General features: G+C 70.9%; 47 protein-coding genes and 1 tRNA gene (1 of these 48 cut by a window edge). 20 read left to right on the plus strand and 28 right to left on the minus strand.

Features of this window, described 5'->3' with window-relative positions; translation table 11 throughout:
- The 6 genes from TAE01_RS14495 to metG form a co-directional block, all read right to left on the minus strand.
- On the minus strand, positions 1 to 982 hold the 5' portion of the coding sequence (locus tag TAE01_RS14495) for an ABC-F family ATP-binding cassette domain-containing protein (RefSeq protein ID WP_147067527.1). It extends 893 nt beyond the left edge of the window; only the first 982 of its 1,875 coding nucleotides appear in the window; its start codon is at positions 980 to 982; its stop codon lies beyond the left edge, outside the window.
- 175 nt (positions 983 to 1,157) lie between these two features.
- Positions 1,158 to 2,099, minus strand: a complete 942-nt coding sequence (locus TAE01_RS14500) for a 4-(cytidine 5'-diphospho)-2-C-methyl-D-erythritol kinase (protein WP_147067528.1) — start codon at positions 2,097 to 2,099, stop codon at positions 1,158 to 1,160.
- A 30-nt stretch (positions 2,100 to 2,129) separates the two neighbouring features.
- Positions 2,130 to 3,056 carry a 16S rRNA (adenine(1518)-N(6)/adenine(1519)-N(6))-dimethyltransferase RsmA gene (gene rsmA / locus TAE01_RS14505; RefSeq protein WP_147067529.1) on the minus strand — a complete coding sequence of 309 codons (927 nt, stop codon included), beginning with the start codon at positions 3,054 to 3,056 and terminating at the stop codon, positions 2,130 to 2,132.
- 132 nt (positions 3,057 to 3,188) lie between these two features.
- The gene (locus TAE01_RS21110) at positions 3,189 to 4,328 is read right to left on the minus strand and encodes a resuscitation-promoting factor (protein WP_147067530.1); all 1,140 of its coding nucleotides are present in this window, start codon (positions 4,326 to 4,328) and stop codon (positions 3,189 to 3,191) included.
- A gap of 184 nt (positions 4,329 to 4,512) precedes the next feature.
- Positions 4,513 to 5,394 (minus strand): TatD family hydrolase, encoded by an 882-nt coding sequence (locus tag TAE01_RS14515; RefSeq protein WP_147067531.1) that lies wholly within the window; start codon positions 5,392 to 5,394, stop codon positions 4,513 to 4,515.
- Entirely contained in the window at positions 5,391 to 7,325 is a 1,935-nt protein-coding gene (gene metG / locus TAE01_RS14520; protein ID WP_246111370.1) for a methionine--tRNA ligase, read from the minus strand. Before metG ends, TAE01_RS14515 begins: the two co-directional genes overlap by 4 nt.
- Before the next feature lie 119 nt (positions 7,326 to 7,444).
- On the opposite strand from metG, the gene TAE01_RS14525 reads away from it, so the two are divergent.
- Positions 7,445 to 7,879 (plus strand): SRPBCC domain-containing protein, encoded by a 435-nt coding sequence (locus TAE01_RS14525; protein ID WP_147067532.1) that lies wholly within the window; start codon positions 7,445 to 7,447, stop codon positions 7,877 to 7,879.
- Between the two features lie 94 nt (positions 7,880 to 7,973).
- Here TAE01_RS14525 and TAE01_RS14530 read toward each other — a convergent pair whose 3' ends face one another.
- Positions 7,974 to 8,399 (minus strand): OsmC family protein, encoded by a 426-nt coding sequence (locus TAE01_RS14530; protein ID WP_147067533.1) that lies wholly within the window; start codon positions 8,397 to 8,399, stop codon positions 7,974 to 7,976.
- A gap of 152 nt (positions 8,400 to 8,551) precedes the next feature.
- Positions 8,552 to 9,382: a 16S rRNA (cytidine(1402)-2'-O)-methyltransferase gene (gene rsmI / locus TAE01_RS14535; protein ID WP_147067534.1), complete on the minus strand. Its 831-nt coding sequence runs from the start codon at positions 9,380 to 9,382 to the stop codon at positions 8,552 to 8,554.
- Between the two features lie 239 nt (positions 9,383 to 9,621).
- Between rsmI and TAE01_RS14540 the strand changes: the two genes are divergently transcribed.
- On the plus strand, positions 9,622 to 10,047 hold the full coding sequence (locus TAE01_RS14540; protein WP_147067535.1) for a S1C family serine protease: 426 nt from the start codon (positions 9,622 to 9,624) through the stop codon (positions 10,045 to 10,047).
- Between the two features lie 126 nt (positions 10,048 to 10,173).
- On the plus strand, positions 10,174 to 13,011 hold the full coding sequence (gene ppc, locus TAE01_RS14545) for a phosphoenolpyruvate carboxylase (protein WP_147067536.1): 2,838 nt from the start codon (positions 10,174 to 10,176) through the stop codon (positions 13,009 to 13,011).
- A 24-nt stretch (positions 13,012 to 13,035) separates the two neighbouring features.
- Here ppc and TAE01_RS14550 read toward each other — a convergent pair whose 3' ends face one another.
- A complete protein-coding gene (locus TAE01_RS14550; protein WP_147067537.1) occupies positions 13,036 to 14,025 on the minus strand; it encodes an IS481 family transposase in 990 nt (329 codons plus the stop codon).
- A 122-nt stretch (positions 14,026 to 14,147) separates the two neighbouring features.
- Entirely contained in the window at positions 14,148 to 15,128 is a 981-nt protein-coding gene (locus TAE01_RS14555) for a helix-turn-helix transcriptional regulator (protein WP_186815220.1), read from the minus strand.
- Between the two features lie 61 nt (positions 15,129 to 15,189).
- Between TAE01_RS14555 and TAE01_RS14560 the strand changes: the two genes are divergently transcribed.
- Positions 15,190 to 15,765: a DinB family protein gene (locus TAE01_RS14560; protein ID WP_147067538.1), complete on the plus strand. Its 576-nt coding sequence runs from the start codon at positions 15,190 to 15,192 to the stop codon at positions 15,763 to 15,765.
- Between the two features lie 13 nt (positions 15,766 to 15,778).
- Positions 15,779 to 16,387, plus strand: coding sequence for a DinB family protein (locus TAE01_RS14565; protein WP_147067539.1), 609 nt, complete (start codon positions 15,779 to 15,781; stop codon positions 16,385 to 16,387).
- 380 nt (positions 16,388 to 16,767) lie between these two features.
- Here TAE01_RS14565 and TAE01_RS14570 read toward each other — a convergent pair whose 3' ends face one another.
- Positions 16,768 to 17,016, minus strand: coding sequence for a GatB/YqeY domain-containing protein (locus TAE01_RS14570; protein ID WP_186815221.1), 249 nt, complete (start codon positions 17,014 to 17,016; stop codon positions 16,768 to 16,770).
- A gap of 55 nt (positions 17,017 to 17,071) precedes the next feature.
- The gene (locus TAE01_RS14575) at positions 17,072 to 17,809 is read right to left on the minus strand and encodes a dienelactone hydrolase family protein (protein ID WP_147067540.1); all 738 of its coding nucleotides are present in this window, start codon (positions 17,807 to 17,809) and stop codon (positions 17,072 to 17,074) included.
- Positions 17,810 to 17,867: 58 nt separating this feature from the next.
- On the opposite strand from TAE01_RS14575, the gene TAE01_RS14580 reads away from it, so the two are divergent.
- The 3 genes from TAE01_RS14580 to TAE01_RS14590 all read left to right on the plus strand — a co-directional run bounded on the left by TAE01_RS14580 (position 17,868) and on the right by TAE01_RS14590 (position 20,522).
- Positions 17,868 to 18,716, plus strand: coding sequence for a CPBP family intramembrane glutamic endopeptidase (locus TAE01_RS14580; RefSeq protein ID WP_246111371.1), 849 nt, complete (start codon positions 17,868 to 17,870; stop codon positions 18,714 to 18,716).
- A gap of 65 nt (positions 18,717 to 18,781) precedes the next feature.
- Positions 18,782 to 20,377, plus strand: a complete 1,596-nt coding sequence (locus TAE01_RS14585) for a dolichyl-phosphate-mannose--protein mannosyltransferase (RefSeq protein ID WP_147067541.1) — start codon at positions 18,782 to 18,784, stop codon at positions 20,375 to 20,377.
- A 69-nt stretch (positions 20,378 to 20,446) separates the two neighbouring features.
- A tRNA-Ala gene (locus TAE01_RS14590) sits at positions 20,447 to 20,522 on the plus strand.
- A gap of 58 nt (positions 20,523 to 20,580) precedes the next feature.
- On the opposite strand, the gene TAE01_RS14595 is transcribed toward TAE01_RS14590, so the two are convergent.
- Both TAE01_RS14595 and TAE01_RS14605 read right to left on the minus strand, forming a co-directional pair.
- On the minus strand, positions 20,581 to 21,663 hold the full coding sequence (locus tag TAE01_RS14595; protein WP_147067542.1) for a tyrosine-type recombinase/integrase: 1,083 nt from the start codon (positions 21,661 to 21,663) through the stop codon (positions 20,581 to 20,583).
- A 228-nt stretch (positions 21,664 to 21,891) separates the two neighbouring features.
- Entirely contained in the window at positions 21,892 to 23,433 is a 1,542-nt protein-coding gene (locus TAE01_RS14605) for a replication initiator (RefSeq protein WP_147067544.1), read from the minus strand.
- A gap of 694 nt (positions 23,434 to 24,127) precedes the next feature.
- On the opposite strand from TAE01_RS14605, the gene TAE01_RS14610 reads away from it, so the two are divergent.
- Positions 24,128 to 25,465 carry an MFS transporter gene (locus TAE01_RS14610; protein WP_147067545.1) on the plus strand — a complete coding sequence of 446 codons (1,338 nt, stop codon included), beginning with the start codon at positions 24,128 to 24,130 and terminating at the stop codon, positions 25,463 to 25,465.
- A gap of 62 nt (positions 25,466 to 25,527) precedes the next feature.
- Here TAE01_RS14610 and TAE01_RS14615 read toward each other — a convergent pair whose 3' ends face one another.
- The 7 genes from TAE01_RS14615 to TAE01_RS14645 all read right to left on the minus strand — a co-directional run bounded on the left by TAE01_RS14615 (position 25,528) and on the right by TAE01_RS14645 (position 31,184).
- Positions 25,528 to 25,899, minus strand: coding sequence for a nuclear transport factor 2 family protein (locus tag TAE01_RS14615; RefSeq protein ID WP_147067546.1), 372 nt, complete (start codon positions 25,897 to 25,899; stop codon positions 25,528 to 25,530).
- 621 nt (positions 25,900 to 26,520) lie between these two features.
- Positions 26,521 to 27,243 (minus strand): hypothetical protein, encoded by a 723-nt coding sequence (locus tag TAE01_RS14620; protein ID WP_147067547.1) that lies wholly within the window; start codon positions 27,241 to 27,243, stop codon positions 26,521 to 26,523.
- Positions 27,244 to 27,658: 415 nt separating this feature from the next.
- The gene (locus tag TAE01_RS14625) at positions 27,659 to 27,949 is read right to left on the minus strand and encodes an antitoxin (RefSeq protein ID WP_246111372.1); all 291 of its coding nucleotides are present in this window, start codon (positions 27,947 to 27,949) and stop codon (positions 27,659 to 27,661) included.
- Positions 27,950 to 29,118: 1,169 nt separating this feature from the next.
- Positions 29,119 to 29,487 (minus strand): hypothetical protein, encoded by a 369-nt coding sequence (locus tag TAE01_RS14630; protein ID WP_147067548.1) that lies wholly within the window; start codon positions 29,485 to 29,487, stop codon positions 29,119 to 29,121.
- A 353-nt stretch (positions 29,488 to 29,840) separates the two neighbouring features.
- The gene (mscL, locus tag TAE01_RS14635) at positions 29,841 to 30,206 is read right to left on the minus strand and encodes a large conductance mechanosensitive channel protein MscL (protein WP_147067549.1); all 366 of its coding nucleotides are present in this window, start codon (positions 30,204 to 30,206) and stop codon (positions 29,841 to 29,843) included.
- 146 nt (positions 30,207 to 30,352) lie between these two features.
- A complete protein-coding gene (locus TAE01_RS14640; RefSeq protein WP_147067550.1) occupies positions 30,353 to 30,559 on the minus strand; it encodes a hypothetical protein in 207 nt (68 codons plus the stop codon).
- A 361-nt stretch (positions 30,560 to 30,920) separates the two neighbouring features.
- On the minus strand, positions 30,921 to 31,184 hold the full coding sequence (locus TAE01_RS14645; RefSeq protein ID WP_246111373.1) for an antitoxin: 264 nt from the start codon (positions 31,182 to 31,184) through the stop codon (positions 30,921 to 30,923).
- Between the two features lie 1,363 nt (positions 31,185 to 32,547).
- Between TAE01_RS14645 and TAE01_RS14650 the strand changes: the two genes are divergently transcribed.
- Positions 32,548 to 33,474 carry a fibronectin type III domain-containing protein gene (locus TAE01_RS14650; protein ID WP_186815223.1) on the plus strand — a complete coding sequence of 309 codons (927 nt, stop codon included), beginning with the start codon at positions 32,548 to 32,550 and terminating at the stop codon, positions 33,472 to 33,474.
- Between the two features lie 170 nt (positions 33,475 to 33,644).
- Positions 33,645 to 34,004: a cupin domain-containing protein gene (locus TAE01_RS14655; protein ID WP_147067552.1), complete on the plus strand. Its 360-nt coding sequence runs from the start codon at positions 33,645 to 33,647 to the stop codon at positions 34,002 to 34,004.
- 99 nt (positions 34,005 to 34,103) lie between these two features.
- Here the strand turns inward: TAE01_RS14655 and TAE01_RS14660 are convergent, their stop codons facing one another.
- The 4 genes from TAE01_RS14660 to TAE01_RS14675 are packed head-to-tail and all read right to left on the minus strand — an operon-like array spanning position 34,104 to position 37,990.
- Positions 34,104 to 35,150: an ABC transporter ATP-binding protein gene (locus tag TAE01_RS14660; protein ID WP_147067553.1), complete on the minus strand. Its 1,047-nt coding sequence runs from the start codon at positions 35,148 to 35,150 to the stop codon at positions 34,104 to 34,106.
- Positions 35,147 to 35,965 carry an ABC transporter permease gene (locus TAE01_RS14665; protein ID WP_147067554.1) on the minus strand — a complete coding sequence of 273 codons (819 nt, stop codon included), beginning with the start codon at positions 35,963 to 35,965 and terminating at the stop codon, positions 35,147 to 35,149. The genes TAE01_RS14660 and TAE01_RS14665 overlap by 4 nt, the downstream gene beginning before the upstream one ends.
- Complete coding sequence (locus tag TAE01_RS14670; RefSeq protein ID WP_246111374.1) at positions 35,962 to 36,858, minus strand: ABC transporter permease; 897 nt, start codon at positions 36,856 to 36,858, stop codon at positions 35,962 to 35,964. The genes TAE01_RS14665 and TAE01_RS14670 overlap by 4 nt, the downstream gene beginning before the upstream one ends.
- On the minus strand, positions 36,851 to 37,990 hold the full coding sequence (locus TAE01_RS14675) for an ABC transporter substrate-binding protein (RefSeq protein ID WP_147067556.1): 1,140 nt from the start codon (positions 37,988 to 37,990) through the stop codon (positions 36,851 to 36,853). The genes TAE01_RS14670 and TAE01_RS14675 overlap by 8 nt, the downstream gene beginning before the upstream one ends.
- A gap of 350 nt (positions 37,991 to 38,340) precedes the next feature.
- Between TAE01_RS14675 and TAE01_RS14680 the strand changes: the two genes are divergently transcribed.
- On the plus strand, positions 38,341 to 39,471 hold the full coding sequence (locus tag TAE01_RS14680; RefSeq protein WP_147067557.1) for a hypothetical protein: 1,131 nt from the start codon (positions 38,341 to 38,343) through the stop codon (positions 39,469 to 39,471).
- Between the two features lie 100 nt (positions 39,472 to 39,571).
- Here the strand turns inward: TAE01_RS14680 and TAE01_RS14685 are convergent, their stop codons facing one another.
- Positions 39,572 to 40,753, minus strand: coding sequence for a phytanoyl-CoA dioxygenase family protein (locus TAE01_RS14685; protein WP_147067558.1), 1,182 nt, complete (start codon positions 40,751 to 40,753; stop codon positions 39,572 to 39,574).
- Between the two features lie 164 nt (positions 40,754 to 40,917).
- Between TAE01_RS14685 and TAE01_RS14690 the strand changes: the two genes are divergently transcribed.
- The 4 genes from TAE01_RS14690 (at position 40,918) to TAE01_RS14705 (ending at position 45,097) form a co-directional block, all read left to right on the plus strand.
- Positions 40,918 to 41,970 carry a LacI family DNA-binding transcriptional regulator gene (locus TAE01_RS14690; RefSeq protein WP_147067559.1) on the plus strand — a complete coding sequence of 351 codons (1,053 nt, stop codon included), beginning with the start codon at positions 40,918 to 40,920 and terminating at the stop codon, positions 41,968 to 41,970.
- A 147-nt stretch (positions 41,971 to 42,117) separates the two neighbouring features.
- On the plus strand, positions 42,118 to 43,122 hold the full coding sequence (locus TAE01_RS14695; RefSeq protein WP_147067560.1) for a Gfo/Idh/MocA family protein: 1,005 nt from the start codon (positions 42,118 to 42,120) through the stop codon (positions 43,120 to 43,122).
- Positions 43,119 to 44,174: a Gfo/Idh/MocA family protein gene (locus TAE01_RS14700; RefSeq protein ID WP_147067561.1), complete on the plus strand. Its 1,056-nt coding sequence runs from the start codon at positions 43,119 to 43,121 to the stop codon at positions 44,172 to 44,174. Before TAE01_RS14695 ends, TAE01_RS14700 begins: the two co-directional genes overlap by 4 nt.
- Positions 44,171 to 45,097 (plus strand): sugar phosphate isomerase/epimerase family protein, encoded by a 927-nt coding sequence (locus TAE01_RS14705; RefSeq protein ID WP_147067562.1) that lies wholly within the window; start codon positions 44,171 to 44,173, stop codon positions 45,095 to 45,097. The genes TAE01_RS14700 and TAE01_RS14705 overlap by 4 nt, the downstream gene beginning before the upstream one ends.
- Positions 45,098 to 45,220: 123 nt before the next feature.
- Here TAE01_RS14705 and TAE01_RS14710 read toward each other — a convergent pair whose 3' ends face one another.
- Positions 45,221 to 46,414, minus strand: coding sequence for a hypothetical protein (locus tag TAE01_RS14710; RefSeq protein WP_147067563.1), 1,194 nt, complete (start codon positions 46,412 to 46,414; stop codon positions 45,221 to 45,223).
- A gap of 344 nt (positions 46,415 to 46,758) precedes the next feature.
- Between TAE01_RS14710 and TAE01_RS14715 the strand changes: the two genes are divergently transcribed.
- Genes TAE01_RS14715 through TAE01_RS14725 form a run of 3 tightly spaced genes read left to right on the plus strand, consistent with a single transcriptional unit; the run spans position 46,759 to position 50,543 of the window.
- A complete protein-coding gene (locus tag TAE01_RS14715; protein WP_147067564.1) occupies positions 46,759 to 47,274 on the plus strand; it encodes an OsmC family protein in 516 nt (171 codons plus the stop codon).
- Between the two features lie 9 nt (positions 47,275 to 47,283).
- Positions 47,284 to 49,389: a phosphate acetyltransferase gene (gene pta / locus TAE01_RS14720; RefSeq protein ID WP_147067565.1), complete on the plus strand. Its 2,106-nt coding sequence runs from the start codon at positions 47,284 to 47,286 to the stop codon at positions 49,387 to 49,389.
- A complete protein-coding gene (locus TAE01_RS14725; RefSeq protein WP_147067566.1) occupies positions 49,386 to 50,543 on the plus strand; it encodes an acetate/propionate family kinase in 1,158 nt (385 codons plus the stop codon). Before pta ends, TAE01_RS14725 begins: the two co-directional genes overlap by 4 nt.
- 60 nt (positions 50,544 to 50,603) lie before the next feature.
- Here TAE01_RS14725 and TAE01_RS14730 read toward each other — a convergent pair whose 3' ends face one another.
- Complete coding sequence (locus TAE01_RS14730; protein WP_186815224.1) at positions 50,604 to 51,473, minus strand: SDR family oxidoreductase; 870 nt, start codon at positions 51,471 to 51,473, stop codon at positions 50,604 to 50,606.
- A 59-nt stretch (positions 51,474 to 51,532) separates the two neighbouring features.
- On the opposite strand from TAE01_RS14730, the gene TAE01_RS14735 reads away from it, so the two are divergent.
- Entirely contained in the window at positions 51,533 to 52,807 is a 1,275-nt protein-coding gene (locus tag TAE01_RS14735; RefSeq protein ID WP_246111375.1) for an AI-2E family transporter, read from the plus strand.
- The last annotated feature ends 158 nt before the right edge of the window (positions 52,808 to 52,965 follow it).

The following is a 52,965-nucleotide window of genomic DNA, read 5'->3' on the forward strand; positions in this document are numbered from 1 at the left end:
TCCGCTCCCCCGGCGCCAGCCGCCAGGTCACGTGGTCGAGCAGGCGCCGCTCGTGGGGCGGCTCCCCCACCGACACGGTCACGTCCTCGAGGTCGAGCACGTCCTTGCCGAGGCGACGGCTCGCGAACGACGCGAGCTCGACGCTGTTGCGAGGGTCCGGCTCGTCGGCGATGAGGGCGTTCGCGGCGTCGATGCGGAACTTCGGCTTGCTCGTGCGCGCCGGAGCGCCGCGGCGCAGCCAGGCGAGCTCCTTGCGCATGAGGTTGGAGCGACGGTCGGCGATGACGCCGGCCATGCGGTCGCGCTCGGCCTTGGCGAGGACGTATGCCGCGTAGCCGCCCTCGAAGGCGCTGACCTTGCCGCTCTCGACCTCCCACGTCAGGGTCGCGTAGGCGTCGAGGAACCACCGGTCGTGGGTGATGGCGACCGTCGCGTTGCCGGGGCGCGGGCGCTTCGTCGCTAGGTGGTCGGCGAGCCAGGCGACGCCCTCGACGTCGAGGTGGTTGGTCGGCTCGTCGAGCAGGAGCAGCTCAGGGTCGGAGACGAGCAGCCGGGCGAGCGCGAGGCGGCGGCGCTCACCGCCGGACTTCGGGCCGACGCGGCTGTCGAGGCCGCCGACGTTCTCGGCCCCGATGCCGCCGAGCAGGCCGGTCAGGACGTCGCGGATGCGGGGGTCGCCGGCCCAGACGTGCTCGGGCAGGTCACCGAGCACGGCCTCACGGATCGTCCACTCGGGGTCGAGGGCGTCCTCCTGGCTCAGCATGCCGATGCGGATGCCGTCGGCGCCGCCCTGCTTGGTGATGCGACCGGAGTCGGCCTCCTGGAGTCCGGCCATGACTCGCAGCAGGGTGGACTTGCCGCCACCGTTGACGCCGACGACGCCGATGCGGTCGCCGGTGAGGACGCCGAGGCTGACGTCGTCGAGGACGTGGGAGGTGCCGAAGACGAGCGAGACGCGCTCGAGGGAGATCAGGTTTGCCATCGCTGCCTGACACTACGGCCTGCGCCAGCACGCACCGAATCGCGCTCAGCGGGCCCGAGCCCGCTCAGCGACGCCGGACCGGCTCACGAGGGCCGCAGCACTCGGGCGTCGGTGAGCCGCCCCCACGGCTCGTGGCCCGAGGACGGGGTCGGACGGGACGCACCGGCCCGGGGCGTCAGTCCCCGCGCGGGGACTGCACGACGTGGGCGCCGTGGACCGGGCCCTTGGCCCGGCGCAGGTCGCGACAGAGGTCGGAGGCCGCGAGCGACACCGACAGGTCGAGGCTGGCCTCGTGGCTCTCGGTGAGGAACGCGACCGTCGGGCCGGATCCCGACACGATCCCGCCCAGGGCGCCGAACTCGACGCCGGCGTCACGCAGCTCGCGCAGCTGGGGGCGCAGCGAGAAGGCGGCCGGCTCGAGGTCGTTGTGCAGGGCCGCGCCGAGCAGGGCCGGGTCACCCGAGCGGAGCGCCGCCATGAGCTCGGAGCTGACGTGCGGCTCGGGGACGTCGACCCCCTCGCGTTCGCGCAGGCGGTCGCACTCGGCATACACCTCGGGGGTCGACAGGCCCGTGTCGCTGATCGCGAAGACCCAGTGGAACGTGCCCCGGGCGAGGACCGGCGCGAGCTGCTCACCGCGCCCCGAGCCCATCGCGTTGCCGCCGGCCAGGATGAAGGGCACGTCGCTGCCCAGCGTGGCGGCGAGCTCGGCGAGCTCGTCGCGGTCGAGGCCGAGGCCCCACAGCTGGTCGCACGCGACGAGGGTCGCGGCGGCATCGGCCGAGCCGCCCGCCATGCCGCCGGCCACGGGGATGTCCTTGTCGATGCGGATCGACAGGCGCTCGTCGACCGACCAGCGGTCGGCGACGAGGCGCGCGGCGCGGACGGCGAGGTTGTCACCGTCGGTCGGGATGCGGTCGGCGTAGGCGCCTGCGGCGACGACCTGCCAGTCGTCCCAGCGCGCCACGGAGACCTCGTCGTGCAGGGACACCGCCTGGTAGACGGTCGCGAGCGCGTGGAAGCCGTCGGGCCTGCGCGGTCCCACCCGCAGCTCGAGGTTGACCTTGGCCGGGACCCGCACGGTCACCGCGCCGGGCAGAGTCGGAGCGACAGTCATGCGCCCACCCTAGGCGCCGGTCGGTCCGCGTCAGGACGTATGGCCCCGACGGCGGACCCGGGGCTTCGCCTCGGCGGCGCCGGACGGACGCGCCTCGGCGATCCGGGCGAAGGTCGTGATGTCGAGCTGCTCGCCCCGGGTGCGCGGGTCGACCCCCGCGGCGACGAGCGCCTGCTCGGCGGCGTCCGCGGAGCCGGCCCACGACGCGAGCGCCCCGCGGAGTGCCTTGCGCCGCTGGAGGAACGCCGCGTCGATGCAGCGGAAGACCTCCTCGCGGGTCGCCGTCGTCGTGGGGGGCTTGCGGCGGCGGAACGACACGAGTCCCGAGTCGACGTTGGGCGCCGGCCAGAAGACGTTGCGCCCGACGCGGCCGGCGAGCTCGACGTCGGCGTACCAGGCCGCCTTGAGGCTCGGGACGCCGTAGATCTTGCTGCCGGGCCTGGCCGCGAGGCGCTCGGCGACCTCGAGCTGCACCATGACGAGGACCCGCTCGAGCGTCGGGAAGTGCTGGAGGAAGGAGAGCACGACCGGCACCGAGATGTTGTAGGGCAGGTTGGCGACGAGGGCCGTCGGGTCGGGACCCGGCAGCTTGGTGACGGTCAGGGCGTCGGCCGCGACGAGTCGCAGCTTGTCGACGTTCTCCGGCTGGAGCGAGCGGACGGTCTCCTCGAGCGCCCCGGCCAGTCGCGGGTCCACCTCGACGGCGGTGACGTGCTTGACGACGGGCAGCAGCGCGAGCGTCAGCGAGCCGAGGCCGGGTCCGACCTCGACGACGACGTCGCGCGGTCCCACCCCGGCGACCCGGACGATCTTGCGCACCGTGTTGGCGTCGACGACGAAGTTCTGGCCCCACTGCTTCGTCGGTCGCACGTCGAGCCGCTCGGCGAGCTCGCGCACCTGCGCCGCCCCGAGGAGCGCGGCGTCCGCGACGTCGGGCGCGGCGTCCTTCTTCGTCATGCGCCCACCCTATGGCGCCCGCGGCGTCCCGACCGAGGGCGTATGCCGTCCGGCCGGCCGGGTGCCCCGAACGCGCGGAAGCCCCCGACCAGGTGGTCGGGGGCTTCTCGCGTGTCGAGGCCTGGCGTCAGGTCAGGCCTTGCACTGCCACTGCGACGTGCCGTTGTCGGCGTAGACGCGGTTGGCGACGGTGATCTGCTGCTCTCGCGAGGCGAGGTCGGCGCGCGGCGCGAAGTCGCCGCCACCGTAGGCGAGCCACGTGGAGGTCAGGAACTGCAGACCGCCGTAGTAGCCGTTGCCGGTGTTGATGTGCCAGTTGCCGGTCGACTCGCACTGGGCGATCGAGTCCCACATCGACGCACGGGCCAGGTTGAGCCCGGCGCCGGACGTCGAGCGCGTGGCCGTCGTCGTCGAGGTGGTGCTGGGGGCGGCGGCGGGGCGGGCCTTGGTCCCGACGAGCAGGACGCGGTCGACCGGAGCCTTGACGACCTTGGAGGAGATCTCCTTGGTGGAGATGACCTTGCCGTCGACGACCATGGAGCGGACGGTCACGGTGCGCTCACCGGCGACGCCGGCCTGCGCGACCTTCGTCTGGTCGCTGTAGAGGTCGCCCGTCTTCTGCTGCGTCGTGCCGAAGGGGATCGCCCGGGTGACGTCCTGGTCCTTGGTCTGGACGCGCTGGATCGCGACCTTGAGGCCGGACGTCAGCGGCGTGGTGACCGGGGGGTTGACCTTGTCGTCCTTGCCGACGCGCACGCCGAGCTGGGTCAGGGCCTCGCCGACGCTCGCGGCGGCGATGGTCTTCGTCGTCGTCTTGCCGTCGACGGTGACCGTGACGGCCTTGGGCGTCACGACGGTCAGGGCGAGGCCCTGGCGACCGATCGTCTGAGAACGCGAGACCGAGAGGCGGGCGCCGTCGCCGCGCAGACCGAGCGCGAGCAGCGCCCCGTCGACCGTGGTCTCGGTCGTGCGCAGCTGCCGGGTCTTGCCGTCGACCGTGAGCGTGAGCGTCCGGGCGTACTTGACGATGATCGTCTGCCCGTCGCTGATGGAGGAGTCCGCCGAGGGCACGACGACGTCACCGGGCTTGGTGGTGATGCCCTGGCTGTCGAGGACGTCGGCGACCGTGCTGCCGAAGACGTGTGCGGTGCTCGCCGTGCCGTCGACCGAGAGGTTGACGGACTTGTCGAGCTGGGCCGCGCCGACGGCGCCACCGGTGAGGACGACAGCCGCGCCGGCGGCCGCCAGGATCTTGGCGTTGCGAGAAATCAAAACACTCCGAACGTCGAACTACCCGGGTGCAACGCGCTCTCGATCCGTCCTCCTCACGTCGTCGGGAGGAGGTCGATGCGGGGTGGCAACCGGCCAACAGTCGTCCACAGTGACCGATCGACGACGGCAAGGTCAAATTTCGGTAACGGCAGGACGTCCTGCTGGACGTGACGTCGGTGGTGCGCTAGGCGATTTGTCCGACCCGCTCCGCGCCCCAGGGACCGTACACCCGCTCGCTGTTCTCGGACACGTGCCGGCACAGCGTCGGCACGTCGAGGTTGAGCACGGCGGCCATGGCCCGGACGGTCACGGGGACGAGGAACGAGGCGTTGGTGGCGCCCCGGTGCGGGACGGGCGCGAGGTAGGGCGCGTCGGTCTCGACGAGGATCCGGTCGAGCGGGACGGCGCTCAGGGCATCGCGCAGGTTGCGGGCGTTCTTGAACGTCACGGTGCCCGCGAAGCTGAGGTAGTAGCCGCGGTCGGCACACTCCCTCGCCATCGCCAGGTCGCCGGAGAAGCAGTGCAGCACCGTGTGGGCGGGAGCGCCCTCCTCCTCAAGGATGCGCAGGACGTCGGCATGGGCGTCACGGTCGTGGATCTGCAGGGCCTTGCCGAGCCGCTTCGCGAGGTCGATGTGCCAGCGGAAGCCGTCCTGCTGGACGGGGACACCCTCGGGCCCGGTGCGGAAGTAGTCGAGGCCGGTCTCACCGATGACGCGGATCCGGTCGTGCGCGGCGGAACGCTCGACCTCGGCGTAGGCCGCCTCCAGCTCGCCGGCGGCAGCCAGCCGAGGAACCTCGTTGGGGTGCAAGGCGATTCCCCCGACGAGCTCGTCATGGGCAGCGATCGCGTCCATGGTGAAACGGATGCCGTCGAGGTCGCAGCCGACCTGCACGAGGCGGGTCACCCCGACGGCGCGCGCCGCCTTGATCGCGTCGGCGACGTCGAACGGCTCGTCACCCTCGCGCGTGATGTCGAGGTGCACGTGGTTGTCGACGACGTCGATGGGCAGCGGGTCCGGCAGGGTCTCCGGCAGGCCCCGCTGCCCCGACGCGGCGGGGCTCATGCGCCCGGGGCCTCGTCGGCCGGTACGGACGACTCGGGACGGGACTCGGCAGCCGGTTGGACCGACCCCTTGGGCTTGGCCATCTTCGGCGCGGCGAGGGGGTCTGTGTGGTGCCGCGTCCCGCCCGGGCCGGCATCGCCGAGGCGCGACCGCTCGTCCTCGATGACCTGCTCCGGGTCGAGCTTGACGAAGACACCCGACGGCTTCGCGATCGGCGTCCCGACGACGACGGGCCGCGACTCCCACCGCGGCGTCGAGGAGTACTCACCCGTGATGACGGGGTAGCTGCGGGTGTCGTCGTCGAGGTCGCGCACGACCTCGAGACGGGGCATCGGCATGAACTCTCCCTCGCCCCCGAGGACGGCGTGGACGCGGTTCGCCGCATGGGGCAGGAAGGGTGAGATGAGCGTATTGACATCTGAGACGGCCTGGGCGAGCGTGTGCAGCACGGTCGCGAGCCGCTCGCGCTCGTCGTCGCCCTTGAGCTTGAACGGCTCGGTCCTGCTGACGTATGCGTTGGCCTCGCCGACGACGCGCATGACCTCGCCGAGGGCGGCCTTCTGGCGGTGCCGCTCGAGGGAGGCGCCGACGGTCGCGAACGCCCCCCGCACGGTGGCGAGCAGCTCCTCGTCGACGGGCTCGACGGCATACGGCTGCGGGATCTCGCCGAAGCTCTTGGCGATCATGGCCGCGGTGCGGTTGACGAGGTTGCCCCAGCCGGCGACGAGCTCACTGTTGTTGCGCTGGACGAACTCGGCCCAGCTGAAGTCGGCGTCCTGGTTCTCGGGCCCCGCCGCGCAGATGAAGTAGCGGATCGGGTCCGGACCGTAGCGCGCGACGATGTCCTGGACGTAGATGACGTGCTTGCGTGACGTCGAGAACTGCTTGCCCTCGAGCGTCATGAACTCGCTCGCCACGACCTCGGTGGGCAGGTTGAGGGTGCCGTACCCACCCGGCTCGCCCCCCTTGTCGCCGCGACCGGCGTAGCCGAGCAGCTCGGCCGGCCAGATCTGGCTGTGGAAGGTGATGTTGTCCTTGCCCTGGAAGTAGTAGGACACGGCCGACGGGTCGTTCCACCACTCGCGCCAGCGCTCGGGCTCGCCGACGCGCCGTGCCCACTCGATCGACGCGGACAGGTAGCCGATGACGGCGTCGAACCACACGTAGAGGCGCTTGCTGGGGTTGTCCTCCCAGCCCTCGAGCGGGATGGGGATGCCCCAGTCGATGTCGCGGGTCATGGCGCGCGGCCGGACGTCCTTGAGGAGGTTCTTGCTGAACTTGATGACGTTGGGCCGCCACGTGCCCGACGCCTCACGCCCGTCGAGCCACTCCCCGAGCGCGCCGGCGAGGGCGGGCAGGTCGAGGAAGAAGTGCTGGGTCTCGATGAACTCCGGCGTCTCGCCGTTGATCTTGCTGCGGGGGTTGATCAGCTCGTCGGCGTCGAGCTGGTTGCCGCAGTTGTCGCACTGGTCGCCGCGGGCCTCCGGGAAGGAGCAGATGGGGCAGGTGCCCTCGATGTAGCGGTCGGGCAGCGTGCGGCCCGTCGACGGGCTGATCGCGCCGCGCGTCGTCTGCTCGACCATGTAGCCGTTGGCATGGACCTGGCGGAACATCTCCTGCACGACGGCGTAGTGGTTGCGCGTCGTCGTGCGGGTGAAGAGGTCGTAGGACAGGCCGAGGTCGGTGAGGTCCTGGGCGATGACGGCGTTGTACTTGTCGACGAGCTGCTGCGGGCTCAGCCCCTCCTCCTCGGCGAGGACGAGGATCGGTGTGCCGTGCTCGTCGGTGCCGCTCACCATGAGGACGTCGTGGCCCGCCATCCGCATGTACCTGCTGAAGACGTCGGAGGGCACACCGAAACCGGCCACGTGGCCGATGTGGCGCGGGCCGTTGGTGTACGGCCAGGCGACGGCAGACAGGACATTGCTCATGCCGTGAATCCTAGGCGGGCGGCGGTGGCGGCCGCGCGCGCGTCCCCGCCGGCGCACGCCTGCCAAGGAGGCACACGGCATACGCCCCGTCGAGAGGGCCGCAGCGGTAGGACTGGAGGATGACTGGTCATGTTGCACGCGCGAAGGTCACCGTCGACGCCACGCCGCAGCAGGTGTGGCACGCGCTCACCGACCCGGACTCCGTCCGGCGGTGGATGGTGGGGACCGAGGTGAGCTCCGACTGGCAGGTCGGCAACCCGATCACGTGGCAGGGCGAGATGGACGGCACGCCCTACCGCGACACGGGGGAGGTGCTCGAGGCCGACGCCCCCCGCCGCCTCTCCGTGACGCACTACAGCCCGCTCATGGGCAAGGAGGACCGACCCGAGAACTACCACACGGTGACCTACGCGCTCGGGGCCGACGGCGACGCGGGACCGACGACCGTGACCCTGGAGCAGGACGGCAACGACTCGCAGGAGCAGGCTGACCAGTTCGGGCAGCACTGGCAGTCGATGCTCGACGCCCTCAAGGCGACCGCCGAGTCGACCTGACCCCGGAGCCCGGGCCCGTCGAACCCGTTGCCCGGGAAGGCGACCGGCGCCGCCCCCGGTCGGGGCGGCGCCGGTCGGCGTGGTCGTGCCGGGCTCAGCCCAGGCGCGCCTCGAGCGAGATCGGGACGGCCTTGAGAGCCTGGCTCACGGGGCAGTTCGCCTTGGCGTCCTCGGCCGCGGCCTGGAAGTCCTCGGCCGAGAGACCCGGCACGTCGGCGACGACGCTGAGCGCGATCGCGGTGATGCCCGTGCCGGGCACGAACGTGACGTTGGCCGTCGTGTCGAGGGTGGTCGGCGGGGTACCGGCCTGGGCCAGGCCGTTGGACAGCGCCATGGAGTAGCACGAGGAGTGCGCGGCGGCGATGAGTTCCTCGGGGCTCGTCTTCCCGTTGGACGACTCCGCCCGCGAGGGCCAGTTGACGTCGTAGGTGCCGATGCCCGAGCTCTCGAGGCTGACCTGTCCGGAGCCCTCGAAGAGGGAGCCCTCCCAGTGCGTGCTGGCGGTGCGGGTGGTTGCCATGCCGTGCTCCTTCGGTGTGCTGTCGACGGGGCCGGACGGGCGCCGGCCTCCGCAGTGGGAACCACAGCAGCCATACCCGGTGTTCCCCGCCGCGGCCGGCGTTCACCTGACGAGATGCGCGGCCCCGCTCCCGGGGGGCGCACCAAGCGAGGTCAGCGGGCGGCGAGCGCCGCGTCGTAGAGCGCCTTCTTGGACAGCCCGGTGCGCGACGCGACGTCGGCCGCGACGTCCTTGAGCCGCTCCCCCGCGTCGACCCGAGTGCGTATACCGGCAACGGCCTCCTCGAGGGAGGGCACCACCCGCTCGGCTCCCGCCACGACGACCGTGATCTCGCCCTTGACGCCGTCCTGCGCCCAGGCGACGAGCTCCTCGAGCGTGCCGCGCCTGACCTCCTCGTAGGTCTTCGTCAGCTCCCGGCACACGGCGGCGCGTCGCTCGGGCCCGAAGGCGTCCCGCATGGCGGCCAGGGTCTCAGCGAGTCGGTGCGGGGCCTCGAAGAAGACGATGGTGCGGCGCTCGTCCCCGACCTCGGCGAGGACCTTGGCACGCTCCCCCGGCTTGCGCGGGAGGAAGCCGTCGAAGCAGAAGCGGTCGACCGGCAGGCCCGAGACCGCGAGCGCCATGAGGACGGCGCTCGGCCCGGGGACGCACGTCACGCGTACGCCCGCCTCGACGGCGGCGGCGACGAGACGGTAGCCCGGGTCGGACACGGACGGCATACCGGCGTCGGTGACGACGACGACCCGCTCGCCGGCGACGAGGCGGGCGACGAGGTCCGGGGTGCGGGCCGCCTCGTTGTGCTCGTGGTAGCTGACGACCGACCCGGCGGGCGTGACCGCGAGGTCGGCGAGCAGGCGACGGAGGCGGCGCGTGTCCTCGGCCGCGACGACGTCGGCCGTCGCCAGCTCGTGCGCGAGCCGCGGCGCCGCGTCCCGTGGGTCGCCGATCGGGGTGGCCGCGAGGACGAGGGTTCCGGTGCTCATGACGTCATCCTCCCAGCGGACGCGTGCCCTCGAGCCTCGCGTCCGGGTCGCCCGGTCCGAGTCACCCCGGCCGGGTGAGGTGGCCACGTGCTCCCGAGCAGCACCCTGAGGACATCGACACGACCCGGGAGAGCCCGTGACAGATCATCCGGACGCCGAGCAGCCGGCGACGCCCCCGCCTGCGACGGCGACCACGGAGGACGCCCCCGTCGCGGCGCGGGCGCGGGCCAGATGGCTCGATGATCGGGGTCAACACGGCCATCGCGACGGCGCCGAACAGCGAGGGCGTCGGTGGCGGTGGCAGCGTCGGGGTGGGCTTCGCGATCCCGATGACCGTGGCCGTGCCGGTGGCCGACTCACTCATCTCCACGGGCCGCGCCGGGCACCCCGACCTGGGCCTCAGCGCCCAGGCCACCATCGTCCCCAGCCCGGGGTCGACCCCCGGAGGGCTCTACGTCACGGCGGTGTCACCCGGGGGTCCGGCAGCGCAGGCCGGGATCTCGCCGGGCGACATCGTCGTCGAGGTCGACGGGGAGCCGGCGACGTCGGTCGAGCAGCTCGTCCTGGTGACCCTGAGGCACCGGGCCGGCGACCGCGTGCCGTTCGTGCTGTGGCGGGCCGGGGCCCGCGTGGAGGTCTCGGTGACGCTCGGGGCCGCTCCGTGACCGGCCCTGAGACCGGCCCTGAGACCGCTCCCGCAAGGGCCTGCGGGACGCTCCGCCGCCGATGAGCGGCGTCCCCATGCTGGAACGCGACACACGCCGGAAACCTCGACGCGGTACGACTGGACCATGACCGACCACGGCCACACCACGACCGAGCAGCTCCTCGAGGCCGACCGACGCGAGCCGGACGCCGCGACGTTCGCCTCCGGGGTCTCCTCGGCGCAGCAGCATGCAGCCCTCCGCGCCTCCGTGCGCCAGCTGGGCACCCTGCTCGGCGAGGCGCTGACGCGGCACGAGGGTCCCGAGCTGCTCGCGCTCGTCGAGCAGGTGCGAGCGCTGGCCCGCGAGCCCGAGGACGACGACCTGCGCGCCCTGCTCGACGGCGTCGACGCACCGACCGCCGTCGTGCTCGCCCGGGCGTTCACCGCCTACTTCCAGCTCGTCAACGTCACCGAGCAGCTGCACCGCTGGCAGGAGCTCTCCGCCGTCGACGAGGCCCCGCTCGCCGGCACCGTGCGACGCATCGGCGAGGCGCTCGAGGCGGGCAGCCTCGAGCGGTCCGAGCTGGACGACGTCCTCGCCCGCCTCGAGTACCGCCCGGTCTTCACCGCGCACCCGACCGAGGCGACGCGCCGCACCGTGCTCAACCTGCTCCGGCGCATCGCGGTCACGGTCACCGAGCTCGAGGACCCGCGCCGGCCGTCGTCCGAGGGACCCCGTGCGGAGCGGCGACTCGCAGAGCTCGTCGACATGATGTGGCAGACCGACGAGCTGCGGATCGTGCGCCCGGAGCCCACCGACGAGGCCCGGACCGCCCTGCACACGCTGCGCTTCCTCGCCGACCAGGTGGTGCCCGACCTGCTCGCCGAGCTCGACCGGACGCTCGACGGCATCGGCGTGCAGCTCCCGACGTCCGCGCGCCCCCTGCGCTTCGGCGCGTGGGCCGGTGGCGACCGCGACGGCAACCCGAACGTCACCCCGGAGGTCACCCTCGAGGTCATCGGCCTCCAGCACGACGCCGGTCTCGCCGAGCTCGTCGAGAAGCTCGACCACATGCTCCACGAGCTGTCGTCCTCGACGCGGTTCGTCGACGTCACCGACGCCCTGAGGGACAGTCTCGAGCGCGACGCCGCAGCGCTGCCGGTGACCTACGACGCCGTCCGCCGCCTCAACGCCGAGGAGCCCTACCGGCTCAAGCTCAGCTTCGTCCGCGTGCGGCTGCTGCGCACCCGCGACCGGCTCGCGCACGGCACGGCGCACGAGCCGGGACGCGACTACGCGAGCTTCGACGAGCTGCTCGCTGACCTCGTGCTCATCCGCGAGTCGATGCTCGCGGGCGGTGACACGCTGACCGGCGACGGCGCCATCCTGCGCCTGATCCGCGGGGTCGTCGCGACCGGCACCGGCCTCGCCACGCTCGACATCCGCGAGCACAGCGCCAAGCACCACGCCGCCCTGGCCGACCTCTACGACCGCATCGGCGAGCTCGAGACCCCGTACGCCGAGCTCGACCACGCGGCGCGCATCGAGCTGCTGTCCCAGGAGATGGCGTCACGCCGTCCGCTGACGGGGGTCGGCCTCGGCGACGCCGGTGAGTCCGCGACGGCGTCGCTGTCGCTCATGGCCGCGATCCGCCGCGCCCTCGACACCTACGGCCCCGAGGCCGTCGAGACCTACATCGTGTCGATGACCCACGACGTCGACGACCTCTTCGCCGTCGTCGTCCTGGCCCGCGAGGCCGGCCTCGTCGACCTCGGCACCGACTCGGTGCCGGCGACCGCCCGCATCGGCTTCGCGCCGCTCTTCGAGACCGTGGCCGAGCTCGAGGCCGCCGGGCCGCTGCTCGAGGCCCTGCTGTCGGACCCGTCGTACCGCCGCGTCGTCGCGGCCCGCGGTGACGTGCAGGAGATCATGCTCGGCTACTCCGACTCGTCCAAGGACGCCGGCATCGCCGCGTCGCAGTGGCAGATCCACCGCGCGCAGCGGGCGCTGCGCGACGTCGCGCGCGAGCACGGTGTCGTGCTCCGGCTCTTCCACGGCCGCGGCGGCTCCGTCGGTCGTGGCGGCGGCCCGACGGGCGAGGCGATCCTGTCGCAGCCCTACGGCAGCCTCGACGGCCCGATCAAGATCACGGAGCAGGGCGAGGTCATCAGCGACAAGTACACGCTGCCGGGGCTGGCCCGGTTCAACCTCGAGACCGCGCTCGCGGCGGTCCTCGAGGCCTCGGTCCTGCACCGCAGGTCGCTGCTGCCCCGGGACGTCCTCGACGGCTGGAACGGGACGATGGACCTCGTCGCCGGCCGGGGCCAGGAGGCCTACCGGGGACTCGTGGGCGACTCGCGGCTGGTGCCCTTCTTCGTCTCGGCCACGCCCGTCGACGAGCTCGGCAAGATGAACATCGGCTCGCGGCCGGCCAAGCGGCCCGGTGGCGCGGGTGGCCTCGAGGACCTGCGCGCGATCCCCTGGGTCTTCGGCTGGACCCAGTCGCGGATCATCCTGCCGGGGTGGTTCGGGGTCGGGTCCGGCCTCGCGGCGGCCCGCGAGGACGGCCGCGGTCGCACGCTTCGCGAGATGTACGGCTCGTGGGCGTTCTTCCGGACCTTCCTGTCGAACGTCCAGATGACCCTGACCAAGAGCGACCTCGACATCGCGGCGGGCTACGTGCGCGCGCTCGTGCCCGACGACGTCTCGGGGATCTTCGACACCATCCGTGAGGAGCACGCACGCACCGTCGAGGAGGTGCTGCGCGTCACCGGGCAGACCGAGCTGCTCGAGTCGGCTCCGGTCCTGCGGCGCACCCTCGACCTGCGCGACAGCTACCTCGCGCCGCTGCACGCGCTGCAGACCTCGCTGCTCGCGCGGTCGCGTGCCGTGCCCGACGACGTCGAGCCCGACGCCGACGTGCAGCGGGCGCTCCTGCTGACGATCAACGGCATCGCGGCCGGGCTGCGCAACACCGGCTGACGGGGCGTGTGCCGCGTCGCCGGGCTAGGTGTACTGACCGGGGACGTTGGTCAACCGGTTGAAGGGCGGCTGGTTCCCGCAGGCCGAGTGGGGCCGGTGGTGATTGTAGGCGTGGAGCCAGGCGGGCAGGGCTGCTCGTCTGGCGGCTTCGCTGTCGTAGTGGCGGGCGTAGGCCCACCCGTCGGCCAGGGTGCGGTGGAAGCGCTCGATCTTGCCGTTGGTCTGGGGCCGGTACGGGCGCGTTCGCTTGGGCGTGATGCCCAGCTCGGCACAGGTCTCACGCCACAGGAACGAGCGGTACGCCGACCCGTTGTCCGACAGCACCCGTTCGACGGTGACGCCGCGCTCGTTGAACCAGGCGACCGCCCGGCCCAGGACGGCGGTGGCGGTGACGGCGGTCTCGTCGTCGTGGACCTCGGCGTATCCGACGCGGGAGTGGTCATCGACCACGGTGTGGACGAAGGCGTGTCCCATCTTCGGATCGCGGTGAGCGCTCTTGCCCTTGCCGGGAGTCGCAGCCCGGTTCCGGTCTCCTTGCTGACGGCCGACGTAGCGCCAGCCACCGCCGTCGGGGATGTTGCCGAGCTTCTTGACGTCCACGTGGATCATTGAGCCCGGGTGGGGGTGTTCGTAACGACGCACCGGCTCACTCGTGGCCCGGTCGACGTGGGCCAGCCGGTTGAGCCGGCACCGCACCAGGATCCGATGCGCCGTCGACGGGGCGATCCCGCAGCGCGCGGCCAGCTGGATCGGTCCTTCCCTCAGCCGAAGACGCAGGCTGACCAGGCGCTTGGTCACCGGTGCCGGGGTCTTGGACGGCATCGAGTGCGGCCGTGACGGGTGGTCCTGCATGGATCGGTCACCGGCGCGGTAGCGGTCCACCCACCGCTTCACCGTGGGCCAGGAGCACTGGAACCGGGCGGCGACCTCACTGATCGGGTAGCCGTCCTCGACGACGAGTCGGGCGACTTTAAGGCGGGCACGAGGAGTCAGCGCTGCGTTAGCGTGGGACACGGGAGGACCTTCCTGTCGAGTGAACCTTCAGCAGTTCCACTCAACCGCGGGAGGGTCCTCCCTTCGCGTCACGTCACACCGTGTCGTCACACCGACTCGACCAACCTGTCCGGTCAGTACAGCTAGGCCTCGACGCCACCTCCGGCGGCCCGGACCATCCGGGCGGCCTGCTCGCGCATGACGTCCCGCAGCTCGGGCGGGTCGAGCACGGTCAGCTCCCACGGCAACATGCCGAGGTGCATCGCCATCCAGCCGAGGTGGTTGCCCCCGGCCTCGAAGATGCACCGGGAGCGGCCGTCCGCGGTCACCGCGCCCACCGATGCGGGAATCTGCTTCTCCACCAACGCCTTCGGCGCCTCGATGCGCACGCGGCACACGTGGTCGTAGGGATCGCGCGAGATCGACCGGCGCACGTGCTCGGCCGCGTCGGGGGCGTCCTCGCGGGGCCGGAACCGCCAGCCCCGCGACTCGGCGCCCGCCATCCGGTCGAGTCGGAAGGTGCGCCAGTCCTCCCGGTCGAGGTCGTAGGCGAGCAGGTACCACCGCCGGCCGGTGGCGACGAGGCGGTAGGGCTCGACCCGGCGCTCGCCCGAACCCCGCGGGCCGGCATACGCGAAGGTGACCCGCTCGCTCTCACGGCACGCCCGCGCGAGGACGAGGAGCGTCCCGGCGTCGACGGGGGCGACGCCGCTGTCGAGGGTCACCGTGGCCTCGTGGATGGCCTCGACCTGGGAGCGCAGGCGGGCAGGGAGCACCTGGTCGAGCTTGGCCAGGGTGCGCACGGCCGCCTCGCCCAGCCCCTCGACGGTGCCGCCCGCGGCGAGCCGCAGGCACACCGCGATGGCGACGGCCTCGTCGTCGTCGAGCAGGAGCGGGGGCAGCCGCCGACCGGCACCGAGCTGGTAGCCGCCACCGGCGCCGTGGGCGGCGTTGACGGGGTAGCCGAGGTCGCGCAGCCGGTCGACGTCGCGCCGCACGCTGCGGGTCGTGACGCCGAGCCGCTCCGCGAGCTCGGTGCCGCTCCAGACCGGTCTGCTCTGGAGCAGGTCGAGCAGGCGGAGCACCCGGGCCGTCGTGCCGGTGCCGTCGCTGCTCGTGGACATGCATCGAGCATGACACGCACTGCGGACAGGATCTGTCCTATTTGACTGGGACGCTCGGTGCATGACATCGACACAGACCTCCATCGACTGGACCACCGCCCTCGTCGACCAGGCGGCCCGGCACTGGACGAACCAGCTGCGCCCCCGCTTCGAGGGGCTCACCGACGAGGAGTACCTCTGGGAGCCGACGCCGGGCGCCTGGAACGTCCACCCGCGCGGGCAGGGCTCGACGCAGATGCAGGGCGGCAGCGGCGCGTTCACCATCGACTTCGCGCTGCCCGAGCCCGTCCCCGCACCGGTGACGACCATCGCGTGGCGACTCGCCCACCTCGTCGTCGGGGTGCTCGGCGCGCGGGTGCACAGCCACTTCGGCGGTCCTGCGGTCGACTACCTCTCCTTCGACTACGCCGGGACCGCCGACGAGGCCCTGGCCCAGCTCGACGCGGCCTTCGCGGCCTGGACCGCCGGCGCGAGGAGCTGGGACGAGGCCGCGCTCGCCGAGCCGTGCGGACCGAGCGAGGGCCCCTGGTCGGAGCACCCGCGCGCCGAGCTCGTCCTGCACATCAACCGCGAGCTCATCCACCACGGGGCCGAGATCGCCCTGCTCCGTGACCTCCACGCCCACCGCAACGACTGAGAGCGAGACCCTCATGGCAGCCCACGTCCCACCCGTCGCCGACGAGCGCGAGAGTCTCATCGCCTACCTCGACCAGCAGCGCGACGCCTTCGCCACCGTGTCCTTCGGCCTCACCGAGGACCAGATCCGCCTCGCCCCGACCGCCGGGACCCTCAGCATCGGTGGCCTCGTCAAGCACGTCACCACCTGCGAGCGCGGCTGGACCGAGCGGATGGCCGCAGCGCCCGCGACACCCGCGCCGCCCGACCGGTCCGTCGAGGAGCAGGCCACCGCCTGGGGCGACGACTTCCGCGTCACCGACGGCGACACCCTCGAGTCGCTGCTCGCCGCTCTCGCCGCACAGGGCGAGGTCACCCGCGGGGTCCTGCGCCATGCCGACCTCGGTGCGGCGGTGCCGGTGCCGCGCGACGCGCCGTGGTTCCCCCGCGACGTCGACGCGTGGTCCGTGCGCTGGGTCGCGATGCACCTCGTCGAGGAGCTCGCGCGGCACGCCGGCCACGCCGACATCGTCCGCGAGTCGATCGACGGGGCGACGATGTACGAGCTCGTGGCCGCCCGCGAGGGCTGGCCCGAGACCCCGTGGCTCACGCCATGGCGACCGGCCGGAGCCCCCACGGGCTGATGGCGCTCACCACGTCAAGCCTTGCAGGACAAAGGCGAAGGGCCCTTGGGAGTATGAGTCTCAAGGGCCCTTCTGGTGTGATCGGTCGATGTGACGCTCCCGATCCACGCCTCGTCGTCTCCGGTCCCGGCCGCCTCGTCACCCGGCTGCCGCGGTGGGTTGCCCCGCCGTGTGGACCCTCGTCTCCGAGTCGTCCCGCTCCTCCCGAAGGAAGGGCGTGAGAGATTTCTATCCCTGCCTGGGGTGGTCCGCAAGGGCTTTGGCGAAACTCCTCGACGGTCCACAGGACGTCGGCGTGTCGTCCACAGCCGACGCCTCCTTCTCCACACGACGCGAGCACCGGTGCACAGCTTGTGCACCGGTCCTGTGGACGACGCGGCTCATCCCCCGACGCCGTCGACCTCGGCGAGCACGGACCGCAGGAGCGCGGCCCCGACGGCCGCGGACCGAGCCCGCTCGCCGTCCCCGGCTGCGGCGTACGCCGTCACGGTGCGGCCGTCGGTCGGGACGGCCTCGGCGTTCTCGATGGCGGCCACCGCGGTGCGCAGCACGCTCACGGCCGTGCGGTCACGCTCACGCATCGCCGTCGTCAGGCGGGATCGCAGGGCCGAGCGGAGCATCGAGGTCATCCCGAGACCGTATGCCGTGGGCTGCACCGGGTGCCAAGGGTTTGGCGCGCGACCCTCAGGCAGCAGGCAGCAGACGGGCCCGCAGGAAGGCCACGACGGCCTCCACCGCGTCGGGGTGCCGGTGGTCCGTCAACGTGGCGTGCCCGGCGCCGGCGAGCTCGACCCGGATGAAGCCGTCACCGAGCACCCGCTCCAGCGTGTCGAACCGGGTGCCCGTGACCCAGTCGTGCCGGTAGCGCACCCCCAGCACCGGACACCCCTGCGCGACCCGATCGGCGACGGCGCGGAGGTCCTCCGGACTGAGGTTGACGTCGGCGGCCCGTCTCGCCCCGACCGGCAGCGGGGTGGCCGGCTGGGCCACCACCGGCGCCACGACGGCCGGGTCGACCATCATCGCGAGGGCGAAGCCCCCCGTCACGCACATCCCGACCACCCCGACACCGGGTCCACCCACCGTCGCGTGCACGGTGCGGGCCAGGCTGCGCAACCAGGCGGCGAGCGGCGCGGTGCGCCCGGCCGCGAACATCGTGAACTCGCGGGTGACGCACAGTCGCGGCACCACCCGCGCGGCCTCCCACGTGCGCGGCGGCGCGTGGGCGCTGCCGAAGAGGTGCGGCAGCACGACGGCGAAGCCGGCCCGGACGAGCTCGTCGCCGAAGTCGATGACCTCCGGCGTGAGTCCCGGGCTCTCGTGGATGACGATGACGCCCGGCCCGCTGCCCCTCCGGTAGACGGGATAGGCGCGTCCGTCCGCCTCGTGCCGGCCCGCCTCCCACTCCGCCAGCAGCGACATGCCAGTGACACTACGCCGACGCCCTGTCCCCCTCCCGCGACGAAGTTACGCTCACTCCATGTCGACCCCAGCGACCGCGGAGCGCGGACGGTTTGCCGGACTGCTCGCCCCCTCCGAGCGTGACCCCGCACCGGTGACCGAGCCGACCGTGCGACGCGGCCTGCGCCGCGAGACGGTGCTCGTCCTCGGGGTCAGCCTCGGGTCCTCGGCCGTCTACGCCGTGCTCAGCATCATCGAGAAGCTGACCCGGCCCGTCCCGCTGTCGCAGCAGACGACGGCGATGAACCAGTCCGCGACGCCGGGACGGCCCTGGCTCGACCTCGCCTACCAGCTCGCCGGCATCGTCCTGCCGCTCGTGGCCGTCGCGCTCGCGCTCTACCTGCTCAACCACGTCCACCGGCCTGCGGTCGACGTGCGTGCCGGTCACTTCGTCGGCTTCGACCGCCGCGAGCCGGGCCGGGACCTGCTGCGCGGGCTGGGGCTCGCCGCGGTCATCGGCATCCCGGGTCTCGGCTTCTACTTCCTCGCCAAGGCCATCGGCATCAACACCCACGTGTCGGCCGCCAACCTCGAGGCGGTCTGGTGGTCGGCTCCGGTGCTCGTGCTGGCCGCCATCGAGAACGCCGTGCTCGAAGAGGTCATCATGGTCGGCTACCTCTTCACGCGGTGGCGCCAGACCGGGTGGTCGTGGCCGCTCGTCATCGGCCTGTCGGCCCTGATCCGCGGCAGCTACCACCTCTACCAGGGCTTCGGCGGCTTCGCCGGCAACATCGTCATGGGACTGGTGCTCGGGCTCGTCTTCGTGCGCACCCGCCGGGTCATGCCGCTCGTCGTCTGCCACGCGATCCTCGACACCGTGGCCTTCGTCGGCTACTCGGTCCTCACGTCCCGGGGCATCTCGCTCTGACTCCGGGCACCGAGCGCCCGGCCGCGTGCGCGACCCACCCAGCCCCACTGCATACGATGGCGCCCATGAACTCGGCCACGCAGGTGCGCGCCCGCCTGCTCGGGGACCCGGCCGACGACTTCCGCCTGACCCGACGCACCGCCGGCCGCATCGCCTGGCTCGGCTGGGCCGGCCCGCTCTTCTTCACGCTCGTCGGTGGCTTCATGCGCTTCTGGCACGTGGGCGCCCCGCACCAGCTGGTCTTCGACGAGACGTACTACGTCAAGCAGGGCTGGTCGATGGTCCTCTACTGGTTCGAGATGAAGAACGACCCGGTGCTCCAGCAGGCCAACCAGGTCGACCAGCACTTCACCGCCAACGACCCGATGGTCTACGGCACCGAGGGCGACTTCGTCGTGCACCCGCCCGTCGGCAAGTGGCTCATCGGCTGGGGCGAGGCGCCGTTCGGCATCCTCAACTCCTTCGGCTGGCGCTTCGCCGTCGCGCTCGCCGGCACCATCTCGATCTTCATGCTCGGGCGCATCGCGCGCCGGCTCTTCCGCTCCGACCTGCTCGGCACCGTCGCGGCCGCCCTGCTCGCCTTCGAGGGCCACCACTTCGTCCACTCGCGCACCGGGCTGCTCGACATCTTCGTCATGTTCTTCGGGCTCGCCGCCTTCGGGTCCCTGCTCATCGACCGCGACAAGGCGCGAGAGGTGCTCGCCCGCAAGGTCGGTGACCGCGCCCGGGCCGCGACCTCGTGGATGGGTCCGTGGCTCGGCTGGCGCCCCTGGCGCTGGGTCGCCGGCATCATGCTCGGCCTCTGCAGCGGGGTGAAGTGGTCGGGCCTCTACTTCCTCGTCTTCTTCGGGCTGCTCACCGTCCTGTGGGACCTCGGCGCGCGCCGGGCCGCCGGCGTGCGCGGGTGGTCGGTCGGCGGGGTCGTCAAGGACGCGCCGTTCGCGTTCGTGCAGGTCGCCGTGACGGCCGTCGTGACGTACGTCGCGACGTGGACGGGCTGGATCCTCACCAAGGGCGGGTCGTTCCGCACGTGGGCCCAGAACAACCCCGACACCGAGTACTCCTGGCTCCCGGACTGGTGGCGCTCGCTCTGGGCCTACCACCAGCAGATGTACGCCTCGACGCAGGCGATCACGAGCTCGCACCCGTACCAGACGAACCCGTGGTCCTGGCTCATCCAGGGGCGCCCGACGTCCTTCTTCTACGAAGGCCCGAAGAAGGGCGCCGACGGCTGCCTCGTCGACCAGTGCAGCAAGGCGATCACCTCGCTCGGCACCGTGTCGATCTGGTGGGGCGGCACCCTCGCGATCTTCGTCCTGCTCTTCATGTGGGCGCTGCGCCGCGACTGGCGGGCAGGCGCCATCCTCTGCGCGCTCTTCGCCGGCTACCTGCCGTGGTTCTTCCTCGGCGACCGGACGATCTACTCGTTCTACGAGGTGGCCTTCGTGCCGTACGTCGTGCTCGCCTGCGTCTACGTCCTCGGTCTCGTCATCGGTGGGCGTGGCGCGTCGCTGACGCGTCGGAGGGTCGGGTACGGCGTCATGGGGGCGTTCGTCCTCGTCACCATGGGGCTCTTCGCGTTCTTCCTGCCGATCTACGTCGCGGACGTCATCCCGCTCTCGGAATGGCAGGCTCGCATGTGGTTCCCGAGCTGGGTCTGAGCCCTGGTTTCGACCTCCGGGCCGATTGGGTATGCCGGTCGGCGTGGTGTTATCGTTCCTTCGCACCCAGGGGCTGTGGCGCAGTTGGTAGCGCGTCTCGTTCGCAATGAGAAGGTCAGGGGTTCGAATCCCCTCAGCTCCACCAGACAGAAACCCCGTCCCACCTGCGGAAACACGCAGGAGGGGGCGGGGTTCTCTCTTTGTCATCCGCCCGTCTCCCGCCGATGTGTCCCCCCGGTGTCCCCCGGGGTCACATTCAGCCTCGCCAGCCCCGCCAGATCGGCGCCTGTTCCGAGGTGGTGCAGGTAGCGGTTCGTGGTGCCGATGGACTCGTGTCCCATCCACGCCTGGACCGTCCCGGGGTCCACGCCGCGGGCCAGCCAGAGGCACGCCGCGGTGTGGCGCAGGTCGTGGATCCGGCGGCCACGGCCCGTCGTCGACCACTGGAGCGTGCGGAGCACGGCCGACCGGTGCAGCTGCGACCCACGTTCGGTCGTCAGGACCAGGTCACCGGGAGCCTTGCCGACGCACAGGCCCACGACGATCGGCAGCACCCGGTTGGCGAGAGGGACGCGCCGGGACGACCGGCCCTTGGTCGACTTGACCGCGCCGCCCTCGGGTTGCGACCGACGGACCAGCAGCCCCGGCGTCGGGACCTCGACGACGTCAGCCACCCGCAGCGAGCGAGCCTCCGCCCAGCGCAGACCCGTCCAGGCCAGGACGACGAGGATGTCGGCGAGGCGTGGCGCGGTCGCGTACCACGTCGCGTAGACCTCCTCGAGCTCGGCCTCGCTGAAGGGGTCCATCTCGTCGGCCTCGTCCGACTGACGCGGCACCCGTATGCCGGTGACCGGGTTGGCCAGGATGAGCTTCTCGCGGACGCACCAGCTGAAGAAGGACGACAGGCTGGCGCGGTAGCGAACGACCGAACCCTCCGCGAGCCCGACGGCCAGCAGCGCCTCGAACGAGCGCGCGACCTCACGGCCGGAGACTGCCGAGACCTGCAGGGCCAACATGCTCGTCGGCATGAGACGGGGCAGGTCCTGGTCGGCGCGGTAGGTCTTGGCGGCCACCGTGACTCGCCGGACCTCGAGCCACCGTTGCACGAGGGGCCTGACCCGCTCACGCCCAGCGCGCGGGTCGACCCCGCCGGCCAACGCTGCCCGCTCCCGGTCGAGCCAGGCCTTGGCCTCGCGGCGGGTGTCGAAGACCTTGCTGGCGACGCCGACGCGGCCGCTCTTGAGCCGGGCCCGGAAGCGGCCGTTGGGCATCTTGCTGATGCTCATGCCGCCATCCGTTCCAGCCACTTGGTCACGTCCTCCGGCCGGTACCGCGGGGCGTACGGCGACAACCACACCACCCGCGGACCGTGTCCCGTCTGGCGCCACCGGCACAAAGTTGCCGGCGAGACCTGCAGTGCGGTGGCGACCTCGCGTGAGGTCAGCAGCACCGGTAGAGGCGGCGGTTTCGGGTCGGTCGACTGCTCTGCTTTCATGCGTGGACTCCTTTCTCGGTCAGTTCTTCTCATTGCGGTTCGCTGCTCGTTCTTGGGCGTACTCGCGGGCGCGGGCGGCGGCGGCCTTGGCGAGCTCGGTGTCGCCGTCGGTGTCCCAGCCGGTCCCGGCGTAGGTCCAGTGCCCGATGACGAGGGTGGTCTCCTCGGCGTCGTCGGTGAGGAGGTCGTCGATGTCGCGGACGTCGAGGGTGCGTCCCTCGCGGTGCGCGGCGGCCAGGGCCCGTTCGTACCGGACCCGTCGCCGGCGCAGCTGGCCGAGCGTGGTCGAGTAGCGGCGGGACTTCGTGGAGAAGTGACCGCGGAAGCCGAGCATGTGCCGCCACTTGAAGAGCAGCCCGTACGGGTTCTCTCGCACCGGGATCCCTTCGGCTCGCGCGTCGGTGTGGATCCGGTCGGTAACGGCCGCGATAGTCGCGCGCAGGCGCCGGGCGTGGGGGCTGTCGGTGTTCGTGGAGTCGGTGGCTGACTTCGTCGCGTACTTCGCGAGGTAGCCGGCGACCTGCTCTGGGGTCAGGGCCCGGTCCGGGTCGTCGGTACGGCGGGCCGTGGCGATGGGTCGGGCGTCGAGCTGGGCGCCGAACCGCAGCCGGCGCGCCAGGTCATCCTCGTGCAGGGGCGGGGCCTCGAAGCTAACGCCGGCGGCGGCCTGCTCGACGAGGACGGCGAGCAGGGCCGCAGTCATGCCGGCGGGAGCGGCAGCGAACCCTTCCACTGTCTTGGGCCCGTCGAGGCGGATGAGGGCGTGGAAGTGGACGATGCCGCGCTGCTGGTATTCGGCGACCTTCGTGTACTGCACCGTCACCAGCTGCGGCAGCCGCGCCTCCGGGACGCCGACGTGACGGGCCAGGGACCGGCGCAGGTCGATGGTGAACCGGCGCCACAGCTCGGGCGCCCACCACTGCCACACGAGGTGGCTCTCGTAGTCGTAGCAGTCCCGGCACAGCGGCTGCCCGAGCAGCTCGTCCTCGTCGCCGTGCCGGCCGTGGCAGACCGTCGGGCGGCCATGCGCACACACCCGGTTCTGGCCCTTCGGAGTGAAGGGGCGGCAGCGGCGCCCGTCGCGGGTGCCGTGCACCGGGCCGAAGGACGGCGCGGTGAGGGTCGCGAACACGAGTGGGTTCTCCGACACCGTGTCGGGGACGCCCTTGCCCCCGACGACGCCGGCCCGGATCATGTGGAACGTGTCGGCCGCGTAGACGCGGGAACAGGACGGGCAGTCGGCGGCTCGGCGGTTGCCGCAGCGCACGTGCAGGACCCCGATCGAGCTGTCGGCCGAGGAGAACGAGGACAAGACTTCACCGGTGCGTGCGTCGACGGTCTGCGACATGCCGTGCAGCCGGATCGGCTTGGCGCAGTGCCCAACCCGGGACGCGGCCTCGGACCAGGCGTCGAAGTCCCGCGACAGCAAGCGCGCCAGGACCTGCGCCTCAGTCGCCGCGTCGAGGTGGCTCAGGTCGAGAGGGTGATCCGAATGGTCATCGGCGTGCTGGGGGTGCAGGGGGACGGCGTCCCAGACGCGGTCTCGTGTTGCCCGGCTCATTCCGACCACCCCCTTCCCTGTCCCGGGTGGGTGTGCCGTGCAGCTGATGCAACCCCGCGCTGCACGACACACCCGGTCCGAAAGGGCGGCCACTGAAAGCGTTGTCCGAGAAGGAGATGCCGGCGCCGCGGGAGTTGCTCACACGCCGGCCACATCAAGAGATCACGAAGACGATCACGAAGACGATGGCGGACCAGAAAAGGTGTGTGGTGTGTGACGGCAATTCGTGTGCATGGCCTCTGGCCGGGGTGGGGAGCCGACCCCCAGGGCATCAAGCCCGCAGTTCTTATTAGTTCAGGTTTTTTTGTGTGGGTATGTCCGCACTCCCACCATCCACAGGCGGGCGCCCGGAGGACGAAGAAACACGCCGAGAGTTTGGTACCTAGAAGACTCTCTTTCGTGGTCGATGAGAGGGCCGCACAAACGGCCGAGACGCTGGAGCCGGGCTTGCGGAACCCGAGTGAGAGCCCCGAACCTTCAACCAATCTCAGCTGCGAGACCGACGGCTGCGGTGGACCTAGTGCCGTGGGCGGGCAGCCTTTGCCCACGTGCTGACGTTCCACCAGGCCCTCAACGCCTTGTCGACGACGGCGCGCTCAGGGAGGTCCTGTGCACTCAACGGGGGTCGGCCATACGTAAGAGTGACGTTCAGCGAAGCGTCGACCCAGAAATGCAGGCAGTGCCACCATGAGTCGTGGGCTCGCTTGACTCCCAGAACGGCAGCGGCCGAGGGCTCCGATCGCTCTGGCGCCGGCTGGACTGGCATGCCCGCCTTCTGCTTGTTGCAGTCGTGGTTGACTCGCTGGGCACCGGGGCCGTTCTCCCAATCTACGTCGTCTACTACCGCGACGTCGCGCACGTCCCCGTAACTCATATCGGCGTCCTCATCGCGCTTCCCCTTGTTCTCGGGGCGTTGACTGCCGCCCCTGCCGGCTACGCCACCGACCGTGTTGGGGTCGGGCCCGTACTCGCTCTCGGCTCCGTGCTGGCCGCGAGCGCCCAACTTGTGACCGCCACGGCACACAGCGAGATCGGCTTTGGCATCGGCCTGGCGCTGCTGGGGCTGGGCATGGTCGGGGTCAACGTCGCGACGGCCACGCTGATCGGACGGACCATTCCACGACCGCTTCGCCAGCCCTTCTTCGGGATCAGGTTCATGACCATGAACGTGTGTTTCGCTGCGAGTGGGGCACTAGTGGCGTTCTACCTGACGTTGGACCATCCCCAACGCTTTCGCCAGGCATTCCTCGCCGACGCCGTTTCGTGGCTTCTCGCGTTGACGCTCTTCACGATCGTGTTGCACTCGCGCCCCCAGCCCCCGAGAGTCCTTGAGAACGTCCGGGCCAGCGGTTCGGAGCTGGGGGCTGCTGCTCCCTCTCGGGGATACCTGCGGCTCCTGCGCGTGTCATCGACGTTGCCACTGGTGACCCTCGCGTTCCTGCTTGGTCTCGTCGGCTATCCGCAGCTAAACGTGGCCCTGCCCGCGCTGGCTCGGTACGAGGGTGCTTCGTCGACGTCGATCGGGGTCGCCTTCGCTGTGAACGGCCTGGTCATCGTAGCCGCGCAGCTCTACGTCGTAGTGCGGCTGCAGGTCGTTCGCCGCACGCGGGCACTCGCGACTACGGCGCTCCTCTGGGGCAGTGTCTGGGCCCTGGCCGGTCTATTGGGTGTCGTACACGGCCCGGTGATGGTGACGCTGGTCCTTGCCTTGTGTACCAGCGTGTTCGCCGTCGGAGAGACGCTCCTACAGCCAACCCTGCCGGCCATCACCAACGATGTCGCCGACGACAGTGACCGTGGCCGCTTCAACGCCCTCACGAATGGAGCCGAGACGAGTAGCTTCGTCGTGGGATCCCTGGCCGCAGGGTTGCTCATCGGGGCTGGGCTGATCCCGTGGCTACTCATCGGCCTCATCGTTCTGTGTGCTGGTGCCGTCATCGTGGCCGTCCACGTTCTCGAGCCACGCCTGCCGCGCGGCAGCAACGGCGTGGTGGCAGCACCCACGACATCAGCGTCCGTCGACCTCGCTTGATCCGGTCGGTGCCCAAATACCACGTCATTAGCGGCCGGTGCTTGCCGCCCCTCCACGGTCGATCACGTGATCAGGTGTGCATGTCGGGACACTAGCCGCCACGACTCGGACTCAAGGGTCCATACGTCAAGAACCACGCCCTCAGCCGTCACCGGTCCGGCGACTGCCTCACCGGCGGACGGTTCCCGTGCCTGTCGGATGATGGACTCCACCACCATGACGCCCCCGAGGTCGAGCTCGCGGCAAACGGTGACGTGGAACCAGTGCCAGGAAACAGCACAGCTGGTGTCGATCCACCCTCGCTTGCCGCGATGGTTGTCGAGCAGCGGCATCGTCCAGATCATGCGGTCACTGACCATCGCGTCGAGGCGATGCATGTCACCACGCAGCACGGCCGCCTGAAGATCTTCCGTGACGTGCTGACTGTCGAACATGCAGCCATGCTGCCCTCGTTAATGCAGCGTGTCACCCCTGATCCGCCGGCCGACGCTGGGGTTCACGAACATCTCGAACTGTATGACTGTGTTTCGCGATGAAGATCTGGCCATCGCGGTCATCACGGCGCCCTAAGCGCTGTTGACGGCCGGCGTCTCCGAAGAGTTACCCCGAGACGGGCCTGCTCGACGACGGTCACCGGCACTAGGCGATTCACTTGCTGTGGCGAGCGGCGAGGAGCTTTGGCCTGAGGGGTACAGACGAACCCCACGTCAACTGACGTCCCGTTCCTTGAATCGCCCGGGCCACCCCAGAGTCTCCCGACCCACCGGGTCGGTTCATGTGCACGTCTCCGCTGAGTCGTTCGGCGCGGACCACATGTCGGCTCCCATGAGCCGGAGCGAGTTGGCGTCTGCCGTCGCGGCGCGTCTCGGTCTGCTGGCCCTCGAGCCGCGAGCCGAGTTGTCCCCTGGCACCGCTCCGCCCGCCGTACGGCATCTCGGACCGCTGCCAAGCTGACCCGCGAGCTGGCGCCATATCAAAGCCTGGGCGTCTTGCATCCGGGTAGGTCCAACGGGAGGCCCGGCCTGTCCCCGACGCGGGCAGGCTTCGCGGGTGGCTTACGGGGCGTCGTACGCGGTGGTCCGGGCTGCTCCGGGGCCCCACGCGTCCTGCAGGTCCGACATCAGCTCGTCCACGGGAACCGCCGGATGCGTGGCGACCAGGCGTCGGCCCTGCCGGAGCAGGACGGTGCCGACGACGATGGCGGCGAGCCGGTCCAGCAACACCCAGACGCCGAGGGCGACCCAGAGCCACGCGAAGTACAGGCCCACGGTGAACAGGGTCTGGTCGGTGGGGAGCAGGACCCGGGCCGAGCCGAGGTCGGACCCGCGGACGGACACGTCGACCGGCTGGCCCTTCATGGTGCACTGGTCGGGGCTGCGGACGCCGGCCAGCGCCGTGGTGGTCAGGCCCCCGGAGGTGAACTTGGCCTCGACGGTGCACACGGTGCACACAGCCTGCGTCGACGTGCACCTGGAGGTTTGGCTGTAATGGACCGCGACCACGGTGCCGGGCACCGTCTGCCCGTCGGGGTAGGCCTCCAAGGAAGACATGTGGGACGCGATGGACCACGCGGCGAGCAGGCCAACGACGACGATCAGGACGCCGCCGAGGATGCCGCTGCGGCTCTTGCGCCCATCCAGTGGACTGCGCCGGCCACCGAGGCCGTCCGCGAGCAGCGCGCCACCAGCCAGCTCGGCGGCCCGGCCGCGCAGGTACGGGTTGAACGAGTATGCCGCGAGCACGGCCCGGAGCCGCCCCATACGGGTGAGCGTCATCACGAACGGAAGTGTGACCGCCCACCGTCGCCTCTACACCCAAAACGGGGCGTACTGGATCGGCGCGACTCCCGCTCCCGGTTGAGCCTGCGTCGAAAAGAGCGATCAACGACCGGCCCACCCTCGTCCGGCACGGCAGTGGCAGGGACTCAATCGACGGCCCCGACGCACTCAACAGATCCTCGGTGCGGACCAGACCGGTTACGGGGCGGCTCCTTCAGGCCAGGGGAGGAGCCGGAGTCTGTGGTTCTCCGTGCGCGTCCGGGGCGACGTGACACGTCGCACTGGGGGACCGTGCGGGGTGCCGGCCGCGATGCACAGGGAGCACGACGGTCCGGTGCCTCGGCACGGCCGCAACATCGAACCGCGAAGCTGCTGAGCCCGTCGTTTAGTGAATGGGAGTGCCGCGCTAAATGCTTTAGCCCTCCCGTCTAGCAGAGCCGGGGTAGCCCTGCCGATCTTCTTGGCTACCTGTGTCGACGTTCTCGCTTCCTGCGGAGTCCTCACTAGAGCTGTCGCTGTTGTTCCCGATCCGCTCGTCGGCCATGCTGCGACCCTGTGGGATCTGCTCGTCGAAGCGACCTCCAGTCGCCGAGCCTGCAGCCTCGGACGCGCGGTCGAGCCCAGAGTCGCTCATCGCCTCGACCTGGTCCCCCTGCTCTTCCATCGCCTTCTCGGCCTGGTTCTTGGCGTCATCGAACATGCTCATCGCACAACTCCTTCGCCGGTAAAGCACACTTTTCGAACATTTAGCCAACGCAGGGGCTAGCGTGGAAGGGACCCGCTTCCAGAATGTGCGGGCGCAGCGGTAAGGGCATGGAGACTCGCAGCGCGAGGCCGCGGCGTTCGGTGTTGTCGCCCCTGGGGCTGGGGCGACAACACCGGATGCGGTTGTGGGTGTGCGGCGGACGGCTTTTGTCGCCTGAACAGGTGGCCTGGCCACGCACCCCCGAGGCTCCCACCGGTGGCCCATGCGAGGCACACGGACCCGCGGAAAGTCTGACGGCGCCCCGCCTGAGCGGCCCTAGGGGGCCCAATAGGCGAGGCGCCCTTCCCGAAGGTACTCCCCTGCACCAGACCGGGACCATCACCTTGGCCACGCGGCCCAAAGTTCGAGTATGCGCGTCATCGGACGCGGTTTGGCCTGCCCGGGGCACATTGTTCGTCGAGGATGACCTCTAGGCTGTGGCTTTCGATCTGCGCCGCCGCGTCATCCCGCGGCGAATGCCGCCTCATTACGCGTAACAGGCACCCACGCAACTGATGGAGCAAGCAGCCGGAGAAGAGACCACGTCCACGGATGGCTGCGCCTCCTGCGCTGTCGTACGTGGGGGATGTCTCGCAACAGACCGCCGAATTCACGGACGCGGCGAGCGCAATGGGAGAGGATGTGGTGCGTCGGGTGCTTGCCTGTGACTCTCCAAGAACGGGCGAGACGGTCGATGCCGGTCGGCGCCCCACGGAAGCTGTCAACAGCACGTGGGTGGGGGCTGGGGCGCAAGGGGACGCTGCTGTCCTCCCATACATCAGCATCGTCCCTGCTCGCCCGATCCCTTGGCTGCTCGCTCACTGAGCTCGGGCCCCAGCGCCCCTACCTGAGACGCTTGCGCCGGTCGAGTCCCGCGCTCTTGATCGAGGCTTTGGCGCTAGATCGTCACCGTCTCGGCCTGCTTCACCCGCTCCGCCGACGACTTGCCCCGAGAAGCCCACCTGATTGCCAAGGTCACCAGTTGCCGACCCGTGATGCCTGATGGCGTGCGCGACGGCGACAACCAACGTCCCTCGGCGCAGCCTACGGACGTGGTTACGCAGGGCGGTTCAGGAGGTAACCCTCACCGTCGACGCGCCCCGATTTGTCGCAAGGACGAACGCCTCTGTTCAAGCAGCTGGCTGCCCCTGTTGATGCTGAAGATCGTCGAGAAAGCCCGCAACAGCCTCGACTCCGCCAGCTGTATCCAAGTGCCGCACCGCATGGTCCACCAGGGCGACGGTCGCTCTCGCTGCAGCCTCGGTATACGCCTCGGCCTGCTGGGAGAATGCTCGTGACAACGCGGCCACTGGATCATCGCCCGCAAGCAAACGCTCGCGAAGTCCGTCCCAGGGATCCAGGAGCCGGATACCGTCGACCATGTCGCCGATCGCCAACTGACGGAAGCCCTCGTCGTCCGGTCCCAGCGCGAGATTGAGCCGCACGACCGTCGCCGCGGCCTTGATCAGGAAGGCGGCCAAGTCATTGGGAGTCTCCACGACAGTCTCCTTCTTCTCGCCACGACAGCGAGCCGCGCCCTAACGGATCTCCGCGTACTCTTTGGATCAGGCCTGCACGCGATCTCGCGGACGTCCGACGCAGCAGCGGTGTCTCCGAGTCCTTGCACTCTAGTGGTCGACACCCGTCAGGAAACCGTGGCGAGCTCACCCTCGCGATTTCCAGGCCGACCTCGCGCGCCCCATCCGGGAAACGGCGACCGCCACCTCGGGTATGCGACGGCAGAGGTGAGCCTCCCGCGCGTCGGCCCCTCCACAGGGCTCCCGCACGGGAGGCGGTCACAGGTTCTGCGTCACTTCTTCAGGACCGCGAAACTCAACATCGTGAGCCCAGGTCAGCGGGACCGCAGCGAGTCGCGGATCTCGGTGAGGAGCAGGACCTCTTCGGACGGGGCCTCAGGCTCCGGCTCGACGCCGGCGGCCCGGCGAGCGGCGAGGTGGTTCATCGGAGCAACAACCATGAAGTACACGGCCGCAGCCACGATGAGGAAGCTGATCGTCACCGTGATGAACGTGCCGAGGTGGACCCCGCCGGGGGCCCAAGCCGAGAAGTTCGGGGTCCCGCCGAGCTTGCCGATCACGTCCATGATCACGGTAACGAACGCCTCGATGACCTTGCCGAACGCGCCGGCGATGATGACGGCGACCGCGAGGTCGACGACGTTGCCCCGCATGATGAAGTCTTTGAAACCTTTGAGCATCGGTTCTCCCTTGTCAGTGGTCGACGTGGTCTTCGGGGTGTCGGGGTCGAGGTGTTCCTCGTCCGGGGTGTCCGACCGCCAGCTCCACCGTGACGGTGAGCCGGGCGGCCGGTGTGTCCCCTGGTACATCTGCCGAAGGGTGCTGGCTACTCAGCGAGCTTGGCGATGGCCTGGGCCCAGAGGAAGTACTTGTTCGTGCCGAGGTCACGCACCGTCTTGATGTTGAACGCGGCCTTGAGGTGCTCGGCGTCGGCGGCGCTGACGCCCTGCAGCGCATCCACCGGCGCGTCGGCCAGCTCACTCACCGAAGAAGCCTCGAACGCCTTGTCGACCTTGGCTGCGATGTCGCCCATGTTCACTCCTGAGAGTCAGGGCCCGCCGAGATGGCGGGCAATGGTGCAGATCTACCACCGTCAGCCCACCCCCGCACGCCCAACACCCCCGCGGTCAGTGAATCCCTAGCGACATCGCGCCCTTTCGGTCACTCAAATTCTCGGTAATTGCTGCGAGGGCGTCCGCTGAGCGTGCCGGCGCGACGTTCGCGGCCAACCCCGAACGGCAGCGAATTGGAGTGTTTCGCTCGGACGCGTGTCTCAGAATCACTCGCCCTCGGACTCACACTTTCGTCTCGTCGACCGAGGCGGAGCAGCAGTCCGGCCAACACCTTCAGTAGGCCAACTCGGGCGTCGGGCCCGAGCTGGCCTGGGGCCGGGACTAGCCTTGCTGGTCCTCTTGGCTGCCTGCGTCGAAGCCCTCGCCGCTCGCCGACGCCTCACTCGAGGTGTCGGCGTTGTTGCCGACCCGTTCGTCGGCCATGTCTCGGCCCTGTTGGACCTGCTCGTCGAAGCGCCCCCCGGTCACAGAACTCGCCGCTTCGGACGCCCGGTCAAGACCCTGATCGCTCAGCCCTTCGACCTGGTCGCCGTGCTCTTCCATCGCCTTCTGGGCCTGTTCCTTGGCGTCATCGAACATGCTCATGGCACAACTCCTTCGCCGTTACAGCTTATGCGCCGGAAACCCGACGACCTTCCCATAGTGGACCCTCCGGCACAGACGGCGATAGGGAGCCCTTCGACATGGCTAAGAAATCCTATCCAGCAACCATGTCATTCGAATTCACAAGGCGTTCCCGCCCGAGCTCTGGCCAATACCCAACCGGACTCGGTCAGTGCCCGGCGCGCCCATCGTCAGTCTCTAGGACGAGCCCCCGTACTGCCGCCAGCGTTCCGGCTCAGGGAGGCCACGCCAGGCGTTTGCACCCGCAAGGGACCGCCGCCTCGGGGTCCGAGCGACCTGCCCGTTGCAGCCGCGATTCTCGGACGCCGGGCGCATCGCGCATGGTCGAGCACCAGGTGGCGGACGGCTGTCGCGCATCACCCGACGGATGACAAGCTGGTCGACGGTCGGCAGGTGAGGACTTTCTGTACTGGCTTAAACGCGCCTGCGGCGCGAAGAAGCGCGGGACCCCGCGATGGGGACCCCGCGCTCCGGCGCTGGCGCGCCTACGCGCACCCCATCGCACCCCGCGCTTCAACATGGGGAGGCGCGCGCCCGGTCGAAGCCTTCTCGATGGTCGGCTCGACGATCATTGGGCGCGGACTCAAGCACCTGGACGCGGAAGGCCCCAGCGGTCGCCGCTCGGGCGCAGTCCCACGGAGGACCACTGCCCACCTGGAGCGGCCGGCGCAGTCGACGACCCGCGTCGCTGAGTCCCCGTAGCGCTTTCTGCGCGTCACCACCCAGCCAAGTCCGTACCGATCAATGCGCCAACCCGCGGGGCTGAGTCGTGTCCCCCCGGTGTCCCCCGCGTCCCAAAACGCCCACCCGCCAAGGGCGCCGAGGTAACGCATGCACCGCACCAGGACGACCACGACAACGGCCCCGCACCTGTTCGCAATGAGAAGGTCAGGGGTTCGAATCCCCTCAGCTCCACCGATGAGAAACCCCGTCCCACCTGCGGAAGCCGCGGGAGGGGCGGGGTTCTCTCTTGTCATCCGCCCGTCTCCAGCCGATCGGTCCCGACCGGGCCCGCTGAGCTCCCCGGGATTGATGCAGGCCCGAGGGCGTGCGGAGGACGTGGGTCGATGACGTAAATCATCTGTTTCGGTGCGGATCGGACACGTCGGGACCTACGGTGCACTCGAGTGCTCACCGATGCGCTCCGGCCCGCCACGGTGGCCCGTTCCAGGGGAGATGCACCGGCCGCGGCCGGTGGGGTCGAACCCGGGCCGCGCTGCAGTCGTAGAGGTCTGTCTGCTCCCCGTCGAAAGGCCACACCGTGCCGCTCCAGTCGTCTCAGGACCTCCTCCCCCGTCAACGCCGAAGGCTCAGCACCTCAGCCGTGCTCGCACTCTCGGTGGGACTCACCGCGGTCGTGGCCGCCGGCCCCGCGACCGCGAGCACCGTCGCCACCCCGTCTGCGACCACTCTGCAGACGGTTGCCGCTGCGCCGTCCGTGCCGCTGCACGCCACGGCCGTGCTGACCGGCCCGGGGCAGGTCAAGGTCACCTGGACGGCACCCAGCAGCGCCGGCTCGAGTCCGATCACGGGTTACTCCGTCACCTACTCGACCGGCCAGTCGGGTGGCGGGCAGGGCGTGTCCTCCACCGCTCGTACCGCCGTGTTCAACGGCCTCCAGACCGGCTCCACCACGTACACCTTCTCCGTGTGGGCCACCAACGCCGCCGGTGACGGCCCGAGAGTCACGTTTCCGCTGTCCGTCGTCGCGGTGCCGACGTCCCGACCGACCCAGACGGTGTCGCGCACGACGGCCACGGGAGGCGACCACCTGACCATCTCGGGACGCGGCAACCCCGGCGCGCGGCTCACCATCGAACGGGCCCTCCCGGGCCAGGCGTACAAGACGATCGCGGCCGTGAAGGTCGATGCCGCAGGCCACTACGCCGACACGATCACCGTCCTCCGCACGGCCACCTACCGCACGCGCGGCGCGACGGGCCTGCTGAGCCGGACCAACACCGTCGTCGTCCACAACCGCATGGTCTTCACCGCCGTGCGCGATGGGTTCCGCACGTACACCCTCGGCGGACAGACCCTGCCGGCGGTCAAGGGACAGCGGGTCAAGCTCTACAACAAGAACGTCAACGGCACCTACTCGCTGCTCGCGATCGTCCTCACCGATCAGTACGGTCGGTGGTCCTTCACCCACCGCTACAACTTCACGCGGACGTACACCTTCAAGGCCGTCTCCGTCGCGACGCCGTTCAATGCCTCGGCGGCCGCACTGCTGTCCGTCAGGGTTCACTGACCCCTGACGACACGGGCAACCCCCGAGTCGGCGAGGGCGCAGGTCCGGAAAGGGTTTCCGGCCTGCGCCCTCCTCACGTGCAGGGGTGACGAGCGACGGGAACCGACGCCGGCACGATGCGCGATCGGGCGATGGGGCGCGATCCCCCAGGGGCTTGGCAGACTGGCTCGATGACCGACGTCGTGGATCTGGACGAGAAGTTCGCGCTCTTCTCCGAGCTCTGGTCGCCCAAGCTCGTGTCGCGACTCAACGACTACGAGGTCAAGGTCGTCAGGCTCCGGGGTGAGTTCGTCTGGCACACCCACGAGGACACCGACGAGCTGTTCCTCGTCATCGAGGGTCGGCTGACCATCCAGCTGCGGGATCGCGACGTCGTGCTCGGGCCCGGCCAGTTGTTCGTGGTGCCGCGCGGGGTCGAGCACTGCCCGCGGGCGGACGAGGAGGTCAGGGCACTGCTGCTCGAGCCCGCAGGTGTCGTCAACACCGGGGATGCCGGCGGAGACCTGACCGCGCACGTCGAGGAGATCTAGGCAGCAGCCGACGCGGCCGGCATCGCGGCTGTCTCGGCGGCGGGATCGGTGGCCCCTCCGGTCAGCGCAGCAGGGCCGGTTGGCGCGCCGGGTGTCGGCTCACCCCCGGGCCACGGCGAGAGCGGGAGCCCCCACCGGGCGCAGGGTGACGCGGTCGCCCGGGGCGAAGTCGGCCACCGCGGCACTCGGCACCTGGACGAGCACCTGCTGGAGGTCCTCGCCGGGGCTGACGACGACCCGGCCCTGGGCGCCGAGGAAGCTCGAGCTGATGACGACCGCCGATCCCTGTGCGTCCTGGGTGACGGTGAGGTGCTCCGGCCGGATGAGCACCGTGACGGTCCCCTCCGTCGCCGAGCCGGGCAGCAGAGGGAGGCTGGCCCCGAGCGCCTCGGCGGTGGTCCCGCGGGACGTGCCGACGACGCGGTTGGTCAGCCCCACGAAGTCGGCGACGAAGTCGTCGGCCGGGCGGGAGTAGAGCTCCTGCGGCGCGGCCAGCTGCAGCAGCTTCCCGCTGCGCATGACCCCGACCCGGTCGGCGATGGCCAGCGCCTCCTCCTGGTCGTGCGTCACGAAGAGGGTCGTCGTGCCGACCTCGAGCTGGATGCGGCGGATCTCGTCGCGCAGCTGCGTGCGCACCTTGGCGTCGAGGGCCGAGAGCGGCTCGTCGAGCAGGAGGACCTGCGGCTCGATGGCGAGGGCCCGGGCCAGCGCGACGCGCTGCTGCTGGCCGCCCGACATCTGGTGGGCGTACTTGTCGACGTGGGCCGACAGCCCGACGAGCTCGAGCATCTCGGCCGACCGCCGGCGCCGCTGCTCGCTGCCCTGCTTGCGCAGCTGGAGGCCGAACTCGACGTTCTGGCGCGCGGTCAGGTGCGGGAAGAGGCTGTAGGCCTGGAAGACCATCCCCATGTCGCGCTTGTTGGTCGACACCTTGGTCAGGTCCTTGCCACCGACCTCGACGCGACCGGAGTCCGGGTCCTCGAGGCCGGCGAGACAGCGCAGCGCGGTTGTCTTGCCGCAGCCGGAGGGACCGAGCAGCGCGACGAGCTCTCCGGGCTCGAGGTGCAGGGTCAGCCCGTCGAGGGCGTTCACCCCCGAGTAGGTGCGGCGCAGGTCGGTCAGCTGCACGGCGACACCACGGGTCATGAGTTCTCCTTGCGGGAGTGGCTGCGGCCGCCGACGAACGACAGGCCGAAGAGGACGATGAAGGCGAACACCAGGGCGGCCAGGCCGACCGCGACGCTGATCTGGGCGTCGGACTTGCCGAGGAGGAACATCGCGACCTGGAGGTTCGTGCGGCTGAACAGGTTGGCGATGGTGAACTCGCCGAGAGTCAGGGCCACGGCGAGGAACGCCGCCGAGAGCACCGCCGTGCGCAGGTTGGGCAGCACGACCCGGACCATCACCCTCCCCCACCCGGCGCCGAGCGAGCGCGCGGCCTCGGAGAGGGTCTTGACGTCGATGGCCCGCAGGCCGACGTCGATCGAACGGTAGGCGTAGGGCAGCACGAGGATGACGTAGGCGAAACCCAGCCAGATCGTCGACTCACCGAGGAAGTAGGTCACCCACGAGTAGACGGGGGTGAGCCCGACGACGAGGACGATCGCCGGCACCGTGAGCGGCAGCAGGCAGAGGAACTCGACCGTGCGGGACAGGCCCGGCACGCGCAGCCGCACCCACGTCATGGTCGGGACGAGCAGCACGAGCATGACGACGACCGTCAGGACCGCGAGCCCCACCGACGCGGTGAAGCCGGCCGCGAGGTCGGGGTAGTCGCGGGAGATCCCCTCGACGTCGACGAGCTTGGCCCACGTCGCAGCGGTCCGGCGGCCCTGGGCGTCCTTGGTCGTGAAGTCGAGCATCCCGGCCAGCGGGGCTGCGAAGAACACCATCGACACGGTGACGACGACCCAGCGCAGCACCGACTGGCGGCGACGCCGCGTCGCCCTGATCCCGCTCATCGCGCGAGCCAGCGGGACGCGCGACGGTCGATGGCGGCGTACAGCGTCATGACCGCTGCGACGACGACGACCATGAGCAGCGCCATCGCCTTGCCGACGTTCTCCTGACCGAGGATGACCTCGGAGTTGAGCGTGCCGCCGATGGCGAGCGGGAGCAGCGGGGAGCCCTGCGAGACGAGCGCAGCCGCCGTGGCGTAGGCGCTGAAGGCGTTGGTGAACAGCAGCAGCAGGGCGCCGACGAACGACGGGAAGAGGATCGGCGCCGCCACCTTGCGCCAGTAGAGCCACGTGCTCCCGCCGAGGGTCTCCGCCGCCTCGCGCCACTGGGGACGCAGCCCCTCGACCGCGGGCAGGAAGACGATGAGCATGAGCGGGATCTGGAAGTAGAGGTAGACGAGCATGAGGCCCTTGTTCCACTCGTAGAGCCACAGGCCGCCGGTGTCGTCGAGCCCGGTCGAGGCCAGCACGTTCGTGAGGTAGCCGGTGGCACCGAACGTCGCGAGGAACGCGAAGGCCAGGGCCACGCCGCCGAACTGCGCGAGCACCCCGCACAGGGAGGTCGTGAAGCGGCGGAGCACCCCGTCCGGCTTGGCCGTCGAGACGGCATACGCCAGCAGGGCCCCGATGACGGCCCCGGCCACGGCCGTGACGGCCGAGAGGATCAGGGAGTGCCAGAGGGCCGAGGTGACGGCCGGCTGCGCCAGGGCGCGGATGTTGGCCAGGCTCAGGGCACCCTGGCCACCCGGTCCGGTCGCGATGAACGCCCCGACGACCACGACGAGCGTCGGGACGATGAGGAACACCGTGACGTAGACGAAGAAGGGGACGACGCCGAGGAGGGCGCCCGACGGTCGACGACCGGCGAGCGCCCCTCGGCGGGCGGTGTCAGCCAACCGCGTTGGCCCACGACGTGGCGAGGTAGGCCTTGCCCGACGTCGCATCGGCCTGGGTGGGCACGACGGGGGTCCCGCTCACCTTGGGCAGCGCGGCAGCCGCGGCGGCGTCGAGCGAGCCGGCCTTCTGCATCGCGTCGAAGCGGACCGGACGGGCACCGCCCTTGAGCCAGAGGTTCTGGCCCTCGTCGGAGTAGAGGAACTCCTGCCACAGGCGTGCGGCGGCCGGGTGCGGCGCGTCCTTGTTGATGGCCTGGTAGTAGTAGCCGGCGATGACGGCGCCGTCGGGGACGACGACCTTCCACGTCGGGAGCTTCGCGGTGGCGGCGGCGTTGAGGTAGTCCCAGTCGATGACGATCGGGGTCTGGCCGGACTGGATCGTCGCCGGCGTCGGGTCGACGGGGATGAAGTTGCCGGCGGCCTTGAGCTGCTTGAAGAAGTCGACACCCTTGGTGAGGTCACCCGCGGTGCCGCCCTGGGCGACGGAGACCATCTGGACGCCCGCGAACGCGGCACCGGCCTTCGTCGGGTCGCCGTTGAGGGCGACCTTGCCCTTGTAGGCCGGCTTGAGCAGGTCGGCGACGCTCGTGATGGCCGGGACCTTCGAGGAGTCGTAACCGATCGACATGTAGCCGCCGTAGTCGTTGACCCAGGCGCCGTTGGAGTCCTTGAACGAGTCGGGCACGTCGGCGAAGGTGGCCACCTTGTAGGGCGCGTACTTGGCGGTGTTGGCGAGGGCCACGGCGGCACCGAGGTCGAAGACGTCCGGAGCCGTCGACTGGCCCTTGAGCCGGTCGGCCGCGGTGATCTCGTCGGCGCTGCTCGCGTCGGGCTGCGCGCTCGTGACCTTGATGCCGTACTTGTCGCCGAACGCCTTGATGATGGCGCCGTAGTTGGCCCAGTCCGGCGGGAGCGCGATGACGTTGAGGGCGCCCTCCTTCTTGGCCGCCGTGACGAGCGCGTCCATGCCCCCGAGGTCCGCGGCCGACGTGGCGGTCGCGGCGCTCTTGCCACCGGCGCCCGTGCTGGTGTCGGAGCTCTTCGTCGGGGCCGAGCAGGCGCTGACGACGAGCGCCGAGGTGGCGACCAGCGCGAGCAGCCCCGTGGAACGGCGCAACAGGCCAGAGTGCATGCGAATCCCTCCAAGTGTTCGTGTGCCCGAAGCGGGCTGTTTCGAACACTAGGGGTAAGGCAGGCCCCGTGCCCACGACTTCGGCCCCGACTTCGTCCGTGTTCATCTGGGGCACTTGAACATTTCATGACCAACGGTCGGCCCGTGTCTGATATGTGACCCGCGCTCGAGTCTCGTAAACGCACATAACGGACACATCGGCAACTCGGAAACTGCAGTCAACTGGCAGGAAGAACTCATCCACTTCACAGACTCCGGCCGCCACCATGTGCCCACCCGGTACCCGAAACCAGGGAGTCGGCCGGACCCACCCAGAGAGGAACTCCATGGGCACTCGACGTTCACGGCGCATGGCCACGTCCACCGCCTCAGCCGCCGCGCTCCTGACCGTGGCGACGGCCTTCGCCGCCTCGGCCGCCGTCCCGGGCTCGGCGGCGTCCGCCCCGTCCGCGGCGGGCGCAGGCGTGAGCAACCCGTACTCGCCGGCCTACGGCCACTCGTACCGCCACGGCGCCGTCCCGACGCGCGAGCTCAACACGCAGATGCATCGTTGGCAGGCCCAGCAGCGGGCCGGGACGACCTCGGCCAAGACGCTCTCCTACGGCGGGGGTGTCGACGGCATCGGCGTCACGGACGGCGCGCCCAAGGTCTACCTCGTCTTCTACGGGAGCCAGTGGGGCACCCAGGGCACCGACGCGAAGGGCAACCTCACCTTCAGCGGCGACCCGAAGTCCGGCGCACCGGTCGTCCAGAACCTCATGAAGGGCCTCGGCACCGGCGGCGAGGCCTGGTCCGGCGTCATGACGCAGTACTGCGACGGCGCCGGCATGGCGCGCGGCGTGACGAAGTGCGCCACCGGCGCCACGCACGTCGGCTACCCGACCGGCGGGGCCTACGCCGGGGTCTGGTACGACAACTCGGTGGCCTCCCCCTCCAGCGCCACCCAGGCGCAGCTCGGGCAGGAGGCCGTGAAGGCCGCCTCCCACTTCGGCAACACGTCGGCCGCGAGCAACCGGAGCGCCCAGTACGTCATCCTGTCGCCGACCGGCATGCACCCGGACGGCTTCAACACCCCCAGCGGCAACTTCTGCGCGTGGCACGACTGGAACGGCGACGTGGGCGTGTCCTCGACCGTCGGTGACGTGGCCTTCACGAACATGCCGTACGTCATGGACATGGGCGGGAGCTGCGGCCAGAACTTCGTCAACGCCGGCTCCGCCGGAACGGACGACGGCTACACGATCGTCGAGGGCCACGAGTACGCCGAGACCATCACCGACCAGAACCCGGCCGGTGGCTGGACCAACCTCACCTCGCGCACCAACTCGGGCCAGGAGAACGGCGACGAGTGCGCCTGGATCGCCCCCGGGACGACCGGTGGTGGCGGCAACGTCACCATGGGCAACGGGAGCTACCCGATGCAGGCCACGTGGTCCGACGACACGAACCGGTGCGACCTGAGCCACGTCACCGTCGGCTGAGCCACCACGACCGACCCTGACCACACGGCATACGCCGTCAGGTCGGGACGAAGGCCCCCGAGCACCGCTCGGGGGCCTTCGCGTTGCGCCCGGTGCCGGGTCAGTGGCTCTCGCGCGCCACGAGCTGCTCCCGCAGCCGCCCCACGAGCGCGTCAGCCGCGAGATCGGTGGCCAGGGCGTCCGTGACGAGCTCGGCCTGGGTGCGCGGCGACATGCCGTCGACGGGCTGGTCGCGGTCCAGGTTCGTCGGGAAGGCGTAGCCCTCCGCGCTGGCGGCGACGACGTTGGCGACCTGACGCCCGGGCAGGCCGTCCGCGCGCGCCGAGAGCAGGGCCGGGTAGACCGCCTCCACGACGCGGGCCCGGTCGACGGTCTCCATGGCGCGCCCGAACGCCGAGCTGACCTGCAGGAGGTTGGCCATCCGGCGCACGTCGCTCGTGCGGTTCGTCCCGGCGGCGTGCAGGAGCGCGGGGTTGAAGAAGACGGCGTCGCCGGCGGACAGCGGGAGCTGCACGTGGTGGGCGACGAAGTACTCCTGGAACTCCGGCTGCTGGTAGGCGACGTAGCCGTGGGAGTACTTCTGGCTGTGCGGCAGGTAGAGCGTCGGGCCGGACTCCACGGGCATGTCGACGTGCGCGACCGCGCCCTGCAGCGTCAGCGCCTGCGAGAGGGCGTGGACGTGGGCGGGGTAGGCCGCGCAGGTCTCGGCGGACTGGAAGCCGAGGTGGTAGTCGCGGTGCACCGTCTGCCCGGCGCCTCCGGGGTTGACGACGTTGAGCTGCGAGGTGACCTGGTAGCCGGGGCCGAGCCAGGCCTGGGCCGCGAGCGCGACGGCGTCGTTGGCGTAGTAGTCGACGAACGCGCCGGGGTCGGTGACGGCGAGCTTCTCGAGGGCGTTCCAGATGCGGTCGTTGGCGCCGGGCTTGGCGAAGTGGTCACCGGCCGTGGCGCCGCTGGCCCGCTGCTCGACGATCATCCGCTCGAAGGCCGCGGTGGCCCGGGCCAGGGGTTCGGCCTCGAAGGCGCCGGCGAGCACGACGATCCCGGGCCCGTCCGCGAGGGCGCGGGCGAGCTCCGCCTGCAGGTCGCGCCGTGCGGCGTCGTCCGCTGCCGTGTGCCGCACCGTGGCCCAGTCGTAGAAGAGCACCTGCTGCTCGACGCGGGTCGCGTGGGGGTACTCGGCGAGGTCGGTCTGCTCGGCGAGCACCTCGAGCAGGTCGGGCAGGCGGGCGTCCTCGGGACGGATCCAGCGCGTCTGCGAGCTGGTCGACGTGACGGTCATGGTGCCCTCCTCGGGCGGAACGGCGCACACGGGTCCGACAGCGTGGACGGTGGCGGGGTGGTGGGGTGGATGCTTCAAGGATGCGGTCGCGGCAGCGGCGGACCAGCCGCCGAAAGACCTCAGAAAGACCTCAACCGCGACCGTGCGGCAGTAGGCTCCGGCGCATGGCTCCAGGGCGGTCGACCTCGCACCGCGTGCGCGACATCGCCGAGCAGTCGGGCCTCTCGGAGGCGACGGTCGACCGGGTGCTCCACGGCCGACCCGGCGCCAGTCCGCGGGCCGTCCGGGCCGTCGAGCGTGCCGTGCTCGACCTCGACCGGCAGCAGACCCAGCTGCGCCTGGCTGCCCGCACCATCCTGCTCGACGTCGTCGTCCAGGCGCCGGCGCGCTTCAGCTCCGCCGTGCGGTCAGCGCTCGAGGAGGAGCTGCCGGCCTTGCGTCCGGCCGCCGTGCGGGCCCGTTTCCACCTGCAGGAGAACGCCGACGTGGCGGCCGCCGTGGAGATCCTCGACGGACTCGGCCGTCGCGGTCGCGTCTGCCACGGCGTCGTCCTCAAGGCGCCGGACGACCCCCGGGTGGCCGGAGCCGTCGGACGGCTCGCCGAGCGCGGGATCCCCGTCGTCACGCTCGTCACGGACGTGCGTGAGAGCGCGAGGGTGGCCTACGTCGGACTCGACAACGCCGCGGCCGGCGCCACGGCTGCCTACCTCGTGACCCAGGTGCTCGGGGACCGACCCGGCGACGTCCTGCTCACCCTCAGCCGGTCGTCGTTCTTCGGCGAGCGGGAACGAGCCGCCGCCTTCGGTGCGGCCCTCACCCGCCTCTCCCCCGAGCGGCGCGTGCACACGATCACCGACAGCGACGGGCTCGACGCCACGATGGGGGCGCTCGTGTCCGACCTGCTCGTGGCCCAGCCGGACGTGCACGCCGTCTACTCCGTCGGAGGGGGCAACCGCGCCATCGCGGATGCCTTCCGGTCGGCCGGACGCCCGTCGACGGTCTTCGTCGGCCACGACCTCGACGAGGACAACCTCGAGCTGCTGCGCTCCGGCGTGCTCACCGCGGTCCTGCACCACGACCTCCACGCCGACATGCGCAACGGCGTCCGGCAGGTGATGCGAGCGCACCGCCTGCTGCGGGGCGCCCCCACGTCGGTGGCGGCCAACGTCGAGGTCGTCACGGCATACAACATCCCTCCCCGCATCCGCGTGCGGTGACGCTGAGGTCTTTCTGAGGGGTCGCGGTGCTCCCACGACCACCATCGCCCCGGCACGCTGGGGCCATCAACCGGGACCACGACGTCATCGGTCGCCTCGGCGGAACGGCGTCGCTCGTGTCGCCCCACCTTCGCTTCGAGGAGAACCATGCGCCTTGGTCTGATCGGACTCGGCCGGATCGGCTCCTTCCACGCCGACACCCTGTCCCGGCTCCCCGCCGTCGAGTCCCTCGTGGTGACCGATGTCGTCCCCGCCGTCACGAGGAGCGTGGCGGAGCGGGTCGGAGCCGACCACGTCGACTCACCACAGGCCCTGTTGGGCAGCGGCGTCGATGCCATCGTCATCGCCGCCGCCACGACCGCCCACACCGAGCTCATCCGGGCGGGGGTCGACGCGGGCATCCCGGTCTTCTGCGAGAAGCCCCTGTCGGGTGACCTCGCCGAGGCGGTCGAGATCGCCCGCTACGTCGCCGACGGCGCAGTGCCCGTGCAGGTGGGCTACCCGCGCCGCTTCGACCCGGCCTTCGCCGCGGCCCGCGCCGCGGTCGAGTCCGGGGGGCTCGGCTGGGTCCACACGGTGCGTTCCACGACCCTCGACCCCGCCCCGGCGCCGCGTGCCTACCTCGAGACGTCCGGGGGCATCTTCCGGGACTGCAGCGTGCACGACTTCGACACCGTCCGCTGGGTCACGGGCCGGGAGGTCGTCGAGGTGTATGCCGCCGGCAGCGCCCGCGGGGACGACCTCTTCGCGGAGCTCGGCGACGTCGCCACGGCGGCCACCGTGCTGACCTTCGACGACCGCGCGACCGCCATCGTGTCGAACACGCGGTTCAACCCGCGCGGCTACGACGTCAGGCTCGAGCTGCACGGCACGGGCGACAGCGTCGCGGCCGGGTGGAGCGACAGCACGCCCCTGCGCAACCTCGAGCCGGGAGCGACGTGGCCCGCCGGACCCCCGGCGACCTTCTTCATGGACCGTCTGACCGCCGCCTTCCGTGCCGAGCTGCAGGCGTTCACGGACGTCGTCGCCGGGCACCGGAGCTCGCCCTGCACCGCCGAGGACGCCCTCGCCGTCGCCTACATCGCCGAGGCGGCCACGCTCTCGCTCCGTGAGCACCGACCGGTGCGCGTCGACGAGGTGCGCCACCCGTGACCCGAGGCGACGACGAGAGACCTCGGACCGAACCGTTGCGGCTGGGGCTGCTCGGGGCGGCGCGCATCACCGACCTGGCCGTCATCAAGCCGGCCCGGACCACCGGAACCCGCCTCGTCGCCGTGGCGGCCCGGGACCGGTCCCGCGCGGCGGCCTTCGCCGACGCGCACGGCATCGAGCGGGTGCACGAGTCCTACCTCGACGTCATCGACGACCCGGAGGTCGAGGCGGTCTACAACCCGTTGGCCAACAGCCTGCACGCACCGTGGAACCAGGCCGCCCTCGCCGCCGGGAAGCACGTCTTCACGGAGAAGCCGTCGGCGAGCAACGCGGCCGAGGCCGAGGACGTCGCCGCCCTGGCGCGCACGACGGACCGACAGTTCTTCGAGGGGTTTCACTACCTCTGGCACCCGCTCGTCCCGCGCCTGCACGAGATCCTCGCCAGCGGCGAGATCGGGGAGCTGCGGCACGTCGAGACCGTCATGGACATGCCCGCACCCGCCGCGTCCGACCCCCGCTGGTCGCTCGGGCTCAGCGGCGGAGCCCTCATGGACCTCGGCTGCTACAGCCTCCACTCGCAGCGCCTGCTGGCCCCCACGCTCGGCGGCGAGCCCGTGCTCGTCAGCGCGACGGGCGGCGAGCGGGCGGGGCATCCCGGTGTCGACGAGTGGCTCACCGCCGAGCTCGAGTTCCCGAACGGCGTCACCGGCACCGCCGGCTGCAACATGGCGAGCGACCACCACCAGATGAGCCACCGCCTCATCGGCACCGCCGGCGAGGCCACGATCGTCGACTTCGTCAACCCCCACGACGACGACCGGCTCGTCGTCACCACGAGGGCGGGGCGCCGGACCGAGCACCTCGGACGGCGCTCCTCCTACACCTACCAGCTCGAGGCCTTCACCACCGCGGTCCGCACCGGGGTGCCCGCGCGCACCGACGCGGCCGACGCCGTGCTCACGATGCGCCTCATCGACCAGTGCTACGCGGCGGTCGGGATGTCACCGCGCCCGTCGCACTCCGACACCCCCTCCGGGAGCGACCTCCGATGACGACGCCCACCGACGAGCTGATGGCCACCTGCTGGACGAGCGCGGGCGACGCCGCCTCCGACCGCCCGGACCTGCGCAGCCCGCACACCCTGCGCGACCGCGTCGAGGCGGTCTCCGCGGCCGGCTACCGGGGCTTCGGCCTGCTGTCCGACGACCTGCCGGCAGCCGTGCAGGACTACGGGCTCAAGGGGATCCGTGACCTGCTGGCCGACAACGGGATCGTCCACCTCGAGCTCGAGGGCATCCCCTGGTGGTGGGACGAGGGCGCCCGACGCGCGGAGTCGGACCGCGTCCGCCACCTCCTCCTCGACGCGGCCGAGGTGCTCGAGCCCCGGCACCTCAAGGTGACCCCCGACGGCGACGACGGGCCGTGGGACCGCGAGGTCTGGGCGTCGCGGTTCGCCGGGCTCTCCGACCAGGCCGCGGCCGTGGGAGCGCGCCTGGGCATCGAGTTCTTCCCATGGTCCAACCTCAAGACCCTGCACGACGGCCTGCAGCTCGTCGCCGATGCCGGGCACGAGGCCGGAGGCGTCATCATCGACATGTGGCACGTCGCACGCGCCCACACCCCGGTGGTCGACCTCGCAGCCGTGCCACTCGACCGCATCGTCGGGGTCGAGCTGAACGACGCCGACGCCGACGTCGTCGGGACCCTCTTCGAGGACACCGTCCACCGCCGCCGGTACTGCGGCGAGGGCAGCTTCGACCTGACGGGCATGATCACGGCCCTGCGCACCGCCGGCTGGGCTGGGCCCTGGGGCGTCGAGATCCTCTCGGACAAGCACCGCTCCCTGCCCGTCGGTGAGGCGCTCGAACGCGCCGCCGCGAACGCCAGGATCGTGCTCGACGTGGCCGCCGAGAAACGCGGTTCGTCGGGAATCCGGCCACCACTGAAGCCGGCCGGTCCAGTGTTCGCACGGTGACGGCCTACGGGTCGCGCGGGCTGCAGCACTGGCCATCCGGCGGCCGGTGCTGCAGCCCTCCCGACGACGGACGGCCCGGGCGGGTGCCCGGGCCGTCCGTCGTTGACCAGTCGCGTCAGTGCATCAGGATCGCTTCGTGCTCGTGCCCTGGATGCAGCCGGCGCCCGTCTTGGCGAAGTCGATGTTGCTGAACTCCTCCTGAGTCAGGTAGTGGCGCTCGTTGATCACCTGGTTGTAGAGCGAGCCGGGGGTCCCCTGCGTCGGCCCGTACGTGTAGGCGCACTCGTCGCCGTTCTCGTAGCCACTCGCGTCGTACCAGCCCGTGTTCACGTCGGGGTCGGTAGCCGCTTCCATGATCTCGTGGCTCGTCGGGCTGATCTCGGTGTCGGCGTCAGGGTTGCCGTTCGGGGTCTCGATGACCTTGTGGCCACGGGCCTCGCTACCGCACGTGTAGTGCGTCCCTGAGTGGTACACCGGGAAGGGCATGTTCGCGTAGACCATGCCATTGGAGTCCTGGCTGTGATACGCGCAGAATGCAGCCGTCGGCTGGTAGTTGATGGTGCACGCATTGACGTTGCCGTCCGTCGTCGACCCCGGGCTGAAGCAGCTCTCGACGTGCTTCGGCAGGAACATCACATAGATGTGGCCGTAGTCCCGAGGCAGGTGGCGGGCCGTGACGACGCTCTCCGTCTCGGCGATGACCTGGGCGTCGTCGATGCACGCGTCATAGCCGGAGTTGTCGGCGTAGATGCCCTGCGTGTCGGTGGAGGCCACCTGGCAGCCGTCGGCGGGAAGCGCGTTCGTGTCGACCACGGCCCTTCGCACGTCGACGTCGTAGCGGCTCTTGCCGTTGGAGCCGAAGTACTCGTTGAGGGTGGCGAACACGTTGTTGCGCGAGCCGCTGGCCTCGGAGACGTCCTTGAGGTAGCGGTTGATGATGCCGCCGTAGGCGGGATCCATCGCGTGCCCCGGGGGCGTCCAGAAGATCGGCGTGATCGTCAGCGGTCCGGTGGAATGCGTCGACATCACCGGGCCACCGTGGTAGATCAGTGGCGGCTTCCCGACCGCGGGGTCGCTGTCGATGTGGACTGCGCTGGAGTGACCCACGGCGCAGCCGGTGGCGGCAGACACGGCATGGTCGATACCGCCGATCCGACCGACCTTGGAGGCTCCTGCGCTGGCGCAGCCGCTGGGCGCGGACGTGGGCGTCTGAGCCGACGCGCTGGTGGCGGTCAGGCTCAGGCTCGTCAGGAGGCTCGCTGCCCCGACGGCCAGCACGACCGTCAGGCGACGGCGCAGAGGTAGTGCTCTCTTCACGGTTGGTTCCCCTTTTGACACGTTCGCGCGGCCATCACACGTCGCGCTGCCCACCGCCCACGAGAGTGGGCGTCGACGGACACGTTGGCCGTTCGTACTGACCCTGTCAATAGAGGCATAAACATGCTGACCAACGCTTTACTCGGAATTCGGAGAATGTCCCGTAATTTGCATTTTCTTGTCGAATTCTGTGAATTCTCCGAATGAAAGCAGAGTTTTCCATGTGTGTTCGAGGAGCGCGTTCCCGCGGGGTAGCAGCGCAGCCCCGCGACCCGGCATACGGTGTCGGGCAGGAGTCTCGGGACGAACGGGCCCGTGACCCAGCCGGATCGGAGCGACGTGAGATGAACCGTGACGAGCTGCGCGCGGTGCAGGAGCCGCTCAAGGCGCGATACCGCGAGGACCCGGAGTCCGCGGTGCACCCCGTGTCGGCGAGCGCCGTCTTCGGCGAGCCGGTCACCGTGGAGGTGCCCAGTACCGCGGGCACCGTGCGGGCGGGCCTGCACCCCGCGGCGGGTGGCGACGGCTCGGACGCCTGCTCCGGCGACATGCTCATGGAGGCCCTCGTGGCGTGCGCCGGCGTCACTCTCCACGCCGTGTCGGTGGCGTTCGGCGTCGAGCTGCGCGACGTGTCGCTGCGGGCCGACGCGACGTTCGACGCCCGCGGCACCCTCGGCGTCGACCGGGCCGCCCCCGTCGGCGTGCTCGGCACCCACGTCGTGGCCGAGGTGTCGACCGACGCCGACGACGCGACCCTGGCCCGGCTCGCTGCCGCGACCGAGCGCTACTGCGTCGTGGGCCAGTCCCTGCGACAGCCGCCGACGATCGAGGTGCGGCGCCGGGCACCGCTGGAGCGCTAGGTTCGTGCCGTGAGCCGAAGCGTCTACGTCGCCTCCCCGGAGGGCCTGACGGGCAAGTCCGCCGTGGCCCTCGGCCTGCTCGACGCGCTGCTGCGCGAGGTCGGGTCGGTCGGCGTCTACCGCCCGCTGACGACGCTCGGCGGCACCGGTCCCGACGACGAGGTCGACCACATCGTCGAGATGCTGGTCAGCCAGCCGGGCGTCGACCAGACCTACGACGAGGCCCTCGGCGTCACCTACGCGCAGGCCCACAAGGACCCCGACGAGGCACTGCACCTCATCGTCGAGCGGTTCGGGGCGCTGAGCGCCCGCTTCGAGGTCGTCATCGTCCTCGGCTCGGACTACACCGACGTCTCGACCGGCACCGAGCTGTCCTTCAACGCCCGCGTCGCGGCCAACCTCGGCTCGGCGGTCGTGCTCGTCGTGCACGGCCGCGACCGCACGCCCGACCAGATCCGCGTCGCCGCCGACAGCGCCGTCACCGAGCTGCGCGCCAACCACGCCCAGACCGTCGCCGTCGTCGCCAACCGGGTCGACCCCGACGACCTCGACGAGGTGCGCGCGATGCTGGCGACGCTCCCCTTCCCCGTCACGGCGGCCGTCCCCGAGAACCCCCTGCTCTCGGCGCCGAGCTTCCGGGCGCTCGCCGACTCGATCGGGGCGCGGCTCGTGCTCGGCAGCGAGTCCTGGATGGACCGCGACAGCCTGGGCCTCGTCGTCGCCGCTATGAGCCTGCCCAACGTGCTCGCCCGGCTCGGCCCCGACGTCACCGTCATCGCGCCGAGCGACCGCACCGACCTCATCCCGGGACTGCTGCTCGCCCACCAGTCCGGCACCTTCCCGACCCTCGCGGGCATCATCCTCACCGGCGGCTACCCCATCCCCGAGACGATCTCGCGCCTGTCGGCGGGAGTGCAGCAGGACCTGCCGATCGCCCTCACCGACGACGGCACCTTCCGCACCGCCGAGCGGCTCATGCAGGTGCGCGGCCCGATGACGAAGGGCTCGCGCAACAAGATCGAGACGGCGCGAAGGCTCTTCTCCGAGAGCGTCGACCAGGCCGCGCTCCTCGCGGCGATCGACGTGTCGGCCTCCGAGGTGCGCACGCCCCTGATGTTCGAGTTCCAGCTCATGGAGCGGGCGCGGTCGGACCGCAAGCACATCGTGCTCCCCGAGAGCCAGGACGACCGCATCCTCGAGGCGGCCGACATCCTGCTGCGCCGAGGCGTCGCCGACCTGACGCTCCTCGGCGACGAGACCAAGGTGCGGGCCCGCGGCTCCGCGCTCGGCCTCGACCTCGACGGCGCGGCCGTCGTCTCCCCGACCGAGCCCGAGCTCGTCGAGCGCTTCGCGCAGGAGTATGCCGTCGCGCGCGGTCACAAGGGCATGACCCTCGAGCGCGCACGCGAGGTCGTCACCGACATCTCCTACTTCGGCACGATGATGGTGCACCTCGGCCTCGCCGACGGGATGGTGTCCGGCGCCGTCAACACGACGGCGCACACCATCCGGCCCGCGCTCGAGTTCGTCAAGACCGCCGAGGGCGTCAAGACCGTCTCCAGCGTCTTCCTCATGTGCCTCGCCGACCGGGTGCTCGTCTACGGCGACTGCGCCGTCATCCCGGACCCCACGGCCGAGCAGCTCGCCGACATCGCCATCTCCTCGGCGCAGACGGCCCAGCAGTTCGGCATCGAGCCGCGCGTCGCGATGCTCTCCTACTCGACGGGGTCGAGCGGGTCCGGGGCCGAGGTCGAGAAGGTCCGCGCCGCGACGGCGCTCGTGTCCGAACGGGCGCCGGAGCTCGCGCTGGCCGGCCCGATCCAGTACGACGCGGCCATCGACCCCACCGTCGGTCGGGCCAAGATGCCGGACTCCGACGTGGCCGGCCACGCCACCGTCTTCGTCTTTCCCGACCTCAACACCGGCAACAACACGTACAAGGCCGTCCAGCGCAGCGCCCACGCCGTCGCGGTGGGGCCCGTCCTCCAGGGGCTGCGCAAGCCGGTCAACGACCTCTCCCGCGGCGCCCTCGTCGACGACATCGTCAACACCGTCGCCATCACCGCCGTGCAGGCGCAGGGCGTCTCGGCCGAGCAGCAGGGAAGCACCCCGTGACGCACGCCCCCACCGACCGCCCCGTCCTCGTGCTCAACGCGGGGTCCTCGTCGCTCAAGTACCAGCTCGTCGTCCCCGAGTCGGGCGAGCTGCGCGCCGCCGGGATCGTCGAGCGCATCGGCGAGTCCGGCAGCGAGGTCGCCGACCACGCGGCCGCGCTCGAGGTGATGGGCGCGCAGCTGCGCGACGACGGCGTCCACCTCGACGACGTGGCGCTCCGGGCGGTGGGGCACCGGGTCGTCCACGGCGGCCCCGACTTCTCCGCGCCGGTCGTCATCGACGACGCGGTGCTCGAGCGCATCCGGCAGCTGAGCGCCCTGGCGCCGCTGCACAACCCGGCCGCCGTCATCGGCATCGAGGCGGCGCGGGGGCGCTTCGACGTGCCGCACGTCGCGGTCTTCGACACCGCCTTCTTCTCGTCCCTGCCGGCCGAGGCGTCCACGTATGCCGTGCCCCGCGACCTCGCCGCGAAGCACTCGATCCGCCGCTACGGCTTCCACGGCACCTCGCACCAGTTCGTCGCGCAGGCGACCGCCGACCTGCTGGGTCGCCCCCTGACCGACCTGCGCCAGGTGATCCTCCACCTCGGCAACGGCTGCTCGGCATCCGCTGTCCGCGGCGGGCACGCGGTGGACACCTCGATGGGCCTGACCCCCTTGCAGGGACTCGTCATGGGTACCCGGTCCGGCGACGTCGACCCCGGACTGCACGCCTACCTCTCCCGCGAGGCGGGGATGTCGATCGACGAGATCGACACGGTCCTCAACAAGAGGTCCGGCGTGCTCGGGCTCAGCGGGGTCAACGACTTCCGCGAGCTGGTCCACCGGGTCGAGGCGGGTGACGACGCCGCGCGCCTCGCCTTCGACGTCGTCGTCCACCGGCTCAAGCACTACGTCGGTGCCTACCTCGCGATCCTCGGCGGTGCCGACGTCCTCGTCTTCACGGCCGGCATCGGCCAGCACTCCGCCCCGGTCCGGGCGGCCGTCGCCGACGGGCTCGGCGAGCTCGGCATCGCCGTCGACCCGGCACGCAACGGCGACGGGTCGACCGGCGCCCGCATCATCTCCTCCGACGACTCCCGGGTCGTCGTGGCCGTCGTGCCGACCGACGAGGAGCTCGCCATCGCCCGGCAGACGGCCGAGCTCGTCGGCTGACGAGGCGGCACCAGCGCTGCGCCGTTCGAGGTGTGGTCGGCTCTGACGCCGGCGGGGCGATCACCTCGACGCGTGCTGGGCCTCGAGGTACTCCCGCAGCGAGGTGGGCCGGCGACCGGTCAGGCGTTCGACGTCGCCGCTCACGCCGTCGAGCTCCCCGGCCGCGACGGCGGTGTAGGTCGAGACCCAGGCATCCACCTGCCAGTCCGGTGCCCCGTAGACCGCGCGCGACGCATACGCCTCCTCGAGGGTCTCGTCGTGGAAGCGCACCTCGCGTCCTGTGACGTCGGTGATCGTCTCGGCCATCTCGGCGAACGTCAGGGACTCCGGCCCGGTCAGGTCGTAGGTCGCACCGGCGTGCGCGTGCGGGTCGAGCAGCACGGCCACGGCGACGCGGGCGATGTCGTCGTGCGAGACGACCGCGGCGCGGCCCTCACCGGCCGGTCCCCGGACGACCCCGTCGTCACCGACCATGTGGTCCATGAACTCGAGGTAGAGGTTGTCGCGGAGGAAGGTCCACGCCATCCCCGAGTCACGCAGGTGCTGCTCCGTCGCCGCGTGGTCGCGGGCCAGGGTGAACGTCGCGTCCGGCGCGGCGCCGAAGAACGAGACGTAGACGACCTGGCGCACGCCGGCCGCCGCGGCCGCGTCCACGAAGGTGCGGTGCTCGTGCAGCCGGTCCTCGCTCTCGGCGGCCGAGACCATGAAGAGCGTCTCGACACCCTCGAGCGCCGCTCGGGCCGCATCGGCCTCCCGGTAGCTGCACGGTGCGGCAAGAGAACCCGCAAGGTCAGGGGCCCGCGACACGTCACGCACGAGCAGACGCTGCGCCACCCCGCGTCCGGCCAGGTCACGAGCGACGAGACCGCCGAGCCAGCCGGTCGAACCGGTGACGGCGAGGGACGGGGACCCGGTCACGGCAGCGCTCATCTCCCGAGCGTACGGCGGGTGATCCACCGGAAGGCGGCCACGCGGCATACGGTGTGGTCGTGACCGACAACCCCGCCGCCCCCTCCGGCGCGCCTCGCGAAGCGACCCTGCCCGTCCCCAGGCACGAGGGCGACGCCGACCACCCGCTCACGGACCCCGCGCCGAGCACGAGCGACGAGCTGTCGGGGGTCGAGGTGTCGGGGGTCGAGGTGTCGGGGGTCGAGTTGTCGGGGGTGGAGGCCGCCGCGGTGCCGGCGAGCATCCGGGTGGCGAGCGAGTGGGCCTGGCGGCTGCTGCTCATCGGTGCTGCGATCTACCTGCTGTCGATGGTCGTGCGGTCGGTCTCGGAGATCATCGTCCCTGTCGCCATCGCCATCCTGCTGACGGCACTGCTGCGACCCGTCACGAACTGGCTGCACAGGGCGATGAAGCCGGGGGCCGCGGCCGGGCTGACCGTGCTCGGCACGATCGTGCTCGTCAGCGCCCTCTTCACGCTCGTCGGAACGCAGTTCAGCAGCGGCTTCTCCGACCTGACGAACCAGGTCGCCGCCGGTCTCGAGCGCATCCGCGACTGGGTGCGGGCGACGTTCAACATCACCGACGCCCAGTTCGACCAGTACTTCAACACGATCCGCGACAAGGTCAGCCAGTCCGGCAACCTCGGCGACACGGCCACGTCCGTCGGGCTCACCGCCACGCACTTCGTCGCGGGCCTGTTCATCGCGCTGTTCTCGCTCTTCTTCTTCCTCTACGAAGGCCCGCGCATCTGGGGCTGGGTCGTGCGGCTCTTCCCGCGCGCCACGCGCGGCCACGTCAACTCGTCCGGCTTCATCGCCTGGCACCAGCTGTCGGCGTTCGTGCGCGCGACGATGATCGTGGCCTTCGTCGACGCCGTCGGCATCTCGGTCGGCGCGGCGATCCTCAAGGTGCCCTTCGCCTTCGCGATCGGCATCCTCGTCTTCATCCTGGCGTTCATCCCGATCGTCGGTGCACTGCTCTCCGGCGCCGTGGCGGTCCTGCTCGCCCTCGTGGCCCACGGCCCCGGCGTGGCGCTCATCATGCTCGCGGTCGTCATCGGCGTGCAGCAGGTCGAGTCGCACGTGCTCCAGCCGTTCCTGCTCGGCAAGGCCGTCAGCGTGCACCCGCTCGCCGTCATCCTCGCCATCGCGACGGGCTCGATCATCGCCGGCATCGTCGGTGCGCTCGTCGCCGTTCCCTTCGCGGCCGTGCTCAACGCCGTCGGCAAGCACCTCTTCAGCGACGAGTCCGAGGACGACCTCGACCGCGAGCTCGAAGCCTCGGCTGACAGCGGAGGAGCCCCAGCCCACGCCTGAGCGCGCCGCGGCCCCCAAACCGACAGCCCCGGCACCCCAGAACCGCCGCAGACAGCGCCGCGGCCCCCAAACCGACGGCCCCGGCACCCCAGAACCGCTGAACCGCCCCGGGATGTCGGGAGACTCCAAACCTTGGGAAGGTTGGAGTCATGCCAGGG

Source organism: Terrabacter aerolatus (assembly GCF_007991735.1).
Classification (GTDB): domain Bacteria; phylum Actinomycetota; class Actinomycetes; order Actinomycetales; family Dermatophilaceae; genus Terrabacter; species Terrabacter aerolatus.

Bases quoted from the DNA above. Each gene is read 5' to 3' on its own strand.
- TAE01_RS14530 (WP_147067533.1), bottom strand. From the start codon at position 8,399: ATGGCAACCACCCGCACCGCCAGCACGCACTGGGAGGGCTCCCTCTTC.
- TAE01_RS14500 (WP_147067528.1), bottom strand. From the start codon at position 2,099: ATGACTGTCGCTCCGACTCTGCCCGGCGCGGTGACCGTGCGGGTCCCG.
- TAE01_RS14695 (WP_147067560.1), top strand. From the start codon at position 42,118: ATGCGCCTTGGTCTGATCGGACTCGGCCGGATCGGCTCCTTCCACGCC.
- TAE01_RS14555 (WP_186815220.1), bottom strand. From the start codon at position 15,128: ATGTCCACGAGCAGCGACGGCACCGGCACGACGGCCCGGGTGCTCCGC.
- TAE01_RS14560 (WP_147067538.1), top strand. From the start codon at position 15,190: ATGACATCGACACAGACCTCCATCGACTGGACCACCGCCCTCGTCGAC.
- TAE01_RS14685 (WP_147067558.1), bottom strand. From the start codon at position 40,753: ATGACCGTCACGTCGACCAGCTCGCAGACGCGCTGGATCCGTCCCGAG.
- TAE01_RS14605 (WP_147067544.1), bottom strand. From the start codon at position 23,433: ATGAGCCGGGCAACACGAGACCGCGTCTGGGACGCCGTCCCCCTGCAC.
- TAE01_RS14580 (WP_246111371.1), top strand. From the start codon at position 17,868: ATGTCGACCCCAGCGACCGCGGAGCGCGGACGGTTTGCCGGACTGCTC.
- TAE01_RS14585 (WP_147067541.1), top strand. From the start codon at position 18,782: ATGAACTCGGCCACGCAGGTGCGCGCCCGCCTGCTCGGGGACCCGGCC.
- TAE01_RS14680 (WP_147067557.1), top strand. From the start codon at position 38,341: ATGGCCACGTCCACCGCCTCAGCCGCCGCGCTCCTGACCGTGGCGACG.
- TAE01_RS14660 (WP_147067553.1), bottom strand. From the start codon at position 35,150: ATGACCCGTGGTGTCGCCGTGCAGCTGACCGACCTGCGCCGCACCTAC.
- TAE01_RS14655 (WP_147067552.1), top strand. From the start codon at position 33,645: ATGACCGACGTCGTGGATCTGGACGAGAAGTTCGCGCTCTTCTCCGAG.
- metG (WP_246111370.1), bottom strand. From the start codon at position 7,325: ATGAGCAATGTCCTGTCTGCCGTCGCCTGGCCGTACACCAACGGCCCG.
- TAE01_RS14525 (WP_147067532.1), top strand. From the start codon at position 7,445: ATGACTGGTCATGTTGCACGCGCGAAGGTCACCGTCGACGCCACGCCG.
- TAE01_RS14565 (WP_147067539.1), top strand. From the start codon at position 15,779: ATGGCAGCCCACGTCCCACCCGTCGCCGACGAGCGCGAGAGTCTCATC.
- TAE01_RS14705 (WP_147067562.1), top strand. From the start codon at position 44,171: ATGACGACGCCCACCGACGAGCTGATGGCCACCTGCTGGACGAGCGCG.
- TAE01_RS14645 (WP_246111373.1), bottom strand. From the start codon at position 31,184: ATGAGCATGTTCGATGACGCCAAGGAACAGGCCCAGAAGGCGATGGAA.
- TAE01_RS14665 (WP_147067554.1), bottom strand. From the start codon at position 35,965: ATGAGCGGGATCAGGGCGACGCGGCGTCGCCGCCAGTCGGTGCTGCGC.
- rsmA (WP_147067529.1), bottom strand. From the start codon at position 3,056: ATGACGAAGAAGGACGCCGCGCCCGACGTCGCGGACGCCGCGCTCCTC.
- TAE01_RS14570 (WP_186815221.1), bottom strand. From the start codon at position 17,016: ATGACCTCGATGCTCCGCTCGGCCCTGCGATCCCGCCTGACGACGGCG.
- TAE01_RS14615 (WP_147067546.1), bottom strand. From the start codon at position 25,899: ATGTTCGACAGTCAGCACGTCACGGAAGATCTTCAGGCGGCCGTGCTG.
- mscL (WP_147067549.1), bottom strand. From the start codon at position 30,206: ATGCTCAAAGGTTTCAAAGACTTCATCATGCGGGGCAACGTCGTCGAC.
- TAE01_RS14715 (WP_147067564.1), top strand. From the start codon at position 46,759: ATGAACCGTGACGAGCTGCGCGCGGTGCAGGAGCCGCTCAAGGCGCGA.
- ppc (WP_147067536.1), top strand. From the start codon at position 10,174: ATGACCGACCACGGCCACACCACGACCGAGCAGCTCCTCGAGGCCGAC.
- TAE01_RS14575 (WP_147067540.1), bottom strand. From the start codon at position 17,809: ATGTCGCTGCTGGCGGAGTGGGAGGCGGGCCGGCACGAGGCGGACGGA.
- rsmI (WP_147067534.1), bottom strand. From the start codon at position 9,382: ATGAGCACCGGAACCCTCGTCCTCGCGGCCACCCCGATCGGCGACCCA.
- TAE01_RS14675 (WP_147067556.1), bottom strand. From the start codon at position 37,990: ATGCACTCTGGCCTGTTGCGCCGTTCCACGGGGCTGCTCGCGCTGGTC.
- TAE01_RS14515 (WP_147067531.1), bottom strand. From the start codon at position 5,394: ATGAGCCCCGCCGCGTCGGGGCAGCGGGGCCTGCCGGAGACCCTGCCG.
- TAE01_RS14640 (WP_147067550.1), bottom strand. From the start codon at position 30,559: ATGGGCGACATCGCAGCCAAGGTCGACAAGGCGTTCGAGGCTTCTTCG.
- TAE01_RS14690 (WP_147067559.1), top strand. From the start codon at position 40,918: ATGGCTCCAGGGCGGTCGACCTCGCACCGCGTGCGCGACATCGCCGAG.
- TAE01_RS14730 (WP_186815224.1), bottom strand. From the start codon at position 51,473: ATGAGCGCTGCCGTGACCGGGTCCCCGTCCCTCGCCGTCACCGGTTCG.
- TAE01_RS14540 (WP_147067535.1), top strand. From the start codon at position 9,622: ATGATCGGGGTCAACACGGCCATCGCGACGGCGCCGAACAGCGAGGGC.
- TAE01_RS14625 (WP_246111372.1), bottom strand. From the start codon at position 27,949: ATGAGCATGTTCGATGACGCCAAGAACCAGGCCGAGAAGGCGATGGAA.
- TAE01_RS14595 (WP_147067542.1), bottom strand. From the start codon at position 21,663: ATGAGCATCAGCAAGATGCCCAACGGCCGCTTCCGGGCCCGGCTCAAG.